The sequence below is a fragment of the Alkalibacterium putridalgicola genome, from assembly GCF_900109825.1.
Classification (GTDB): domain Bacteria; phylum Bacillota; class Bacilli; order Lactobacillales; family Carnobacteriaceae_A; genus Alkalibacterium; species Alkalibacterium putridalgicola.
Genome location: NZ_FOBL01000002.1, coordinates 1 through 57,671 on the forward strand (window position 1 = coordinate 1; position 57,671 = coordinate 57,671).

Below are 57,671 nucleotides of genomic sequence, written 5' to 3' on the forward strand. Positions count from 1 at the left end.
CTGTGAGAGCAGCGAGCACGACATTCTATACAAAAAAATGACGGCTCAGCGGTAAGGTATGCCGCGAGTACGACATATTGGTCAAGAAACTGTACGCTCATCGAGCAGTGGACCGGTGAGTACGACATTCTGGAGGAAAAAGTGTTCACTCATCGATTTCGTGAGCTCCGAGTGCGACATTCAGTCCAATATAGTGTCGGCTCACAATATATCAGGCTGACGAGTGAACAGCTGACCCAACTCAGCATATCTCAGAAAATCTGTTCGGTCGAAAAATCCCTAGTCAGTCAATAAAGGACTTTTACCGTTCACCAAAAAGCCCCTTGCTATTGAAGTTGAACGGGCACGTTCAACCTCTACTTAATAATGACCTTCGCAGGGGTCGATCTGGGCACTATGCCCAGATCATTCCACTTCTGATTCTGAAATAATGTTAAAAATGTCCGACTAGTTATTGTATTTGAAAACGTTTCAGTGTATAGTTAAAAGCGAAAAGAGTATTCACAATCAATACATATATCAGGAAGGAGGATCACCAATGACGATCACAGTAAACGCCCGTTTAAGAATGACGGCTATACCAATTGAACACAAAACGAGTCATGTGCGCTCCTCCTGGAAGATACACTAGAATCAGTTTGATATACAAACGATACGTATAAACCCGTTGCGGGTGATTCAGTCTATTCTCTAAAAGGGGGTAGACTGTCTTTTTTTGTTTGAGTATTAAAATCAAGGATTATTAAAGCAGACGACTTCCTTCAATGAGAAGCGCTTCTTTAATAAAGGAGGATGGATCCATGTTTGACGTTTTGATCAAGTTAAAGTTTTTCTTCAAAGAACACAAATGGCAGTACATCATATCGTTTATCACACTGGCACTGTCGAACGTTTTTGCAGTGATTATTCCCTTTATCATCGGCCGATTCGTCGATGCGATCGTCACGGGGGAGATGAATGCCGAACTGCTCCGTATTTATTCACTTCAATTTGCTGCTCTAGTCTTTATCACCTATGGTCTGGACTTTATCTGGGGATACGGCCTGTTCGCGGGGGCCTATAAACTGCAGCGGCAGATGCGAAGTACCTTGATGCGCCACTTCCTGCGCATGCGGGCACCCTATTTTGAAAAGTTCCGGACAGGGGACTTGATGGCTCGTGGCACACAGGACATAAGGGCACTGGCGGATACCGCCGGATATGGCATGCTGGTCCTGATGAGTGCCACAGGCTTTACCGCTACGTTAGTCATCATGATGGGCATCACCGTCAGCTGGTCACTGACTTTTGCGACGGTTCTCCCGCTTCTTCCGATGGCTTATGTCATCAAAGTCAAAGGGGCCCAGGTGGATGAAGCTTATGAAATCGCTCAAAAGTCCTTCTCATCGGTCAATGACGATGTTCTAGAAATGATCGACGGCATGCGCGTTATCCGTGCCTATGTCAAAGAAGACGACTTCATCTCTAAATTCAAGGATCAGACGAGCGGCCTGCTGAAAAAGAATAACCGGGTCAGCGAGATCTCAGCTATCTTTGCACCGACCGTCAAGGCCTTTGCAGGCATCAGTACGATGATCGCGTTGAGCTATGGTGCCATACTCGTGTCACAAGGCATTCTGACGGTGGGAGACATCATTGCCTTTCAGATGTATCTGGGGATGATGATCTGGCCGATCATTTCCGTGTCCGAGCTTATTCTGATCCTGAGACAGGGCAGTGCCTCCATGCGCCGGGTGGAAGAGATCACGCAAGCCACAGACGGACTGAATTTCGCCGGAAAAGTAGACGCCCGATCAGTCGACGATTTCGAGTTCAAAGACTTCACTTTCCGATACACTTCGAGCGAGACGATCAATTTGGATACGATCGACTTGACTCTGCCTAAAGGGAAGACATTAGGGATCGTCGGGAAGACCGGTTCAGGCAAGACGACCCTTATCCGTCAACTTCTGAACCAGTTCCCTTCAGGTACCGGGACATTCAATATGGGTCAGCGATCTTACAGTGACTATCAGGATCCGTCGGTCAGACAACTGATCGGTTATGTGCCGCAGGATCACGTCCTCTTCAGCCGGAGTGTGAGAGACAATATCGCATTCGGCAAAGAAGAAGCTTCGGACCAGGATATTCTAAGAAGTATCCAGTTGGCTTCCTTTGAAGATGATCTAAAAAATATGGAACGCGGTCTGGATACGATGATCGGGGAGAAAGGGGTCTCCATTTCCGGTGGACAGAAACAGCGGATCTCCATCGCGCGGGCACTCATCAAAGATCCTGAGATACTGATACTGGATGATTCCCTTTCAGCTGTGGATGCCATGACCGAACAGAATATCATCGCCAATATCCAGGATGTGAGAAAAGGCAAGACCACGATCATATCCACGCATCGTCTTTCAGCCGTCAAGGGAGCAGATGAAATCGTTGTACTGGATAACGGCAAGATCGTCGAGCGTGGGACACATGATGAACTGATAGCAGAAAAAGGCTGGTACTATGACCAGTTCATGAAACAGGAGATCAAAGAATCGACCGAGTCCAGCGAAGAAGATTATTCGGAAGGGCTGCGACCGGGATACGAGAATGGAAGGGGTGACGCCAGATGAATACAGTGAAGCGACTTTTGATGTATATGAAATATTATAAAGGCTACTTTGCTATCGGGATCGGTCTGGTGATCTTATCGACCATCACAGATCTAGGCGCACCGATCATTGCCCAGCGCGTCATCGATAACGTCATCACACCTGCCGCTCAGGAAGGTGAAGCCGTTACGGATACTCTGATCGAACTGATCGCCATTTATTTCGGTCTGATGGTGTCGACCGTTATTCTGCGATACGTCTCTTCCATTTATCGGATGCGTGCGGCCAACGGAGTCATCAAGGTCCTGCGTGATCAGTTATATACGCACGTTCAGGAGCTGCCGATCAATTACTTTGACAAGCAGCCAGCAGGGAGTATCGTGGCCCGGATCACCAATGATACCGAAAGTTTAAGACAGCAGTTTTATGTTGCAACTGTTGGTCAGATCCTGATCAATGTCTTCTATATTATCGGGGCTTATCTGGCCATCGCCTTTTTCCATCAGGGACTGGCACTGACTTTACTGATCCTGATTCCGGTCATGTATTTATGGAACAAGTATTATACGAAGTACGCCCGTGTCTTTCACAGGAAAGAACGCGACCTTAACTCAGACATCAACGGCAAGCTGAACGAGTCGATCCAGGGCATGCAGATCGTGCAGGCTTTCGGCCAGGAAGAAAAGATCCAGGGCGAGTTCGAAGAGATCAACGAGAAATGGTACGACGTGATGCGCAAGTACGTTATTCTGGATTCCGCCTTTCAGTGGACCTTCGCCGATTTTCTGAGGCGCTTCTCGCTGCTTCTCTTGATGGTTTACTTCAGTACCCAGTACATCAACGGCGTTCTGGGGATATCTGTGGGGATGCTGTATCTGTTCGGGGATTACGTCAGCCGGTTGTATGAGCCAATCAAAGGGACCATCCAGCAGATAGCCTTTGTCCAGCAGGCTATTGCGGCCGGCGACCGGGTATTTGAGCTGATGGACATGGATGCCGAAGACAACCCTGCTGAGTCGCTTGAAGTCTCTGAAGGACGGGTTGCATTCAGCAACGTTCACTTCAGTTACACAGAAGACAAGGAAGTCCTGTCCGATATCGACTTTACGGCCGAACCTGGAGAGACAGTGGCACTCGTGGGTCACACTGGATCCGGAAAAAGTTCCATCATGAACCTTTTATTCCGCTTTTACGATCCGCAGACCGGAAAAATCACCATCGATGGTCAGGATACTAAAACCTATTCAAGACAATCTGTACGTCATGATATGGGGATCGTGCTCCAGGATCCGTTCCTCTTTACCGGAACCATTTATACCAATATCACGATGGACAATCCGTCTATTTCAAGAGAAACGGCCACTCAGGCGCTTATCGATGTCGGAGGAGAAGATCTTCTTGAAAAATTTGAAAAAGGTATCGATGAACCGGTCGTGGAAAAAGGCAGCACATTAAGTTCGGGACAGCGGCAGCTGATTTCCTTTGCGAGAGCACTGGCCTTCAACCCGAAAATCCTTATCCTGGACGAAGCGACGTCATCCATCGACACAGAAACGGAAGAGATCATTCAGCACGCCATGAATGTCCTGAAAGAAGGACGGACGACCTTTATCATCGCTCACCGCTTGTCAACGATCCAGCATGCCGACCAGATTTTAGTCCTGGATCAAGGACAGATCATTGAGCGCGGCAGACACGACGAATTGCTCAGCGAACGAGGCGCTTATTCAGAAATGTATGAAATGCAGAAGAAAGGCCAAATTATTCCTGCATAATAAAAAGCCATTGTCCACATGATAGGGGACAATGGCTTTTGTGCTGACTTATTTTTTTGATGAATATTTCAATTCTCTGGTGTCCAGATCTTTCTTGAAAATATCGCGGAAGAACTGGATGAAGGGGCCCAGGAAGAAAGCGGTAATGACTGTATTGATACCCAAGCTTGCTCCTAAGAAAAAGCCGATGGCAGTCAGGGACACATCGATAATGACACGGGAAAGACGGTACGATAAGCCGGCTTTTTCAGCTAAGATGATCGGCATCGCATCATACGGTGCGACCCCTTCTTTGGCTTCGATATATAAAGCGGCCCCCATCGATAAGAAAAGAATACCCAGGGCTGATATGAACAGACGGATGGGCAAGTTTTCCAGTGTACCGAAATTAGTGACGATCAATTCAACAAAGACATCAGAAAGGTTACCGACGATAAAAATATTAAAAATCGTTCCAATTCCGATAAGAGCTCTGTTCGCAAAGAAAACATAGATGAGCATCAGAAGACCCGAATACATCAGGAAGAGACCATATTCCATATTCAATAATATAGTGAAACCTAAGTTAAAGGTCGTATAAGGATCGGTTCCCAGACTGGCCAGACGGAAAGTCGTGACCGCCAGGGCGATGAAGATCGTTCCAATCAGGGAATAAGTAATTTTAGTTTTTTTCATATATATATATACCTCATTTATAAAAATTTTGTCCACTAATCATCTTACGGGTAAAGAAAGCTAAAGTCAATTTAAAAGAGAGAAATCTAAGAAAACAGACCTCATTTGAAGGGGATTTGGTATATTATTGACACAGCTGAGGCACCTGGTGGAGGAGGATGAATACAGGTGAAGTCTGACAACAGTTATGAATCTGCTAAATGCAGTACAGCATTCCAAATTTTGTCTAAACTTAACAAAACGGCTGAAAAGTGAAGTATAGCGTTCCGAACCATGTCTGAACTTGACAAAACAGCCGTAAAATGCAGTACAGCGTTCCAAATTTTATTTGAACTTAACAAAGCGGTTTCCGAACTAAATCTGAGGGCTTCTAATAAGTGAAAATCTGTCAGAGCCAGATTATCATTAGAGATCAAGTTCAATATTAGCCCTGAAAACCACAAGAGAGTACTCGGACTATCGTATGCCTACCGGTAAAAATTTATGTTAGTCAAAGAAGAGGACTTGTAGTATAATAAAAAAGAACGAACATAGAGCTATAGCTCAATTGAATAGAGCATTTCCCTCCTAAGGAAAAGGCTGCCGGTTTGATTCCGGCTAGCTCTACTACTATACGAAAACACCGGTGATCCGAATCTGGATCACCGGTGTTTTTTCTTGTCTTAGAGGTTATGTTTTGGTGAAGCGACGGGCGATACGTATACTTAAGGTAAAGAAAACTGACCTCGACTGTCTATAGTTATAGAGTAAGGAGCAGATAAAATGACGAAAACCCCCGTACTCATTACTGGTGCCGGACCGACTGGACTGGTGCTGGCTTTAGAACTTGCTTACCACAACGTTCCTTTTAAGATCATCGATAAAGCTAAAGGTCCAGGAGAAACGTCCCGGGCTATGCTGGTGGTACCTAATGTGCTGGAAAGTTATCAGAAGTATGGTCTGGATCAAACGGTGACCCAACAGGGGGTCATACCGGCATTTGTCCATTTTTACAGCAACAACACACGCATCGCTTCCTTACCCTTGGGCATCATGGGGAAGGGGCAGAGTCTCTATTCCTACCTGGTCACCTTTCCTCAGGATGAACATGAACAGGTCCTGCTGGATAAGCTGAATGAATTCGGGATTAAGGTGGAATGGGAAAGTGAACTGGTCGGCTTGAAACAGGTTGGAGAACACTCAGAGGTGACCATCAGGGAAAATGACGCATATCAAACAGAAACATTCGACTATGTCGTTGGCTGTGACGGTGCATCGAGTCAGGTCCGTAAGCAGAGCGGGATCGATTTTGAGGGCGAGACCTATGAACAGGTCTTTTATGTCCTGGATGCAGAAGTGGACGGTAAAATCGTTGAAGATGATGCCGGGAGCTTTTCCTTTATCAAAGATTATTTTGCCCTGTTCTTCCCGTTACGAAACAGAGAAACGACACGGATCATCGGCATGTTCCCGCCCGACTTATCCAGAGAAGGCGATTTGAGTTATGAAAGCCTGAAGCCGAGACTAGAAGCAGCTTTTCACATCAGGATCCTTGAAATGAACTGGTTCTCGGATTACAAGATCCATGCGAGAACGGCCAACCACTTTAGAAAAGACAATCTGTTCTTGGCCGGGGACGCTGCGCATATCCACAGCCCGATCGGCGGCCAGGGAATGAACCTCGGGATCGGTGATGCAGTCAACTTAGGCTGGAAACTGGCTGAAGTAGTCAACCGAAAAGGACCAGTCGAACTGCTGGACACTTATGAAGAAGAGCGGAAAGAGATCGCACGATTCGTCGTTGCAACGACAGACCGCTTGTTCAGCCTTGTCGTTGGAGATAAAACCAGAAGTCTGATGACGCGCCAGCTGCTGATCCCGGTCGTTGCCCGCTTAGCTGATGCGTTCGGTCCGATCCAGAACCGTGTGTATACTCTATTGTCACAGTTGTATATTGGATACGAGAATAGTTCCCTGAGCCAGGGAGAGCGCTCAGAAATAAGCCCGGGACAGAGGCTCCCTTATGTGGACAGCGAACCGTTCGAATTCATACGTGAATCAGGCTGGCAGCTGCATACCTTTCAGCCTTTGGATCCAGAGTTGAAGGGATTCTGTGACCGGCAGGGAATCAAATGGGTCATGAGAAAATGGACGAACCAGACGAGAGACAAGGGGTATAAAAAGGATCAGAGGCTGCTTGTCCGCCCGGATGGCTATATCGGATGGGCTGGCAGAGAGGGACACCAGGAAGAGCTTTACACCTATATCAGGAAGTGGCTGACGGAATAAAAAAAGTCACAGAAATTTCTCCAGAAAGCTTTGTTTATACCTGGGTTATCTGATATACTAGTATACGAGTAACAGAGATAACAAATTTTTGAATGGAGGAATATGAGTGGTAGATTTGAAAGCGAAACCATTTAACCTGGATGATAAAGGTGTCAAGTGGGTGGAAGAAACGATTTCAAACATGTCCTTGGATGAAAAAATCGGACAGTTGTTTGTAAACATGGGAGCGGACCGTTCTGAAGAGTACTTGACGGGTGTTATGAATGAGTATCACATCGCGGCTGTCCGATACAATAAAGCGAAAGCAGCGGATGTCTATGATCAGAACAAGATCCTGCAGACCAAGAGTGACATTCCCTTACTGATTGCAGCCAATACAGAAGCAGGCGGAGACGGCGCTGTGACTGACGGAACCAAAGTCGGTGACGAAGTCAAAGTTGCCGCTACCAACGATGTGAACTATGCTTACGAACTGGGACGTATTTCAGGGCTGGAAGCTTCAGCCGTTGGATGTAACGCTTCTTTTGCACCGATCGTTGACTTGACACGTAACTGGAGAAACCCGATCATCTCAAACCGTACGTGGGGCGCTGACGTCCAGCAGACCATCGATTATTCAAAAGAATACATGCGCGGAATTATGGAATACGGCATCATGCCATTTGCCAAGCACTTCCCTGGTGACGGTATCGACGAACGTGACCACCACTTGTCATATGCAAGCAACCCGATGAGCGTTGAAGAGTGGGACGAAACATTCGGCCGTATCTATAAAGAATTGTCAGACGCAGGACTTCCAGGCATCATGGCTGGACATATCCACCTGCCTGAATATGAAAAAGCCCTTCATCCAGAACGTGACGAAAAAGACTTCCTGCCGGCATCACTGAACAAAACATTGCTGACAGAATTATTACGCGACAAATTAGGCTACAACGGCGCGATCGTTACTGACGCCTCTCACATGGTCGGTATGACAGCTGCTATGCCACGTCGTGAAATGGTTCCAACTGCAATCGAAGCAGGCTGTGACTTGTTCTTATTCTTCAACGATCCAGACGAAGACTTCCAGTGGATGAAAGAAGGATACGAAAATGGACTCTTGTCTGACGAACGTCTGCATGACGCCCTGCGCCGTACTTTAGGCCTGAAAGCGAAACTTGGCCTGCATAACTATGAAGGAAAGCGCGAAGAGATCATGAAGCCGAAAGAAGAAGCTTTGAGCCTGATCAACACAGAAGAAAGCCAGGCTGTCGTTCGCGAAGTTGCTGACAAAGCGATCACACTGGTCAAAGATGAACAGAAAGACCTGTTCCCAGTCACACCGGAACGTTACAAACGTATCCTGCTCGTTCCTGTTCAAGGTCTGACTGGCGGATTCGGTGCCATGATCGCCGGCAACAAGCCCAAAGCACATGACCACCTGAAGAAAATGCTTGAAGCACGCGGACATGAAGTCTCGATCTGGGAAAACACAGAAGAGCGTATCATGAAACTGCCGGAAAGTGAACGTGCGGGAGCCATCGCGAACGTTTATGCTCAAAAGCAGCCGATCTCAAAACTGACTGAAAACTATGATTTGATCATCAACGTTTCTGACGTCAACAGCGGCGGAACGATCCAGCGTACTGTATGGCCGGCTTCTAAAGGGACACCGGACATCCCGTTCTACGTTCACGAAGTGCCGACACTATTCATTTCCGTTCAGAACCCATTCGACCTTGCTGATGTTCCTCAAGTTGGCACATACATTAACACGTATGACGGCATGGAAGTAACGATGGAAGAACTGGTCAAGAAACTGGCCGGCGAAACAGAATTCAAAGGCGTAAGTTCAGTGGATGCTTACTGTGGATTATTTGATACAAAAGTCTGGCGTACAAGCACTTACGCTAAAAAATAACTTTCAATGAAATAAGAAGAAGCTTCGCAAAGTCAGTATTGTCTGACTTTGTGGGCTTCTTTTCTGTATGTTGCGCGATCATATATTATCTAACACAAGCACGATGGAAACGAAAAAGATAGCGAATCAGTTAGGCGCTTTTTGAGGTGAAGTCAGACCGATGATCCGTCAAACGATGGCGGAAAAGACAAGAGGCGTCTGAAAGGTAACATAAACTAAGACAGCCGCAAAAATACGGATAATACCAAGCCACATGCTTTTTACTTTGGCAAGCAGTTGTTTTTTATTATGGATTTCTTTTCTAAACGTTCACAAGTATACCGATATCAGATTATCTAGAAAACTACGAACAAAAAACAGATAACTCTATTCTTTTTTAATGATTCGGTAGATAGAAGGTTTATTTTCTCCCAAAGTGCCGAAGATACAGATGTTCGGCCAGTTGAGTCAGCCACTTTGATCCTAACTGCCGAAGTTAGGGCACCTTCGACACTTTCAAACTTTATTCAGGCAGCTAGTTACCGAATGGAGCCAAGTTCGGTAATTAGCTCACGATTCAACTTTTCAACCTACCGAACTCATATCAATTTCGACACTTAGGTGAAAACGTCAGCCTCCTACTTACCGAACTTTCCCATATTCGACACTTAGCGAAAAGGAAGAGACTTTAAAGTGTCGAACTGCCGCATGAATATGCCAACACAACATGTTCTGACATAGTTTATGTCCGCAAAAACAATTTAGCCCAAAGTTTAGAAGGATCATACTCGCCAGCCAGCGAGTATGAACAGCCTTAAAGAACTTAAAGAATGTGAAGAATGTGAAGAGACTGATTTGCGATTCAGCTTGGAAGAACTGCTTATGCCTAAGGTGCTGTAGTCACAGACGCACCTTTTGCTAACCAAGTCTAAAGCGTTTTTCTTATGCAAGTAGAGTGAAGCGTATGCTATACTTAAGTAAGCGATAAAGTTCAAAGAATGGAGTGGTTAGAAATGAAAGTATCAACAAATTGGGAAGGCGAAATGGCCTATACAATGACGAATCAGCGGGGAAAAACGATGCATCTTGATCCAAATGGCGACGGGGTTTCTCCAATGGAATCTGTACTTGGCGGACTGGCCGGGTGTATGGGCATCGATATCGTGATGGTACTGAAACCTTATCAGGATAAAATCAAGCGGCTGGAGATCGATACGGACGGCGAACGCAACGAGGAAGCACCAAAATACTTCAAGTCCATACACATCACGATCAATATAGACGGGGATATCCCGGCAAGCCGTGTCTGGCGCGCTGTCAACTTGAGTGACCAGAAATACTGTTCCGTAGCCAACTCACTGAATGCCGACCTGAGCTACACTGTCGTTCTGAACGGCGAAGAAGTGGAAGACCCTAAAAAATAAGGAGCTGAATCTATGGCGACACTCACTACGACTTTTCAATCTGAACAGCTGCAGCGGAACGTGACGTTCAAAGCGATCATCCCGACATCGACAAAATCTCTTTACGACTATGAGACGAAGGCGGAAGTCAAGCCGGAAGGATTTCGGACGCTGTACCTGCTGAACGGCTGGAACGGCAATCACGAAGACTGGATCATCAACTCGACCATCGTCAAGCTGGCTGACCAGTATAATCTGGCGGTCATCATGCCGGCCGGCGAGAACAGTTTCTATGTCGATCATGTGGATGGCTCAAACTACGGCAAGTTCATTGGCGAAGAACTGGTCAATGTCACCCGTAATTTATTCCCGCTATCGACTAAACGTGACGACACCTTTATCGGCGGCCTGTCGATGGGCGGATATGGGGCTTTGAGAAACGGCTATGTGTATAACCAGACTTTCGGCAAAATCATCGGCTTATCGAGCAGCGTCCTGCATAAAAACGATCAGGTGCACGACTTGTCTGAAGACAATGCCATTAACACGAAACTGAAATACATCATTCAAAGCGACGTATGGGCTGAGATGGCCGAGAAGCTGGATATCTATGAAGTGATCCAACATGCCGACAAGAAGCCTGACTTGTTTCTGGCTATCGGCACAGAGGACTTCCTTTATGAAGAGAATAAACTCCTGCATGAGTGGCTGGAAAAAGAGGACATCGCGCACGACTACATCGAAGCGCCCGGCGAGCATAACTGGAAATTCTGGGAAACAACGATCAGACAGGCGCTCGAATGGATCTTCGGAGAATAATTTATAATAAGCCTAAAAGCTGAAAAAGCTTTTGGGCTTTTTTTATGAATTTTAAGAAAGCACTTGCAAAAAGAAAACATTCTGCGTATACTTCATTTATCGAAACGTTTCGACAAAAATGTTTCAACAGATGCTTAAGGAGAGATTATGTGAAGGAGATCGAGTTAACAGAATTATTGAACAAGATGACATTGAAGGAGAAAATTGGTCAGCTCAGTCAAATTATTAGTGAACCTTATACTTCTGAAGATTTTGAGATTACAGGTCCACTGACAGAATTAGGTATCCCGCAAGATTTAGTGCCTTTAGCCGGTTCAGTTCTTGGGGCGTCTGGAGCAGAAGCGAATATGACTATTCAGGAACAGTACTTGAAACAAAGTCGGTTGAAAATCCCACTTATTTTTATGGCAGACATCATTCATGGCTATAAAACTATTTTTCCGATCCCTTTAGGAATAGGGTCATCCTGGAATACTGAATTAGCTAAACTTAGTGCGCGTGTATCCGCCGTCGAGACAGCTGTCTCAGGTTTGCATGTTACTTTCTCACCAATGGTAGACTTAGTTAGAGATCCCAGATGGGGCAGAGTAATGGAAACAACAGGTGAAGATAAATTTTTAAATGAACGTTTTGCAGAAGCTTTTGTTCAAGGTTACCAGGGTGAGGATTATACGGATCCCTATTCTATTGCATCCTGTGTAAAACATTTTGCTGGGTATGGTGCTCCTGAAGGCGGGAGAGACTATAATACAGTAAACATGTCAGAACGTCAGCTTAGAGAAGACTATATGTCAGCGTATAAAGCAGCTGTTGATAGTGGTACCGAATTAGTCATGACCTCTTTTAATACAGTCGATGGTATTCCTTCTAGTGGTAACAGATGGTTGCTTCATGATGTATTGAGAGAAGAATGGGGATTCGATGGCGTTGTTATTTCGGATTGGGGTGCCGTTAAAGAACTGCTACCGCACGGGGTAGCAGCTGATGAAAAAGAAGCAGCGCGGAAGGCGATAAATGCAACCTTAGATATTGAAATGATGACATTCACATATATTAAACATTTAGAAGAATTAATAAACGAAGGATCTGTTTCCGAGCAAATCATGGATGATGCTGTGCTTAGGATACTCAGATTAAAAAATAAATTAGGTTTATTTGAAAACCCATACCGTTCAGCTGATGCGGAGAAAGAAAAAGAACTGGTATTTTCAGAAGACCATCGTGAGAAAGCATGTAAAGTAGCCGAAGAATCCATGGTATTACTTAAAAACGATGCGGCTCTACCACTAAATGTAGAGAAACAGAAAATCGCCTTGATCGGACCATTTTCAAAAGGTGAAAATATGCTTGGAGCGTGGTCGTGGAAAGGAGAACCAGAATCTGCTAGTCAGTTACTCGACTCTCTTAAAGATAGGCTTCCTGCAGCTAATTTATTATATGCCAAAGGTAGTGAGATAAATACAACTACAGAAAAGCTATTAACTGAAGCAGAAGTGACAGCTTCCAAAGCGGATGTAATCGTTCTGGCATTGGGTGAAAGTGCAGATATGAGTGGAGAAGCAGCCAGCCTCACTGACATCAGACTGCCAAACTCACAAATTGAACTGTTAAAACGATTATCTAAACTCGATAAACCGATTGTAACGGTCCTATTTAATGGAAGACCTTTAGATCTCAACAATATAGATAAATACTCTGATGCGATACTTGAAGCATGGTTCCCAGGATCAGAGGGGGGATCAGCAATTTCCAATATACTTATCGGACGAACTAATCCATCAGGAAAGCTTCCCATGTCCTTTCCAGAGAACGTTGGTCAAATCCCTGTATATTATAATCACTTTAGCACGGGCAGACCTGTCGAAACGACACCTGATAAAAAATATTCATCTAAATATCTCGACTGTTCCAATTATCCCAAGTATGCATTTGGATACGGTCTGAGCTATACAACGTTCAAGTACAGTGACTTAACTCTTTCTGACAACGAGCTTAAAGATGACGAAGCTTTAGAGGTCACAGTCACCGTTACTAATTCAGGACCGGTAAGAGGGAAAGAAGTCGTACAGTTATATGTTAGAGATTTGATCGGAGAAGTAGTGAGACCGGAAAGAGAACTAAAAGGGTTTGAAAAAATCACCTTGGATTCCGGAGAGTCAACTGAAGTAACCTTTAAACTGACTCGAGACATGCTGAGTTATGTCCATTCAGACTTATCAGTATCGGCTGATGAAGGGGAGTTCGAAGTATTTGCTGGAGGAAATAGTCTAGTAACTGGATCCAAAAAATTTGTTATTAAATAGCAGTAAGGAGCATGAATATGATTGAAGTATCTACAAATATGAAAAACACACATGTCCTGAGGAAGAACGACACTGAGTTTGTATTTCTACCCACAGGTGACATACTGAAAGCCAGTGCGAACGGTGTGATGTTGAATCAAGTGCTGGGAAATACATTTGATGGTTCAATGAACAACTTATTTTTGAGAGTATATAAAAATAGCACTATTTATTATACGCCGTTACTTGGTATTGATTCAGAGAGTACATTTAAAACAGGAGAAGAAAGTGTACAATGGACGGGGTCATTTAAAGAAGTGAAATATGCGGTAACATTCCAATTGAGTGAAGACAATATGTGGTTCTGGACTATAGACTTGGAAGGAAAGAATACATCAGTAGATGTCGTTTACGGATGGGACTTAGGCTTGAACAAGCAAGGGGCTTTGCAATCGAACGAAGGATATGTGGCTCAATACGTTGGACATACTGTCTTTAATGATGAAAATGGCTTCGTTGTTTGTTCAAGACAGAACCAGGCTGAAGAAGTTTTTCCTTACGTTCAGCAAGGAGGCCTGACTAATGTAGTAGGGTATTCCACAGATGGATTTCAGTTCTTTGGTAAATCATATAAAGAGACTGATCAGATCGAACAGTTATCTAAAGAAAGCCTGGAAAACAAGATTTACCAGTATGAGTTTGATTATACGGCACTGCAGTCCGAGAAAATTGCTTTAGAAGACTCTCAACGTTTAGTTTTTTACGGACTATTTAAAAACAACCATCCTGATGCTATTACAAAACTAGAATTTCAGTCAGAAGTGACGACGAGCTGGAATAATCTGAGTCCAGAAAAGAATTATAGGAAACTACCGAAGATAACTAAATCGCCTGAGCTAGGACAACCGCTTAAGGTTAAAAGCTTGACAGAAAAAGAGTTAGAGCATTTGTATCCAAGTCGTATTCAAGAAGAGACTATTCAAGGAAAGATGGCTTCATTTTTCACGGATGACTACAGCCATGTCACTTTGAAAGAAAAGGAAATTGAACTAGAGCGCCAGCATGGACATATTATATATACAAAAAATGAAGTAACAGTGGATGAGCCTATCGTTGCGACAACATCTTGGATGGCTGGTGTTTTTAACTCGCAGCTTGTACTCGGTAATACATCAATGAATAAGTTTCTAACTAATACTCGTAATCACCTGAACATCCTCAAAGCTCAGGGGCAGAGGATATATGTTAAAACAGATGAGGAATACCATTTGCTTACTATGCCTTCTCTGTATGAAATGGGATTTAACTATGTGAAGTGGATATATAAAACTGCTGAAGACACTTTTACGATCACTAATTATTCACATGCTGATACAGATACTGTGAGACTGACGGTTGAAACTAAGAGCGGAAAGGCTTATGCATATAAAGTGACTAATCAAGTTGTTTTAAATGAAAGTGAGTACACGGTTCCTTTTTATTATGAAATAAATGATAGTCTGGTTACTTTTAAACCCGATTCAAAAAGTATTGTGAAAGAGAAGTATCCTGAACTAACCTATTATATGAAAGTTGAAGGATCTACCGTTAAATGTTCTGATGGGTCAAGTTTGACAACGGAAGATCATGGTTCTACTTCTTCAATAATCGTTATGGATATTGCAGAAACAGAAATATTTTCCATAATAATGCAGGGAACAGTCACGGGAAAAGATTTTCAAAACGTTAAAACTACCTTTGGAAAAGAAAAGGACCGATTCAAAGAATTTTATGGATCTTTAATGAATAATCTACAATTAGAACATAGTGATATTAATGTATCATCAGAAGTAGAAAAAATGAACATTACAATGTGGTGGTATACTCACGACATGTTTGTCCACTATCTTTCACCTCACGGGCTGGAACAGTACGGTGGAGCAGCATGGGGAACACGTGACGTTGCTCAGGGGCCTGCAGAGTACTTCCTTGCAATGAGAAAATATGACGTGGTGAAGGACATTATCTTCAAACTGTTCAGTCATCAGTTCGTAGATAATGGTAACTGGCCTCAATGGTTTATGTTTGATAAATACACGAATATTCACTCTGATGAAAGTCACGGCGATATTATTGTCTGGCCAATGAAGCTTTTAGGAGATTATTTGATCGCCACTGAAGACTACGAAATCTTGACAAAAGAGCTGCCGTACCTGTCGAAAGAGAAACAGGCGTTAACAGAAGAAAAGGAGACGCTTCTAGAGCATCTCAAAAAAGAATTAAACTATGTTACTTCTAATTTCTTAGAAGGGACAAAACTTTCTTCATACGGAGATGGAGACTGGGACGATACATTACAGCCGTACAATGAAAAATTGAAGAAACATATGGCTAGTAGCTGGACTGTTGCATTGACTTATCAGACCTTGAATACTCTGGCCCAGGGCTTGAGGAATGAGAGTAAGGAGCTTTACAATGAGCTGAGTGAATTAGCGAACGAAATCAGAAAAGATTACGAAGATGTGATCATGGCCGATGAAGTAATCCCAGGCTTTATCTATATGGATGAGAATGAGACAGATTTTATGATACATCCTTCAGATACTAAGACAGGAATCACCTACCGATTGTTACCAATGATCAGAAGTATGATCAGTGGACTGTTTGATGATAAACAGGTTGCAACGCATTTAAATATTATTGAACACGAGTTAACATTCAGCGATGGTATTCGTTTAATGAATAGACCTGCTGAATATAAGGGTGGTGTCAGCTCAAACTTCAAGCGTGCGGAACAAGCAGCAAACTTTGGGAGAGAAATCGGTCTATTATACATTCATGCTCATATCCGTTTTGTGGAAGCTATGGCAAAGATAGGTAAGAGCGAGGAAACATGGGACAATCTTTTGAGAATCAACCCTGTCAATATCAAAGACCATGTACCCAACGCAGTTATCAGGCAGAATAACGCTTATTTTAGCAGTTCAGATGCGGCTTTCGATGACCGTTATGAGGCTCAGGAAAACTTTGAAAAGTTAAGACATGGTAAAGTGGATGTCAAAGGCGGCTGGCGTGTATATTCTAGCGGGCCAGGTATCTATCTGAATCAATTACTTTCCAATGTTTTGGGCATTAGAGAAGATGCTGGCAATTTGGTGATTGACCCTGTTATTCCAGAGCGATTAAGCGGATTAAGAATTAACACTGAAATTTTAGGAAAACCCGTTGAATTTAACCTTTCATCTGATTCCCAAGAAAAAGGTATAAAGGTAAATGAACAAGTTGTATCAGTAAAATCGATAGATAATCCATACCGAAAGAGCGGTTGGAAAATCAGCAAAAAAGATCTGCAGGCTATGCTTAAAGACAGAGATAATAACATATTTATAAATTATTGAAAGAAATAGTAAAAAAAGATTGAAAACGTTTTACACATGATATATAATCAACTTGTCGAAACGTTTCACCAAATAAGGAGGAAATAAAATGAATAGCAAATTTTCAAAATTATTAAAGGGTAGTGCAATGCTGGCAACTTTAAGTTTGCTTGGAGCTTGCGGAAGTGATGATGCAGATACGGGAGAAAATTCAGAAGGCACTGAAGGTTCAGTCGATGAACTGTCAGTTTGGATAATGGGTGACGGAAACGAACAGGCTCAAGGGATTTTTGACGCCTACACGGAAGAAACTGGTATTGATATCAATTTGCAAAGTATTCCTTGGTCATCAGCTCATGACAGATTGTTGACAGCTGTAGCATCTGGAGAAGGTCCAGATGTCGTTCAAATGGGTTCCTCTTATATGGCTGAATTTACTGATGCAGGTGCTCTTGCAGACTTAACAGAATACGTTGAATCAAATGATGCCTTAAGTGCAGATAAATTCTACGAAGGAAATATAAACACGACTGAGATAGACGGATCTTATTACGGTATACCTTGGTATACAGAAACACGTGCTTTATACTATCGTACCGATTTGTTAGAAGAAGTAGGTTATCCAGAAGGACCAAGTACATGGGAAGAATTATACGATGCATCTATGCAGTTGAGTGAAAGAGGAGAAGATATGTATGGATTTGATATCAACTTCCAAGAGCAGACTTTCGGGTTTATGTTTGCTCGACAAAATGGTTCAGAACTCATTACTGAAGATGGTGAAGCGGTATTAAATGAACCAGAATTTGTAGAAGCAATTGAATATCTTAAGCAATTCACTGACAATGGAGCTTCACCGAGCCAGGATCTAGGATTAGAGCTGTCGCAAACATTTGGTGGAGACGGTGTTGTACCAATGTTTATAAGTGGCCCATGGTCTATGACTAACATAAACAATGAAACAACTGATATTGAAGGAAAGTGGTCTGTAAGAACATTACCTGAAGGACCTGAAAACAATATGTCCAATACAGGCGGAGCTAACTTATCTGTTTGGAGCAGTTCGGAAAATGTAGAAGAAGCTGTCGATTTGATCGAACACATGACAAGTACAGAAAGCTTACTGACATATTACGAAAACACAAGCTCATTACCAGCTCGTATGGAAACTTGGGAAGAAGAACCCTTCCAGGACGAATTAATACAAGTATTCGGAGAGCAGCTTGAAAGTTCAGAGCATATGCCGGTGATCGAAGAATGGGCTTCCATTTCTCAATCATATTTATCAACATTTGAATCAATCATGATTGGTGGAGCTGACACTCAAGAAGCACTTGATAACTTTAATGCAGAAGTACAGAGCATGCTAGATTAATAGAAGTTAGACTCAGAGAATAGAATACGTTCAATTCTCTGAGTCTCTTTTCTTAGAAAGGAAAATAAATTATGAAAAGTAAAAAAGCACCTTATTTTTTTATTGCCCCTGCGCTGTTCTTGTTGTTAGTGTTTTCGATAATACCGATTTTCTTAGCCTTATTTATCAGTTTTACTGACATGAGTCTAGCAGGCTTAGCAGATTATTCTAGAGTGAGTTTTATTGGTATGGAAAATTATTCAACTATCATTAACGATCAAGTATTTATTAAGTCGATTCAAAATACACTTTTTTACGTGGTTTTCGGAGTCCCCTTAGTCATACTTTTTTCTATGACCATTGCGATCCTGATAAAGCTTGGGGATAACAAGTTCTTCTCTATGATGAGAGTAGTCTTTTATTCTCCTTCGATCACGAATATCGTAGCGGTAGCTTTAGTTTGGACGTTCTTATTCAATCCTAGTCAGCATATTGGTTTACTTAATCAGTTTCTAGCTTGGTTTGGAGTTGGCCCAGTAGGTTGGCTTACAGATACAGATATCTCTAAAATTTCACTAGGGATACTAGCTGTTTGGAGAGCAATAGGTATAAATATGCTTATCTTCTCAGCTGCATTGCAGAGCATACCTGATTCGATGTATGAGGCTGCCGAACTGGATGGTGCTAATCGATGGCAGCAAATATGGAGAATAACGATACCACAATTAAAATTTTCGACATTCTTTGTTGTCGTCACCACGATTATAGGCTGGCTTCAGTTCTTTGAAGAACCGTTCGTTATGACTGATGGAGGTCCGCTGAACAGTACGATCAGTGTTGCGCTATTTATTTATAGAAATGGATTCCAGCTAAACAACTTTGGTTACGCAGCAGCAGGATCATTATTGCTGTTTATTGCCATAATAATTGCTACATTAGTACAATTTCGCATCCAGAAAATAGATAATAAATAGTAATCGAAAGAGGTAATTTAAATGATTAATGTTGATAAAAAGACAAAACTGGTAATTGGCATAGTATTGGCAGTTTGGGGAGCTATGACTATTGTTCCATTTTTCTGGATGATTCTGGCAGCTTTTAAAACAAATGCAGAAATTGTTGCTGTTGATCAGAACCTATTACCGGAACAATGGACATTCGAAAATTTTAGTATCTTATTTGAACGTTTGAACTTTGATGTTTACTTTATTAATACGGTCATTATCACCGTGTTAAGTTTCATTGGTTTGTTTTTAAACGCGATGGCAGGCTTTGCATTCGCCCATTATGATTTCAAAGGTAAAGAGTTCTTGTTTCTAATGGTACTTGCTACGATGATGATACCAGGGCAAGTAACGATGATACCGGTATATCTTATTCTGAATCAAATCGGCTTAACTAATACTTACTTGGGTATTGTTTTACCAAGCCTGACTAGTGCATTTGGTATTTTCCTGTTCAGACAATTCTTCTCAAGTATTTCAGAAGAGTTTTTTGAAGCTGCCCGGTTAGATGGAGCCAGTGAATTTTATGTTTTCTTTAGAGTTGCACTGCCGTTGTCCACTCCTATCTTGGCTGTACAAGGCATCCTTACGTTTATTGGGGGATGGAACTCATTCCTATGGCCATTGATCATAGCTAACGATCAAAGGTACTATACTTTATCTGTGGGACTTCAGTTACTTCAAGGACAACACGCTTCTAATCATGCGTTGCAGATGGCAGGAGCGGCCTTTATGGTAATTCCGATCTTAATTATATTTATCGCTCTACAGAAATACATTTTAACTGGCTTTGACATTTCTGGTGGAAAATAAATCTGCTAAAAGTTTAGAGAATAAATGAAATTAGAAAAACTCAGTAGAGCTGTCTTTACTGAGTTTTTTTAATAAAATGGAGGAAATCAAAAACTATGAAAATATTAATAATAGATGTGGATTCTCTCAGGCCTGACCATTTAGGATGTTACGGATACCATAGAAATACATCACCAAATATTGATGAGATCGCTGAAAAAGGTGTACGATTTACCAATTATTATACATCTGATGCACCCTGTATGCCTTCTAGAACGGCGCTCACTACGGGTAAAATGGGTATCCGTACAGGCCTTGTGAATCACGGGGGAAAAGCATCGAAAATGCGTGTGTCTGAGCAAAATCTGGATTTCAAGGATAACCTTGATTTGTATAGTTTTGCCGGTATCTTTAGACAAAAAGGAATGGATACAGCTCTGATCAGTACATTTGCAGAACGTCATTCAGCTTGGCATTTCAACGCTGGATGGCAGGAAGTATTGAACATTGGCAAGCTGGGTGAAGAAATTGCTTCAGATGTTACACCCATGGCACTTGAATGGTTAAAGAAAAAAGAAGGACAAGATGACTGGGTTTTGTATCTGAATTATTGGGATCCGCACACACCATATCGTACACCAGTTGATTATGGGGAACCATTTGGAAACGATCCTTTACCTGAGTGGCTGACGGAAGAAAAACTGCGCTCAGACAGGGAACTGGTCGGTCCACATTCAGCAAGAGAAGTGGATATGTTCTGGAACACTCCGATCGCAGGTTACCCGAGACATATATCAGAAATAAAAGACATGGAGGATATGCGTAAGCTTATTGACGGTTATGATACAGGTGTGCGTTACATGGATGATCATCTAGGGAAAGTCTTTCTAGAACTAAAAAGACAGAAGATATATGATGATGTACTGATCATAATCACTGGTGACCATGGAGAGAATTTAGGAGAGCTAGGAATTTATGCTGAGCACGGAACTGCAGATCAATACACCTGTAATATCCCAATGATCATAAAATATCCTGACTTAGTCGAAGGACATGTAGACAATGAACTTCACTACAGTTTGGATCTGCTACCCACATTGACTGACTTACTTGATGCTGAACCAAGTGATGACTGGGATGGGCAGTCTTTTGTATCCACGTTAACTGAGGGAATACCAAATGGACGAAACTCTCTTGTATTGAGTCAAAATGCACATGTATGTCAACGAAGCGTAAGGTTTGAAGATTGGCTATATATACGCACGTATCACGATGGTTATCATTTATTTGATAAACATCAGCTTTATAATCTCAAGGATGATCCTCATGAAACCAGGAATCTTGCTTCAGAGTATCCCGATATCGTTAAGGATGCGGTTGTTATTCTCATGGACTGGCATGATGATATGATGAGTAGAATGAATAAACCACATGATCCTATGTGGACCGTCCTTGAAGAAGGTGGACCCTACCATGCTAATGGTCATTTGGAAATGTATATAAATGAACGACTTATACCTACCGGAAGAATCGAAGCAGCAGAAAAATTAAAAGAGAGACACCTGAAAGAATTTTAATAAAGATCACAACTAAATGATAAATTTATAGTATAGTTAAAAGACAAGTATAAATTGGAAAAGGTGATTGTAATGGTAGGTATACGAGATATAGCAAATAAAGCTGAAGTGTCCATTTCCACTGTTTCTTACGCATTGAACGGTAGTCCCAGAGTAAGCGAAGCTACGAGAAAAAGGATCCTCGATATTGCTAATGAAATGAATTATATTCCTAATATGGCAGGACAGAATTTGAGAAGACAAAATACAAATATTATTGCAGTTTATTTATCTTCTTATCAGGGAACTTTTTATTCGGAGCTTTTAGAGAGTATGAATAAGCAAGCTAATGAACTTGGTCTGGAATTGATCGTTTGTTCAGGTCAACGTTCGCACTTGTTTCTACCTCAAAAGATGATCGATGGGATACTCGTTCTAGACATGACGTATTCTAACGAGGAACTGATCAAATATGCGAATATGGGTTATCCGATCGTGCTGTTGGACAGAGAGCTGAATCACGATAAGATCCGTTCCGTGCTTCTTAATAATAAATCAGGGACCAGAGAAGCGATGTATTCATTGATAGATAAAAAAGTGACCAAAATATTTGTCATATCTGGACCGGCTAACAACCACGATAGTGCCGAACGGACCAAAGCAGCTATTGACGTAGCAAATAAGTATAGTATTGATTATGAAATTATTGAAGGAAATTTTAATGAAAAATCTGGATATGAAGCAGCTGAAAGAATGACTATTGGAAAAAGTGAATGTGTGGGTATTTTTGCCTTAAATGACGAGATGGCATTAGGAGCATTTAATTACATTAAAGAAGATTCAAATATTTCAATAAATGATGTTTACATCCACGGTTTTGACAAAATTCAGGTTACTCAATATCTGAACCCGAGGATTCAAAGTGTATCTTACTCCAAAGAAGACTGGGGCCAGATTGCTGTTGAGACCCTTGATAAATTGATAAAAGGAACACCGGTAGAGAATCATATTATACCTACGTACTTTGAGAATTAGATATAGAGGAGATAAAGTATGACTTGGTGGAAAAACGCAGTAATGTATCAGATTTATCCTAGAAGTTTTCAGGATTCAAACGGAGATGGCATCGGAGATATACCCGGCATCATCAGTCGGCTTGATTACCTTCAAAAGCTTGGTGTGACGGGTATATGGTTAAGCCCAGTATACGATTCACCAAATGATGATAACGGTTATGATATAAGTAATTACAGAAAAATTCATCCTGACTTTGGAACCATGGCGGATATGGATAGACTTATAGAAGAAGCCAATAAAAGAAATATTAAACTGGTGATGGATTTGGTCGTTAACCATACATCTGATGAACATCGATGGTTTGAAGAGGCTTTAAAAGATGAAGAGAATAAATATAGAGATTACTATATTTGGAGAGATCCAGTAAATGGAAAGGAACCAAACGAGCTGGTGTCGATGTTCGGTGGATCCGCATGGGAATTCGATGAAGCATCAGGTCAATACTACCTGCATTTATACAGTAAGAAGCAGCCAGACTTGAACTGGGCGAACAGAGAAGTAAGGTTTGCAGTTTACGACATGATGAATTTCTGGCTGGACAAAGGTATTGGCGGTTTTCGCATGGATGTGATCGATCTTATTGGTAAAGATCCGGATAAAATGATTACAGGGAATGGGCCTAAACTCCATGAGTATTTAAAGGAGATGCATCAAGAAACACTTAAAGGAAGAGATGTCATGACTGTCGGAGAAACCTGGGGAGTTACGCCAGAAACTGCTCCTTTATTCGCTTCACCGGACAGAAAAGAACTTTCTATGGTCTTCCAGTTTGAACATTTAACCTTGGATGAGGAACCGGGGACCTCTAAATGGGACTTGCTGGATCTCGATTTCCTAAAATTAAAACAAGTGTTTAAGAAATGGCAGACAGAACTGCCTGATAAAACGTGGAACAGTTTATTCTGGAATAACCATGATACACCACGAATCGTATCGCGTTGGGGGAGTGATGGTAAATATAGAGAGAGCAGTGCAAAGATGTTTGCTATTTTACTTCACATGATGAAAGGGACGCCGTATATTTATCAAGGTGAAGAAATCGGGATGGTCAATCGTCCGATTAAAGATATTTCTCAAGCCGAAGATATTGAATCTATAAACCTTTATCATGAAAGAATAAAAAAAGGCTATACACACGAAGATGTGATCCACTCGATCAATGCTAAAGGAAGAGATAATGCCCGGACTCCGGTTCAATGGGATACAACGGACAACGCTGGATTTACAACAGGCAAACCATGGCTTGAAGTTAACACAAATTATAGTATTATAAACGTTGAGGATAATTTAAGACAGCCTGATTCGGTTTTTTACACATATAAGAAATTGATTCGGTTGAGGAAAGAAAATAAAGTAGTAATTTATGGAGAATTCACAATGCTTTTAGAAAATCATCCACAGTTGTTTGCTTATGAGCGGTCCTATAAAGGAGAAGTATGGATAGTCGTGGCTAACTTCAGTGATCAACCATGCCAAGCTTCCTTATATAAAGAAAGAACAGAATTCGAACTCATACTTTCTTCAACAGATAAAGAAACGTATGACCTAAATGATTTACTTTTAGCCCCATACGAAGCGTTTATTGTTAAAAAAAAAGAGTAGAAGTCAGAATGCTTTAGCATTTTTTGAGCTAGATGATTAAAAATCTATTAAACTATTTAGATAATTACGTTTATATAAAAAAGCCGGTTCCCCGATTTAATGGGACCGGCTTTTAACTTACCTTAGATCAACTCATTGACTTCCTTGATCTCGTCCTCTGTTAATGTAAAGTCGAAAAGGTCGGCATTGTCTCTGATATGTTCTTTGTTTCCTGAACGGGGGATAGGGATCGTACCGACTTCGATGGTCCAGCGCAAAGCGATCTGTTCGGGTGTTTTGTGATACTTTTTCGCCAGTTTCCTGATCACGTCACTGTCAAGCTTTCCTCTTTTGATCGGGGAATAAGCCATGATGAAGATGTTTCGGCTTTCACAGTACTCTTTCGTTTCCCAGTCGATAGTTCCCGGCGCGAACTTGACCTGATTGATGACGGGCTTGACCGCTGCATTTTCCAGTAATGGCCCAAGATTATCCGGTGTAAAATTGGATACGCCGATCGATTTGACTTTTCCGGATTCAAGGACCGCTTCCAATCCTTTCCAGGTATCTATATTGACAGCGTCGTCATCGTCCGGGGCATGTATGATAAGTAAATCAAGATAATCGAGATTCAATCTCTCAAGACTTTCTTCTAAGGATGTTCTAACACCCTCCACACTCATATCTTCACGTTCTACTTTAGTCAGCACGAACAGATCTTCACGCTTGATTGACTCGTTAAGCGCGGTATGGATGCCTTTGCCCACGTCCGTTTCATTGCCGTAATTGGGAGACGTATCAACAAAACGATAACCCTGTTCCAGTGCATAAGCGACGGATTCTTCAGCTTCCCGCCCTTTCAGCCCGGCTGTCCCGAACCCCATCAAAGGTATCCTATAGCCATCATTCAGTTTTAAAGAATCGGTAAATGACTTGCCCATATTCAGTAAACCTCCTTGGTTAGATAGTTTAAGTTTAATGAAAACGATATCAATTTTCAAAGTTTAAGCCCTGAATACGTGTAAGCATCAGCATTTACAAAGGCGTATGAAGTGACCGGAAAGAGGAACAGGTCTTTTTTTAAAAGAATAAAGGACTAGGAGATGTCTGAAAATTAACTGAGCATACTGATTCCAGACAAAATGATAAGTACTTGATTATAGAAAGGCGGCTTCGTAAATTAATAGCATGCAGAAAAGACTTTGGATATATGTTTTCCCGATCGATTTGACTTTCGGACAAAATAGGCGCAGACTCACGGTGATGTGACCAGTGACCTGGCAGGCGATGGATGGTAAGAAAATTGAAGTAAAGGAAGCTATATACTATTGAACCAGCTAACATAACCGGAACCATTCCTTTAAGGAGGCGATCGATCATATGCATCTAACACCTATTGCATATCTTGAAAATAAATATATTAGAAATATGAAACGGCTCAACAAACAGGCTTTTCTTAAAAGTGAACGCATTCCTTTCGACAAGCTCATGGATCTATCCAACTCGAATAATTTTGACTTTCTGGCGATCAAAAATGGCGAAACGTTTATAGGGCATTATCTCATAGCTAAAAACCCGGACACTGTTTACATCTTTTTCTTTGCGGTCACTAAGAAGCAGCGTTCAAAAGGATACGGCAGACAAATTATCGATGCAATAAAGGAATATTATCCGCACCAGCAGATCGTTCTAGATATGGTGGAAGTGGATGAAGCTGAACCGCATGCCGGTCAACTGAAAACGAAAAGAGGATTTTACAAACAGAACGGATTTCATGAAACAGGATATGACCTTTCATATGCTGGGATGAAGTTTGAACTGCTATGCAGTAAAAAAGCTTTTGATAAAGACAGTTTTTTGGCTTTGCTAACTGAGATAAAGCCGATAATCAATACGATCAAACCGGAAACGTTCGAACCCGAACTTTCAGTAAAACTATCCGAAAAATAAACAAAAAAGCTGCCCGCCAAGGCAGCTTTTTCTGATCAGTCAGTTTCATGCTTCTCGATGGTGATGGCGAGCGTTCCCCATTCCTGTTCTTTTTCAGGAGAGTAGATCGTGTACGTTTTTTCCAGCATCTCTTCAAGAGATGAGTCCGTGGATCCCATCGCTTCTTTTGGAATGGCTTGATACATTTCTTTAAAGGTAGGGAAGCGTGTCAGGTCTTTGATGCGTACGGTCACGTCTTCAAGGGGATTGGTCAACTTGTTGAAAGTGATCAGATCACCGATTTTGAGATTGCGACGTTTTCGGTCATACAAACGAACCTCGACGATTTTTTCACCGGAAGCAACTAATTCAAAAGGCCGGTCATAAAGCCCCATAAAGTAATGCATGCAGATTATTCCTTTCATAAAAAATTCCCCTAAAGAAGTCAGGGGAATTTTTCAGCGTTAAGTTTTTAATGTCTTGTACGAATCTAGTGTGAAGAGATTCGCGCCAGTACCCGTGTCTAGTCATTTAAGTTTGACACCGGCGATAGGACACCACGGTCGCTTTGCTCCCCTGGTACTGTTCTCCTACGCATGAAACATGCTAGGGGAACAGCAATTTTTCGTGAGTGTCAACCGAACTTAAATTACTTTTCTTTCCTTTTTACGCCCAGGCGCCTTTACGGAAGACTGGGACACGGGAGCCGTCTTCACGGATGCCGTCGATGTCCATCTGGTCGGAACCGATCATGAAGTCGACGTGAACGTCAGAACGGTTCAAGCCCGCTTCTTTCAATTCGTCTTCAGACATTTCTGTTCCGCCTTCCAGGTTGAATGCGTAAGCAGAACCCAGAGCCAGATGGTTTGAAGCATTCTCGTCAAATAAAGTATTGAAGAAAGTCAAACCAGACTGTGAGATAGGGGAGGCATCAGGGACTAAAGCCACTTCGCCTAAACGTGCAGCACCTTCGTCGGTTTTGATCAATTCCTTGATGACGTCTTCACCTTTTTCAGCTTTAACGTCAACGACTTTACCGTCTTTGAAGTGGAACTCCATGCCTTCGATGATATTGCCGGCATAACTTAAAGGCTTGGTCGATACAACGACACCGTCGACACGGTTGGCGTCTGGTGCACTGAAGACTTCTTCAGTCGGCATGTTGGCCATGAAGCGTTCGCCGCGCGCGTTCAAGCTTCCGGCACCTTCCCATCGGTGCCCTTTAGGCAAGCCGACGGTCAGGTCTGTTCCTGGAGCAGCGTAGTGCAATGCAACGAACTGTTCTTTGTTCAATTCGTCAGCTTTAGATTCAAGAGTTTTGTCCTTGTTTTCCCAAGTGGAAACAGGATCTTCGTCATACAAGTGGATCGCCTTGAAGATAGCATCCCATAAGGCATCGACACGTTCTTCAGCTGTATCGAGTTCTGGGAAGACTTTCTCTGCCCATTTTTCTCCTGAGGCAGCAGCAACGACCCAGCTGACTTTATTTGACTGAGTGGCTTTACGCATAGCAGAAAAGGCCTTGCCTCTTGCTTTTTGAGCAGCAGCGATCTTCTTGTTGTCCAGTCCTTTTAATGAATCCGGGTCAGATGAACGCACGCTGATACGGCTGGCACCTTTTTCAATGTGATCTAAAGATTCGTCGACTTTGTACTGTTCAACCGTAGCCACGACGTCTTCAGGGGCAAGTTTGAAAGTAGAACGAGTGACTTGATCGTCTGTCCACTTCACGATCACTTCTTTGGCGCCTCTTTCATAAGCCGCTTCAGTGATCAAACGAGCCAGGGGAGCCTGATCCACATCGACGCTCAATACAACTGTGTGTCCATCAGTAACATTGACACCTGTTGAGACAAGCAGGTCAGCATATTTTTTCAAGTTTTCTTCGAAATTAGGTAATACCATTAGTTTTCCTCCTACGATTTATCATTACTTTATAATATTAGCACAGATGACAGCATGTCACAATCAGGAAAATTCATCAAATTTTAATACTCACTATTTTTTAAACTGACAGGATGAACGGGATTGTTTGTTTTTTACAAAGATAGTCAGTTTTCACAATCTATGTAAGCGTTAGTATATGAACATCTTTTTGAACCCTTTCTTGAATTTGTTCAACATGTTATACTATTAGCCATAGCGCTAGTATTAGTTTATTATGATACTAGTATATAAGTAAGGAAGTGAAGGATGTGCCCCGCAAAAGGAAAATTATGAAAGAACATATTCTGGAAGCTGCTTTAGAACTAATGAAAGATGAAGGGTTTGAGAATTTTACCGCAAGACGCATTGCCGAATACTTGAATGCTTCAACTCAGCCTATCTATAAAGAGTTTCAGAATATGGATGATCTGAGAGAAAATTTGCTTGAATATGTAAAAGAGATCATTCACGAGAACATATTTAAAGTGACGACCGATAATGGAAATTTGATCGATGTCTGTGCCAACTATATACGTTTTGCCAAAGAAGAGGGGACGTTGTTCTGCGCTTTATTTATGGGTAGAGACCGCCCGGCCCGTACATTACACGAGTGTGCTTTGAATTCATTGAATGATCTGATGAAACAGATGAATGAGCTTGATGATTATGAGGAAAGAAAAGCTTTTCTGGATATTGTCTGGCCGTCGATCCACGGCACAGCTGTGCTGACCGCACAGGGTCAGTTCGATTTTGACGATAAAACGATCGATGAAAAAGCTCATCATATCGTGACGCATTCGCTGGCTGTCTGGAAAGAATCAAAAGTAGCCTAGAGAACCACAATTAGAAAAGACTTGACTAAGAGGTGTGAAACCTTTTAGTCAAGTCTTTTTGCATTCTTTAAAAGGTGATGGTGTCGGGATCCGTGGCTGAACCGGCTCGACCGGTCATGCCGTCGATGATCTTCATGTCTGCGTCGCTGATTTCAAAATCAAAAATATCTGCGTTCTCCCAGACGCGTTCTTTCGTGACGGTCTTAGGCAGCGGCAGGAAATCGTGCTGCAGGCTCCAGCGCAGGACCAGCTGGGCGATGGACTTATCATACTTTTCAGCCAGATCTTTCAGCACATCGATGTCGAAAATCTTCCCTGTGCCCAGCGGGCTGTATGCCTCATTGATGATATTGTGCTCAGTATTGTATTTGACCACTTCCGGTTGCATTTCACTTGGATTGAGCAGGATCTGGTTCACTGCCGGCTTGATGTTCGCCGTTTCAAGTAAGGCATCCAGATGATGGGGCTGGAAGTTGGATACACCAAGCGTTTTGACTTTACCTTTGGCCACGAATTCCTCCATGGCTTTCCAGCTTTCTGCGTTCGCTTCTTTCCAGTTATCACGGAAGTATTTAGGATTCGGCCAGTGGATCAGGACAAGATCGATGTAATCCGTATCCAGTTTATTCAGCGAGTCGTTCAAGGCTTCCACGGTATTGTCGTAGCCGTGTTTCTTATTATGCAGTTTGGTCGTCAGGAAAATCTCTTCCCGCTTCACACCGCTTTCCTTGATGGCTTCGCCAACTTCTTCTTCGTTATTGTAGCCCTGGGCTGTATCGATATGACGATAACCGGCTTCCAAAGCCCAAAGGACAGACTGTTTGGCTTCATTGTCTTTGGCCTGCCAGGTCCCGAAACCGACTTTTGGAATGGTCAATCCGTTGTTCATCTGATACCCATCTGTTAATGACATGTGTGCATTCCCACTTTCAACAGTATTTTTTTCTTCTATCAAAAGTATAGCGATAGAAGAAAGCGAATGCCAATATAAGTACTCAAAAAAAGCAGTGAAAGAGGGAGTCGTCACTCAACAATACACAATTGCCGGTGACAAGCATCCTTCATTCACTGCTCGTTTTTCATTTTATTAACCCGGACTCTACTGATTCTCGTAAGCACTGATCAGTTTAGATGCAAGGGCCTTGAGGTTTTCAATGTCTTCATCTTCGGGATTCAAGTTTACTTTTACGTTTTCGGCTCCTTTAGTGGCACCCGTCTTTTCAAACTGCTCGTCAAAGTCATCGACCGATTTACAGTACTTTTCATAAAATGTATCGCCAGAACCAAAGTTACCGTAAATCTTTCCTGTCAAATCGACATCCTCGAGTTCTTCATAGAAGTCAACGATTTCATCCGGCAAATCTGCATCCGTTCCATAGGTGTAAGTACCAACGACTGTGATGTCGACATTTTTAAAGTCTTCCGGATCAGCAAAAACACTTTCGACGAGTTCAACTTCGGCTCCCAGTTCCTGGAAAGCTTCTACTAATATCTCCGCGCATTCTTCAGTATTCCCTGTCAGACTTGCATAAACGATCATTACACTAGGCATAGCTTGATATCCTTCTTTCTCTATATAATATGATTGCTCATTTCAAAGTAAAGCTTGTCTAAAAAAGAATACCATTTAAATGTATAAGATTCAACGGAGGACACAGATACAAATCATAGAAATTAAAAGAATAATAGTGTAATCAGCTTATAAAAACAGGTATACTAGTAAATATAGAAGGTTTTTCTTAATGTAACGACAGACGTTCATTGTAGAACAAACAAAGTTTAGGAGAATGTTTTATGTTAGCAAAAATCCGCCGCATCCCGGCCGGAACGTTTTTAGTGCCGCTCATTTTGAGTATGATCACCTACACGATCTGGCCAGATCTGTTTATGATCGGGGGATTGACACAAGCGCTGTTTTCTGGCCAGAGTGTCGGATTCATTGCAGCCATCCTGACCTTTTTCTCAGGCACATTGATCGATGTCAAGCAGCTGGGTAATCTGATCAAACGTCAAGGGCTCCTGTTTCTCTATAAAGCGTTCTTCAGCATGCTTCTGGCCTGGGGATATATCCTCTTGTTTGGGCAGGAAGGGATCCTGGGCATCAGCGGACTGGCGTTTGCCTCCACGATCACCAGTGTGAATACAGCGATCTATCTGCTCACTGCAAAAAGTTACGGCACCAAACTGGACACAGGGGCATATGGCTTGTTCGGGATATTGAGTCTGCCGGTGCTGCCGATCATTTTATACAGTCTGCTGTACTCGGGTGGAGGTTCGGCTATCGATCTGACTCCGGTGTTTTCTATCCTGATCCCTTTGATTTTAGGCGTGATCCTGGGGAACCTGGACGAGGATTTCACAGAATTGTTTGCTCCCGGAATCAGTGCCATCCTGCCGTTTCTCGGCTGGAATGTCGGTCAGGGCGTCAATCTGATCGAGGCGATCCGTTCAGGGTTGCCCGGACTGCTGCTGACGGCCTTTTTCATTCTGACCATGTCGACACTGATCATTCTGGATAAAAACATACTGAAAAATGACGGATTATATGGGATGGCACTGATGACCGTTGCAGGTCTATCGACATCATCACCCGCCATCGTGGCTGCAACGTTCCCGCAAGTTGAGCAATACGTGTCAGGGGCAACGACCCAGGTTCTTCTGGTCTCAGTCCTGACGAGTGTCGGTATGCCGATCATCATCGCCAGAGTCGCACGCAGGATGAACAAGAAGACCAATCGCTTGTAAGTGATAAAAGTAAAACGACCCGCTTTGACCCTGCGAAAAATTGCTGTGAAACTTACATGTCTCATGTTTAGTTTCACAGTACCAGGGGAGCATAGCGACCGTGGTTACCTTTTAATCTGTAGCAATGTTCCTTGGCAGTCACATTGTATTGAGGCTCTAGGAAATAATTAAGAGCCTCAACAAATGAGCAGCTTGCGCGCAATTGCCATGATTGTTGTGGCTTCAGCCACTTACAAGCATAGTATGCGAGAGGCTGTTACGTAGCTGGGTACAGTCATCTTTTTTCGCACGTGGTCAGGGTCGTTTTGCTGGATAAATAGTTTTAATTATATTTTTCAAAATATAAAAAATCAGATTTAGGAGTGAGTCAATGTTTCATAAAGAACACGATGCCTTCCCGAAAGACTTTTTATGGGGATCTGCATCAGCTGCCTATCAAGTCGAAGGCGCAATGAGTGAAGACGGCAAAGGAGAATCTGTCTGGGACCGATTCGTCAAGATCCCGGGAAAGACCTTTAAAGGAACGACAGGTGAAGTGGCTGTCGATCATTATCACCGCTACAAAGAAGACGTCAGACTGATGGCGGAGCAGGGACTGAAAGCTTACCGCTTTTCGATCGCATGGTCACGCATCATCCCGGACGGTGACGGAGAAGTCAATGAAAAAGGGCTTGAATTTTACGACAACCTGATCGACGAGCTGCTGAAATATGATATCGAACCCGTTGTGACTTTGTACCACTGGGATATCCCGCAGGCTCTGCAGGATAAATACCAGGGCTGGGAAAGCCGTCAGGTCATTGAAGACTTTACGCGCTATGCCGAAATTTTGTTCAAGCGCTACAACGACAAAGTAAACTACTGGGTCAGCTTGAATGAACAGAACATCTTCATCATGCTGGGCTACCGTATGGCGGCCCATCCACCGAATGTCACCGATGAAAAACGTATGTATGCGGCCAATCATATCGCCCATCTCGCTAACGCATCAGTCATCAAGCGTTTCAGAGAACTGGGTATGAAAGGGAAGATCGGTCCGAGTTTCGCCTACGGTCCGACGTATGCTTTAGACAGTCATCCGTTGAACCAGCTGGCTGCTGAAAATAATGAAGAGTTCAATGCTCACTTGTGGATGGACATCTATGTGCGCGGTGAGTATCCGTCTGTGGTCTGGAAGTATCTCGAGCGCCATGATCTGGCTCCAGAGATAAAACCAGGGGACACAGAACTTCTAAAAGCCGGCAAACCGGACTTCATGGGACTCAACTATTATCAGACCGCCACTGTGGAAGCGAATCCTTTAGACGGTGTGGGTGCGGGTAAAATCAACACGACCGGTAAAAAAGGAACGAGTGAAGCGAGCGGTTTACCGGGACTTTATAAGTCTGCCAAAAATCCGTTCATCGAAAAAACGGACTGGGACTGGGACATCGATCCGACCGGCCTGCGTGTGGCCATGCGCCGCATCAACAGCCGCTACCAGCTGCCTATTTTGATCACAGAAAACGGCCTGGGTGCGTATGATGACCTGGAAGAAGACGGGTCGATCCACGATGATTACCGTATCGACTTTTTGAGAAATCATGTCAAGGCGATCCAGGAAGCCATAACGGACGGTGTCGAGGTCTTAGGTTACTGCACATGGAGCTATACCGATCTCTTGAGCTGGATGAATGGCTATCAGAAGCGCTACGGTTTCGTTTATGTGGACCGCGAAGAACTGGATGAGAAGGAACTTAAACGCTACAAGAAAGACAGTTACTTCTGGTACAAGAAAGTGATCGAAACGAACGGTCAGGAACTGGACTGAGTGTTTTAATATAGAAGAAATGGAAATGGTCTCGGGGCTCTCGAGACCATTTTTTCGCATATCGAGGGACTTTACAGTAAAATAGTAAGAGTAAAAGATGTTTACATAAAGGAGACTGGTGATATGACTAAAGCTGTAGTGATCGTGAATCCGTCGAGCGGGCGGGCCGAGGGTGAAGAATATGGTCCAAAAGCTCAGACTGAACTTGAAAAAATGTACGATGAAGTGGAACTGAGATGGACGGAAAAAGAAGGCGACGCCACCGACTTTGCCCGGGAAGCCGCGCGTGAACATGTGGATGCGATCTATGCTTTAGGGGGAGACGGCACCGTAAACGAATGTGTGAACGGGATCGCACCTGAAGACCATCGGCCGCCTTTCGGGTTTATCCCGCTGGGTACCGTCAATGACCTGGGACGCGTGTTAGGCATTCCGATGAATCCGGACAAAGCAGTGAAACAGTTGACGAACCGCCGGAAAAAAGCCATCGATATCGGCAAGATCAATCAGAAGTATTTTGTCGATATCGTTGCCATCGGGTCGATCCCGGAAGCCGTTCACTCCGTCCCCGTGGAGGAAAAAACCAAACTCGGTCCCTTTGCCTATATCATGGAAGGCCTCAAAGCCTTGTCTGAAAAGGAAGTCTACCCGTTTGCCTTCGATATCGAAGGGAAAGTATCTGAAGTGAATTCCTTTTTGGTGGTCATTGCTTTGACCAACTCAGTGGCCGGTATTCCGACCATGATCCCGGAGGCCAGCGAAGATGACGGCTATCTGCATCTGCTGGCAGTGAAAGCAGACAATTTTGCCCAGCAGGTGAATCTTGTGCCGAAGATATTTGCCGGAAAAATACCTGAAGATGATGAGATCTTCTACCGCAAGTTTACAGAAGCAGAAATCTCTCTTACGGATGAGAAAAAGTACGAATCCGTCATCACCAATGTCGACGGCGATGAAGGCGATCATCTGCCGATAAAACTGAAAGTATTCAAGCAGCATATGCAAGTCTTTGTACCTGACAATGCGGACGAATAGTTGTATACTCTAGGTGAGAACTAGGGAATAGCTTCAAACCCAGCCCTGGTTCCTGAAGCAGCTTTCTTACCAGACGGACCGTCCTCTTATTAAAATTCACTGTTCACAGAAAAATCAAACCTTTTTCCTCAATTGAATACACTTTACCCCTATGCTAGAATAGGAGAGGAAAATAGTTAAGATAAGAATTCAACGAACACGACAAATTTTGATAATGAGCGAAGAAAATCAATCAAGAGGACGGTCTTTTATGGCAAAAACGAAAGTCAGAGAAATACTGCAGTCAAATGATACACCGAAAGAAAAATTTGAATACCTGTGGGGATACTATCGCTGGCACGTGATCATTCTCGTGTCAGGGATATTTTTTGCGGGCTATTTATTCGTCGACTGGATGAACCGGCCGATCACCGCTTTCCACGTGACTGTGCTGGCACCTGAAGTGGATACCGAAGAAGAGAACCAGCTGACAGAGGACCTTAATCAGCTCATACAGCATGAAGGACGCAACGAAAAAGCATACGCCTCGTTTACGCCTCATGGTCAGCTTGCCGAGCGGTTCACCGCCCAGCTGACGGCTGCTGAATATGATGTCATCTTAATGGACGAACCGGCCTTCAGAGAGTATGCCGACTTTGGCACCATGCAGGAGTTCCGTCTGAGCGGCTTGGATGAAGAAGACTACTATCAGCCGGATGTCTATGACGATCCGATGGCAGTTGATTCAAGCCATTTTGATATATTCAACCAGTATGAAACCACATCTGACATGGTCGTCATGATCCCTGAAAACAGTCGGCGCCGCGACGCCATCACAACCTTTTTCGAAACCCAGGGTTATGACATCGAATTCATCGACAACGACTAAACATAAAGTAGAAAGCCTTCGACTCTGGTCGAAGGCTTCTTTTTTTGTCTTGAGGTGCAGGGAGGACGAAACTGGCCCGGCCAGTTTCACCATTATAAGATTTTAATGTGGAACATACGCGCTTGTTGGCGCGTATGGGCATATTAGAGAGCGGATTTGCGGTTTTTTCATACGGTTTGGCTTATTCAGATATGGAGGAGTAAAAATGTAGTCTAGAATTGGAGGGTTCGGTAAGTTAGATACGACCTAAGCAATCAACTTGTCGAAGTTCACGTTATTCGGTAAGTAGCTGGTGGAACTGATGATCTAATTACCGAAGTAGGTGTGCCTTCGACACTTTGGAATTAAATAATGCAACCTACTTACCGAATTGAAGCTTCTTCGGTAAGTAGATTGAGTTTACAAAATCCTAACTACCGAACCCTGCCTAACTTCGACATTTAGAAAGGAATCGAAACGACGTACTTACCGAAGTTATCCTAATTCAGTACTTAGGAAATGAGTAATTGATCCTACTTGTCGAACCTTGCCTCAACAAACAACTATAGTCAGTAAAGTGATCAGTATTTAAAATATCTAACCGATATTCTGAATAATTTTCATGATTATTTAATTTATTTGACAATATCTATAGTACGGGAGGGATGGAAAATGTTACTAAAACAAAGAGAGAAGTCGAAAATTCATTTAGGTCTGCTTGCACTAGATAAACGAATGGTGCTGGAGGATACCGATCGCAATTACTTGTTAAATCTTGAAAGAGGTTATAAGGGAGAAGAATTGTTTGACGACTATGTCAAACAATATCTGACTAAGGAAGTTATTGTATTAAATGATTTGCTGCTCACCAGCAGAGGAAGTTCGTTCCAGGTGGACAGTGTGATCATCACCTCGGATACACTCTATATGTATGAAATAAAGAACTATAAAGGAAATTACCAGATGAATGCAGGACAAATAGTGACGCTCACTGGTCAAGAGATCAATAACCCGGTGAATCAAATCAACCGGGCAAAAACATTAATGAAACAGATGGTGAAAGATTTTGGGTATGGAATAAAAGTGGATGCTTCAGTGATATTCGTGAATCCGACTTTTTATTTATATGACGCTAAAACGACCGTCTCTTTTATCTATCCTAACCAGATCGAGAAACACTTTAATGATATGAACAACCGCCTGACTCCATTAACAAAAGAGCAGCAATATTTGGCACAAAAGCTGATACAGGAAAATAGAGAGTCGGTACCCTATCAGAAAGAACTGCCGGATTTTGAATACAGTAAATTGAAGAAGACTATATACTGCAGTTTATGTGGAAAGGATCGTTTGAGGGTCACTCGAAAAAGAAGCTATTGTACAACTTGTCAACATCAGCAGGGACTGGAGAAGACGATACTAGAGCATATCGCAGAGTTCAAACTGTTGTTTCCTAATGAAAAAGTGACGGTACAGATCCTGTATGACTGGTGCGGTGGAAAAGCGAGTCCGCGTCGACTCAGAAAAGTCTGCGGCACACATTACAAGAAAATAGGAACAACAAGTAACAGTTACTACGATTAAACTAAAATCTGACAGCCTTCGACTTCACGGTCGAAGGCTTTTTTATGAAATTTTAAAGGATGAAACTGACTCATGTCAGTTTCAAAAGCATTAGAACTTAAAAAGGGAACCTATTCGATGAAAACGAATAGGTTATTGAAGTAAAGAGCGTTTAGTTGGTGGTTTGGTAAGTAGATTATGGATACGCTCAGCTACATACCGAAGTTAGAGATATTCGGCAAGTTCATCCTAAACATACACAGCTAATTACCGAAATTTGTACACCTTCGTCAATTAGAAAAGAATAGTTGTATCCTAACTACCGAAGTAGCATTTATTCGGTAGTTAGGGTGCAAGTGGATGAATCTATCGACCGAACCTACGCTATATTCGTCACTTAAAACTTGTTCACTGGAATGTACTTACCGAATTTGGCGATATTCGACAAGTAGGTTGCAAGTTGAGCATCCTAACTACCGAACACGTCCATTATTAATAAAATTCAAAAATTAAAATGACGTCAGAGCCAAATAGCATCAAATCCACCCCCCCCGATTCGGTTCATACGCGCCGGCAGCGTATATGTTCCGCCTTAAAATCACTTCTTTCAAGAAAAAGGTTTTTAAAAGGCGGTGTTTTCGCTATAATAGTAAGGGAAATGAATAGTGAAGGAGAATGTTTTGTGATCACCTTGAAATCACCTCGCGAAATCGAAGCGATGGACAAAGCGGGCGACGTGCTAGCCAAGATCCATGAGCATCTGCGCGACTTTATTAAACCGGGCATTACCGGAATGGCTATCGAAAAATACGTTGAAGAATTGATGGAAAAATACGGTGCGACAGCGGAACAGAAAGGTTTTGAAGGCTACGAGTACTCTACCTGTGTCAGCGTCAACGACGAGATCTGTCACGGCTTTCCGCGTGAAGACGTCCTGAAGCAGGGCGATCTGATCAAAGTGGATATGGTCGTCAACCTGAACGGCGCTTTAGCTGATTCATGCTGGAGCTACAGTGTGGGGGAACCGACGCCGGAACTCAAGAAACTGATGGACGTCACTAAAGAAGCCTTGTATAAAGGCATCGAAGCGGCGAAACTGGGCAACCGTATCGGTGACATCGGTCATGCGATCCAGACATACGTTGAAGCAGAAGGCTTTGCGGTGGTCCGCGAATTCATCGGACACGGCATCGGCCCGACGCTGCATGAAGCACCAAGTGTGCCACATTATGGCCAAGCCGGAAAAGGCTCGCGCCTGAAAGAAGGCCTCGTCATCACGATCGAACCGATGGTAAATACCGGGACGTGGCGCTCGAAAATGGACAGCAACGGCTGGACAGCCCGCACTAAAGACGGCGGACTCAGCTGCCAGTACGAACACACCATTGCGATCACCAAAGACGGTCCAAAAATCCTGACGAAACAGGAAGGCGAATAGCCCGACTCAACTGAATAGAAAACAGAAGAAGTGCGCAGCCGCGCACTTCTTTTTTTAGAGAAAAGCCACACGACGGCCCCTTACATATTCGTTTAAATCCTCACTTCTGATACAATGAATGTGAGAAGAAACACTTTGCAGAGGAGATCAGCTATGAAAACAGAAATCATTTCAGTCGGCACCGAGCTTTTGATGGGTTATGTGGTAGATACCAACGCCGGCAAGATCGCACAGGAACTTTTGACGATCGGCTTGGGGACCTATTACCAGCAGACGGTGGGAGACAATCCCGAGCGTTTACGCGAAGCGATTAAACTGGCGTCGGAGCGGTCCGATATTATCATCCTGACCGGTGGACTGGGGCCGACGCAGGACGACATCACCAAACAAGTGGCTGCAGAATTTCTAGACGATGAACTGGTTTTAGATAACGGACAGCTGGATATCATAAAAGCTGTGTTCAAAAAACGCGGCACGGAGCCGGACGAGAATGTCTATCGTGAAGCCCTGACCTTCAAGCACGGCCAGACACTGTTCAATGATGTGGGACTGGCCTGCGGATCCGCATTCAAAAGAGAGACAAAAGCAGAAACCAACCAGCACATCATTCTGCTGCCGGGCGTTCCGTATGAAATGACCTATATGCTCAAGCACAAGGTGAAGCCGTACTTAAAAGAAATCATCCAGAAAAAAGGCGTCATCGAGTCCCTGTTCATGAATTTCAACGGGATCGGCGAGTCGAGAGTGGCCATGCTTTTGAATGATAAAATCCAAAACCAGACGAATCCGACGATCGCCATGTACGCCAAGCCGCGGCACATCACGATTCGCATCACTGCCAGTGCTAAAGATGCCAAAACAGCGGCACAAATGAACCAGAAAACAGCGGATGAGATCCAAGAGATCCTGTCAGAAAACTTTATCGGCTACGGGGAAGACCAGACGATCGAAACCTATGTCGTCGACCTCCTGAAAAAGAAGAAGTTGACTCTGAGCATCGTAGAAGGCTTTACTTCAGGACTCGTTATGAGTTCGCTCACAAGTATAGCCGGTGTGTCTTCAATCTTTGCAGGCGGACTGGTCTCGTTGAACACTGAAACGAGTGAGAAACAGTTCGGTCTCACGGATCTAAAGAGCAAAACACCAGAAGACACGGCCAAGATCCTGGTAGAAGAGTGTGCAGAAACCTTCCAGACCGATATCGGCTTGAGCGTCACAGCGGAAACCATACTCAACACATCCGGTCAGCTGTTGTCCGGTACCGGTTATATCGCTGTCTTCATAAAAGACGAGCCGGTCAAAGTGAAGCCGTTCCCGCTGCCAGAAAAGCCGCAGCCTGTGTTAAGAGAGCTGCTCAAAAATGAAGCACTGGCGTTTTTGAAAGATGCAGTGGAGTAGCATCACCAAAGAAATTTTTTCCGCCAGAAATTCGATTCACACATAAGTCGATTCACCCACAAATCGATCCACACAATCAATCAAAACACACAAAAAAGGCTTGAATCTCACAGGATTCAAGCCTTTTCCTTTATCCAAAAACTCTACAGACGTTTCTTCTGGATCGCTTTTCTGACATGCTGCAGTGAGGCCTGACCTTTGTCATCCAGCGAAGCCATCACATTCACGTACAGCGCATCGAGAATACTCAGCTGGGCGATGCGGGAAGCCAGGGCTTCCGAGCGGAAATCTGTTTCTTCCGACAAGGTATACAGAGAAATATCTGAACCCTGACTCAGCGGCGACTGCGTGAAGCCGGTGATGCAGATGGTCGGCACTTGCTGCTCCTTGACCGTTTCCAGGATCTCCAGGATATCCTTGGAATGTCCCGTATGCGAGATCAGGATAGCGACATCGCCTTTTTTCAACTGGGACGCCGAGATCAGCTGCATATGGGAGTCGGTCTGGACGCTGACGGTCAGGCCGGTCCGGATGAATTTGTGATACCCATCCATCGCAATAACGTTCGATCCGCCGAACCCGAACAGCTCGATCTTCCCGGCATGCAAAATCAAATCCACAGCCCGGGAGAAATCTTCGTCATCGATGACTTCGAGCGTATCCTGCAGGGTCTTGATGTTGGAATGAAAGACCTTCTCCAGGATCGTTTTTTCATCATCGCTTTTTGACACCTTCTCATGGACATCTTTCATCTCGTTCACGGATTCTGTGGCCAAGGAGATCTTCAAATTCTGAAAGCCTTTATAGCCAAGCTTTTTACAGAAGCGGAACACAGTGGAGTCGGCCAGGTTCAGTTCTTCAGCGATCTCATTGATCGTTCCGTGGATGATTTTTTCCGGATGTTCCAGGATGAAATCCGCCATCAGACGTTCCTTCTCGCTTAAAGTAGAGTAAATAGATCGGATGCGCATCTGGGTATTTTTATTCTGGAAACTCTGATTCATACACTCACCTCTCAGGTCGTTTTTTACAGTATAAAGTAAAATCACAAAAAAAGAAATATTTTTCTTGAAAAGGCTTGCAAGAAATAAAATTCTTTTGTATACTTACACCATAGAAAAATATTTCATAAAGGAGGATGAAAAATGAAATTAGCGATTTGTGGATTAGGGAAAATGGGCATGAACCTGGTACTGAATTTATTGGATCACGATCATGACGTTGTCGCGTACGACATCGACAAGGAACTGATTGCTGAAGCAGAAAGGAAAGGTGCCACAGGAGCCGCGTCACTAAAAGAGGTAGTGGATCACTTGCCGGACAAGAAAATCATCTGGATGATGGTCCCGGCTGGCGACATCACGGAAAAACTTGTAACCGATATCACACCGCTGCTTTCCGCTGGAGACGTTCTGATGGACGGCGGAAATGCCTTGTACAAAGATTCGATGAGACGATATGACACATTGAAAGAGTCAGGGATCCATTATATCGATGTCGGCACGAGCGGCGGGATGGAAGGAGCCAGAGAAGGCGCCTGTACGATGGTCGGCGGTGACAGAGACGTCGTTGAAGAGATCGAACAGATCTTCCAGGACATTTCAGTCGATAAAGGATACTTATACACCGGGAAATCCGGCAGCGGACATTTCCTTAAAATGGTCCACAACGGCGTGGAGTACGGCATGATGCAATCGATCGGGGAAGGTTTTGACATCCTTGAAAAGAGTGCCTTCGACTACGACCATCAAGACGTCGCTAGAGTCTGGAACAACGGATCGGTCATTCGATCCTGGCTGATGGAACTCATGGAATACGCCTTTTCAGATGATCCGAAGCTGGATGACATCAAAGGAGTCGTCCATGCATCCGGTGAAGGGAAATGGACCGTTGAAACCGCTATGGAACTGGAAGCAGCTGCCCCGGTCATTGCCTTGTCGCTGATGATGCGGAACCGTTCGCTGGAATCCGATACGTTCAGCGGGAAAGTGGTAGCCTCACTGCGCAATCAGTTCGGCGGCCATTCAGTCGAGTTGAATGATTGATAGACAACTAAAAAGGATCGGAAAATTACTATATAAATACAGTTGGAACTAATTGATTGCTATAAATACATTTAAATTGGAGGAATTATAATGGATGGAACACTATTGATTTTCATGGCGCTGGCCGGGATCGCGATTCTTTTATTCCTGGTCATCGCATTCAAAATGCATGCGTTTGTTGCTTTACTATTAACAAGTTTGATCGTCGGTGTCGCAACAGGCATGCCACTTAACGGGGTCATCGACTCTGTGATAAGTGGGATGGGCGGGACCCTCGGATTTGTCGCCATTGTCGTCGGCCTTGGCGCCATGTTCGGTAAGATGCTGGAGATCTCCGGCGGGGTCGAGCGGCTCGCAAGCAGTCTCTTGAATAAGTTCGGGGAAGATAAAGCGCAGTGGGCCTTAGGCATCGCCGGCTTCCTGGTCGCTATCCCGGTATTCTTCGATGTCGGTTTCATCATCTTAGTACCGATCGTTTACGGCCTGCAGAGAAAAACGGGACGTTCACTGCTTTACTATGGTATCCCGCTGTTAGCCGGGCTGGCCGTCACGCACTCATACATCCCACCAACTCCAGGTCCGATCGCCGTGGCTGATCTAGTCGGCGCTGACTTGGGCTGGGTCATCCTGTTCGGATTTATCGCAGGTATCCCGTCAATGATACTTGCCGGACCTGTCTTTGGTAAATGGATATCAAAACGCATCAATATCGGTATCCCTGAATACATGAACCTGGAAGATAAAGAATGGGACAAAGAACTGCCAAGTTTCGGTATGATTGCATCGATCATCCTGCTGCCTTTAGCTCTTATCCTGTTTAACACACTATCGACTGTTTTGTTTGCAGAAGGCAACATCATCCGCAGCATCTCGACCTTTATCGGACATCCGATCGTCGCTTTACTGCTGGCTACATTAGTCACATTCACTGTATTAGGTACAAAACGCGGCTATACCCGTAAAGAAGTTCAGGACATCGCGACCAAATCACTGGAACCTGTCGGGATCATTATCCTCGTGACTGGTGCCGGTGGCGTATTCAAACAAGTCCTGATCGATTCAGGCGTGGCACAGGTATTAGGTGAGCAAATGGCTGCGTCACCGCTGCCACCGATCCTTCTGGCTTTCGTTTTGGCGTCTGCCATCCGTATCGCTCAAGGGTCAGCCACCGTATCGATGGTCACGGCTGCCGGTTTGATGGCTCCGGTACTGCCATCTATGGGCGTTGAAGGTCCCGGTCTGGCATTGATCGTTATTGCCATCGCCGGTGGGTCAACCGCCTTCTCACACGTCAACGACTCCGGCTTCTGGCTGGTATCCCGCTTCTTCGGTCTGGATGAAAAAGACACACTGAAAAGCTGGACCGTTATGGAGACCATTATCGGCTTTACCGGGCTTGCCATGGCGATGCTTTTAGGGGTATTCTTTATGTAAGACTAAGAAATCAGTAAAACAGAAGAAGCTTCTCCAGGAGAGGCTTCTTCTTTAGATTCAAGCACAGAAAGGGGTTATGAAATGAGTCATTATTCAATCGGTGCAGATATAGGCACGACGAGCACCAAAGCGGTATTATTTTCATCAGAAGGGGATATCGTCCATCAGGCGACGGTAGAGTATCCCTTATTGACGCCGGAACCCAAAGCAGCGGAACAGGATCCGGATGAGATCGTGGAAGCCGTTGTGACAGCTATTCAGAGCGTCATGGCAAATTCCGGGGTGGACAAGAAAGACATCACCGTCCTTTCGTTCAGTGCCGCGATGCACAGTCTGATCGCCGTGGATGCAAAAGGGAAGCCGTTGACCAAGTCTCTAACCTGGGCGGATCAGCGCGCAGAACCATATGCCAGACAGTTGAAAGAAACGAATGGGAAAGCGATCTACGATAAAACAGGGACGCCGATCCATCCGATGTCTCCCTTGACGAAGCTGATGTGGCTGAAAGCGGAGCAGCCGGACATTTTCAACAAAGCCAGCCGGTTTATCGGGATCAAAGAGTACGTCTTTTACCATTTCTTCAATAAGTATGTGGTGGATCACTCCATCGCATCCGCAACGGGTCTATTAAATATGTATGAGCTGGACTGGGACAAAGAAGCCCTTGAAACAGCCGGCGTGACAAAAGACCGCTTATCTGAACTTGTGCCGACGACGGCCGTGTTCACGGATATGGATCCTGAACTGGCTGAACGCATGGGGATCCATCCCGATATGAAAGTCGTTATCGGTGCCAACGACGGCTGCCTGGCCAATCTGGGAGTGAATGCCATTGAAAACGGCGTGGTTGCTGTATCGATAGGTACCAGCGGCGCGATCCGGACTGTAACAGACAAGCCGGTCTCCGATCCTAAAGGCCGTATTTTCTGCTATGCCCTGACTGAGGATCACTGGGTCATCGGCGGACCGGTCAACAATGGCGGCATGATCCTGCGCTGGCTGCGGGATGAACTGTGCGCTGAAGAAGTCAGTGCTGCCAAGGCACAAGCGTGTGATCCCTATGATCTCATCACGGAAAAGATCGCCAAGATCAGTGCCGGTTCAAACGGTCTGCTTTTCCATCCGTATTTGTCGGGAGAAAGGGCGCCGTCCTGGAACGCCAACGCCAGAGGTTCCTTCTATGGCCTGGCGATGCACCATAAGCGCGAACACATGATGCGTGCCGTGCTCGAAGGGATCAACATGAACCTTTATATGGTCCTTCTGGCTCTGGAAGAAGTGATCGGGATACCGGATCGGATCCATGCGACAGGCGGCTTTGCCAAGTCACCCGTATGGCGTCAGATGATGGCCAATATCTTCAACCAGGAAGTGCATGTCCCGCAGACGGTAGAAGGCGCCTGTCTGGGTGCGGCCGTCTTAGGTAAATATGCCATTGGTGAGATCGACGATTTGACCGAAGTCAGACATATGGTGGAAACCAAAGAAATCACCGTACCGGAAGCCGAGGAAGTGGCGGTCTACGAAGAACTGATGCCGCTTTACATCCGTCTAAGCCGCTTGTTCGAAGAGGAATACGACGCCATTACTGCTTTCCAGCAGAAATATAAGTAAAAATTCTTTAAATAATACACTGAATGAGTGACCCATCGGTAATGATGGCGCTCGTTCAGTGTTTTTTTGTTTTCGAAGTGATTTGAAGATGAAGAGGGTGGCAGAATGTCACCCTCTTTTCCTAACCTAAAAGACTTTTCGTAAAAGGGCATCCCAAAATTCAGCAGTCACTATTCATTTAGGACTGGTTCGTCACTTAGGTGAACAAGCCACTCGCCTAAGTGACGAACAAGGCTAACTTCGGTAAGTACGTGCTTACGATCTAGCCCTAAGTGTCGAAGTCGGGGGAGGTTCGGTAATTAGGAATAAGCTAAAGCAGCCTACTTACCGAAGAAGCGCCAGTTCGGTAAGTAGCAGGACAACCTTATTTTCAAAGTGTCGAACACATGCCTGCTTCGGTAATTAGCGGCATGGCCGGGCCCGCTACTTACCGAATACAGTAAACTTCGACACGTTCGTTTAGAAATCCCGATCCTACTTACCGAACCACACCAAAAAAGCCGCACAGACCCTTAGCTGCGTCACGCCAAACACATTTTTAATCCGCAATCCTTCTTTAAAAGGACGTAATAATGTGCAGTCTCGCTTCCGGGCGAGACTGACCCGCTTTGAAATTAAAAAAATCGTGAAGACCATATGATTTTGTATAGTTTTGATTAAATATCCCGTCATTAAGAGACTGACACTTGTCATAAACTTGTCATTTTTAGGTAAACGATTTCACAAATTATAAAATAACAGTTGCACTTTTTAAAAATAAGCATTAAAATGACTCATGAATTCAACTGGTGGATTTGAAAGAGAAAAACTGAGGATACATTTCAAACATCCCTGTTTCAAAGCAACCAGTCAAAAGAAAGGAGTGATCGAATGGAAAATGCAGAAGGTGGATCAATGGATCTCATCATGAAAGGGTTCGACTGGCTCGCCACACTGGCATTTCTTAACATTTTATGGTTAGGTTTTACACTCGCGGGAGGTATCCTGTTCGGAGCGGGGCCGGCGACCTTTGCTGTGAATGCACTGGTCAAAAAGAAACTGCACCAGGACGATCTGTCACACGTGTTCACGAAATTCAAAACAGAATTCAAGGAACACTTCAAAGAGGGGAACCGTTATTTCTGGCTGGTAACTGCTGCATCGCTGTTTATCTATGTCGATATCCGTGTGATTCAGGCTTTGCCGCAGAACACATTCATCCAGCTCGTCGTTTTACCTTCACTGTTAATCTTAAGCGCTTTAGTCATTATCGTCGCAACATTCGCTTTAGGTATCTATTTCGAGTTCGGTGATTCAGTTATAAAAAGTCTGAAAGACGCTTTCTGGCTGACACTTATTTCACCTGTCGCAGGCATCATGATCGTCCACGCCTTTTTGATCGGCCTACTGGTTTACGCCTATGTACCGGCTTTGATCATGTTTTACTCGGTTTCGTCTTATGCGTTTGTTACGCAATGGATCATGTCAAAAACCTTTAAACGAATAAAAAGAAAAAAATATTCAAATAGTTATTGACATCGATTTCATAGTGCGATATAGTTACACATGTAAAGCGCTTTCGATTGGAGAAGAACATTATGGTTACGATTTATGATATCGCTGAACATGCCGGATACTCGATCGCTACGGTATCCAAAGCCTTGAACAATAAAAAGGTGAGTGAAAAAGCGAGACGAAAGATTATGGAGGCAGTTGAAGAACTGCACTACACACCTAATTCTTCTGCTCGAACACTTGCAACCAATAAATCCTGGATGATCGGTGTGGTCTTCGGAGAGAATCTCGGTATCGGGATCGCTCATCCGTTTTTCAGCCAAGTCATCGAAGGATTTAAAAAGCACGTTGAGTTATATAACTACGATCTGCTTTTCGTTTCAAGACACATGGGACTTCAGCAGGAAACATATAAACACTTGCTTCATCGTGGAGTAGACGGGATCGTTATTATCCAGTCTCATGGTGAAGATGAAATATCCCAAGTGGATCACATGATCCCGACTGTCTATATCGACAGACCAACGGATGAACCAGGAACGGTTTACAGCGACAATCACGCTGGAAGTCGACTGGCTGTCAATCACTTCGTTGAAAACGGTCATACTAAAATCGCTCATATCAGAGGGAATCAGACGACTTTTGCCGGTATCGAACGGGCCAAGGGGTTTGAAAAAGCCATGAAAGAACAGGGGCTGACTGTAAGAGACGAGTATTTAGTAGATGGCGGTTTCTACTCTCAAGCGGGTGGTCGTGAAGCAATGATCCGTCTGTTGTCTTTAAAAGACCGACCGACCGCTGTGTATGTGGCGGGGGACGAAATGGCGATAGCCGCCATGAAAGTCACGAAAGAATGGGGACTCAGAGTTCCTGAAGATATATCATTTATTGGTTTCGATGACATCAAGATCGCCCAGCACGTCGATCCGGCTCTGACGACCATTCGTCAGGACAAAGAACTGATCGGACAGAAGGCGGCGATCATATTGCTCGATAAAATCAATAGCATAGATCCAACTCAAGAAGTGGATAAAAAAATGGTGCCTGTATCATTGATCAAAAGAGATTCGGTACACCGCCTTGCTTAAGCAAGGTGCCATTTTATAAAAAAAATTAAGCGCTTAAGGCAAGGGTGAAATGGAGTTCAAACGAAATAAAGGGGGAAATGAATAGAATAAAGAGATTGTAAGCGTTACAAATAGAAGTGAAAGTCGAAATCGCATTACTTTTTTATTTATTCATTAGGTTAAGCGCTTAAGTTCGTTAGTTTATTAAATCAACTCAAAACGCTTGACTGCAGCATTTGGCATCATTAGTACTTATATCAACAAACAAAATCAACAACCCAATTTTAGGAGGAAAACAAATGAAAAACTCATGGAAATTAGCAAGTTTATTATGTGGTGCAGCTTTAATGACAGCATGTGGATCAGAATCAGACACAGGTTCAGAAGCTGGCGGCGAATCTTCAAACGGCGGCGACGAAGGCGAAACGACCCTTGTCATCAACTCCTTTACAGATGAATTACAGTACCCGATCGAAGTCTTTGAAGAAAGAAACCCAGGCGTCAACATCGACCTGCAGATCATCCCGACTGAAAACTATGTCGACACACTTCGTCCAGCACTTGAATCAGGAAGCGGTGCACCCGACATCTTCACAGGTGAGATCGTTTACCTATTAGACTGGATCGAGCAGGACTACTGGATGGACTTGAACGAATATGACGTTGACTCATGGTCAGACGACTATCTTGACTATGTATGGGAACTTGGACGCAACGAAGCCGGCGAAATGAAGGCTCTATCATGGCAGACAACACCAGGCGGCATCTACTACCGTCGAAGCATCGCTGAAGAAGTCTTCGGTACAGACGATCCCGATACGATCGGTGAACAAATGTCTACAATGGAAGGCTTGATGGAAGCCGGAGCGCAGCTTGAAGAAGCCGGATACCGCTTGTTCCCGGATGAAGGATCGATCGGACCTTACACAATGGGCGCCAATCCTGTTCCTTGGGTAAACGAAAACAACGAACTGCAAATGACAGACGAACGTCTATCTTACTTCGACTACGCTAAAGAGCTTCGTGACAACCAGTATACAGCACTTGCTCCTGCATGGTCACCAGCATGGTACGCATCATTCAACGAGCCGATCACATATAACGCCGGTTGGGAAGAGATGGAAGAAGGCGAAGAAACAACAGAAGTCTTCGGTGTCTCACTGCCAACATGGGGTCTTCACTCTGTACTGAAAACAGACGCACAGGAAACTGCAGGCGACTGGGCCGTAACGAACGGTCCATCACCATACTTCCAGGGTGGATCATGGATCGGTATTTATGAAGGATCAGAAAATAAAGACGTTGCCTTTGACTTCATTCAAATGCTGGTCAACGACGAAGAGTTCCTGACAGAATGGGTAGAAGAAACCGGCGACGTGTTGAGCTACAAACCAGTTATGGAAAAAGTGGCTGAAGATTATTCAGACGACTACCTTGGCGGACAGAACCACTACGAATTCTTCCTTGAGCGTGCTGAAGAAATCGATCCAAGTAACGTCACACGCTACGACCAGCGTCTAGACCAAATGTTTGGAACATCTGTTGGCGCTTATGTTGACGGCGTATTGACGAAAGACGAAGCACTTGAAGAGTTCTACGCAGAAGTACAGAACGCCTTCCCTAACATTACCGTACCAGAATCTAACTAAGAACTGAACAGAGGGGGAGGAGCTGAAATCAGCGCCCCCTTTATTCATTATTAATGATGAAAAGCGAGAAGTTTTTGACACGTTCTATGTCTAGCTACTCAAGCCAGACACCGCATGAAAAAAGAGAAAGGACCACCAGCTAACGCATATTGAGACTCTAACTTGCTAAAGCAAGAAGGCTCTCAATAACTGCGCAGTATGCTCTTCTGACGCATACGATGACTCTACGCATTAAAATGCTAGACTCATGGTAATTCAGGACGTCCTTCCCTATTTTTCACGGGGGTCTAACCGGCTTGATCAGCTTTTCTAGTAACACATAGAAAGGAAACGATTGATTATGACTAAAAGTAACGAACAGACAGTCGCTGCGGATTCGACTGCTTCCGTTTCAAAGAAAAAGTTAAGGAAGAAAAATAATAACCATCCTTATTTTTACATTGCACCTTTTGTTATCGTATTTCTGTCATTCAACATTTATCCGATTTTACTGACCTTTTACTATTCCTTGACCAACTATACAGGAATGGGCGGGATCGAGAATGCTGAATTCGTAGGGCTGGCGAACTACGCCCGACTGATAGGAGATGACTTCTTCTATGAAGCCTTCTTCAATACGATCAAAATCTGGGGTGTGAACTTTGCCATTCAAATCACCATCGCGATGGGACTGGCACTCTTGTTCTCAGATATGCGCCTGAAGCTGAAGGGTTTGAATACGTTCAGAGCCTTGTTCTTCCTTCCGAATATCATTACGATCGCTTCAGTTGCTCTCTTGTTCAGCATCCTGCTGGACTGGAACTATGGTTCTTTGAACCAGATGCTGTTGAGCTTGAACTTGATCGATCGTCCGATCAACTGGCTGAACGATCCGGTGCTTGCCCAAGGGTGGGTCGCTCTGATCGGTGCCTGGATGTGGTTCGGTAACACGTTCATCATCCTGATGGCTGGTATATCCGGTATTCCTAAAGACTTTTATGAAGCAGCGTATATCGACGGCGCCAACTGGTGGGACACATTCACAAAAATTACCCTGCCTCAGCTGAAGCCAATCCTCTTGTACGTCTTTATTACATCCATCATCGGCGGTCTACAGATCTTCGACTTGCCGCTCTTGATGACAGACGGACGAGGTGCGCCGCGTGGAGCTTTGAACACCATGGTTATCTATCTTTACAACCAGGGATTCAGTTACGCGAACTTCGGTTATTCCGCAGCGATCGCTTACGGACTCTTTATCATTACGATCGTCTTTTCTGCGATCACATTCAAGACCATGTACCGCAGTCAAGTCAAAGTTAAAAAAGGAGGGAGAAAATAATCATGAAAAAAATGAAAACAGCACGAGGCGTGATCTATTTCTTCCTCATATTACTTGTTATCATCTGTTTCATCCCGTTTTACATGATGATCATCAATGCTACGCGTTCAAACTCTGAGATCTTAAGAGGTTTCACTTTGATCCCAAGCAACGCCTTAATGGAAAACTACGCGATCCTGGACAGCTACATCAATATCTGGATCGGTTTCCGAAACAGTCTGATTATCGCATTGTCTGTAACAGTTTTGAACTCATACTTCTCGGCGTTGACAGCCTTTGCCTTAGTTGTGTATGAATTCAAAGCGAAGAACGTCATCTTCATTACGTTCATCGTCATGATGATGGTGCCTGGACAGCTCGGCCTGATCGGTTTATACGACCTGGCAAGCACATTCGGGATCCTGGACACTTACTGGCCACTGATCATTCCGGCTATTGCAGCACCGTTCACTGTGTTCTTCTTTAGACAATTCCTCATCACAACGATGCCGATGTCTATCCTGGAATCCGGTCGAATCGATGGGGCCGGCGAAACGTACATGTTCCACCGACTCGTTCTGCCGATCTTGATGCCTGCGATCGCGACAATGGGGATCTTTACCTTTATCGGTTCATGGAACAACTTCCTGTTCCCATTAGTCATCATTCGCTCGCCAAGACTGTATACCTTGCCGATCATGATCAGACAACTGCAGGGGTCACCTGTGGCATCGAACTTAGGTGCGATCTACTTGGGTATCGCCATTTCCGTGGTACCAATCATGATTGCCTTCCTGTTCCTGTCTAAATATATTATTTCAAGTATCACTGCAGGTGCGGTCAAAGGGTAAGCTTGAACAAAAAAGTACTATCATCTCTATGTCTTGTAGAGCATAGTACTTTTTTTGTGGATAATTTGACGAAAAAAAGCACGCGATTCAAAAATAAAACCGTTCTAAACTGAACAAAAAGGATGATTTATACTATGACGAAACGTACTGTAACGGCTGTTCAGTCTGTGAAAGAAGAAGGCAGCTTCTGGCAACCTGTTTCTATTAAAAAAGTAACTGACGATTCAGTCACCCATGTCAAAGTCGATACGAGTGAGACGTATCAGACCTGGATGGGGTTCGGCGGGGCACTCACAGAATCTGCCACTTATACGCTGGACCAGCTTCCAGAAGAGAAGAAGGAGAGCATCTTAAAGGCCTATTACGATAAAGAAAAGGGCTTGGGCTACACGATGGGCCGTCTGCATATTGCCAGCTGTGATTTCTCTTTGGAGAACTATGATTACATCGAAGAAAACGACGAAACACTGGAAACATTCAACATGGACCGTGAAGAGAAATGGGTCCTGCCGACCTTGCGTCGAGCTCAGGAAATCGCCGGCGAACCTTTAACACTGGTTGCTTCTCCCTGGAGCCCGTCAGCATGGATGAAAACGAACGGCGAGCGCAACAACGGCGGCAAGCTGAAAAAAGAATACTATACGCTTTGGGCGCAGTTCATTGCCCGTTACCTGAAAGAAATGCAGAAGAAAGGCTTTGAGATCGAAGCCATAACGGTCCAGAACGAACCGGCTGCGACGCAGACATGGGATTCATGTGAATTTACAGCGGAAGAAGAAGCCGAAATGGTGAAAGTGCTGTCTCGTGTCTTCAAAGAAGAAGGCATCACGGTCAACATCATCATCTGGGACCACAACCGCGACATCATTTTCGAACGTGCCGACACGGTATTGAGTGATGCAGAAGCCAATAAAGCTGTCTGGGGAGTGGGGAACCACTGGTACATGTCGGAAGACTTTGAAGAACTCTCAAAAGTCCATGACAAATACCCGGACAAACATATGATCTTCACCGAAGGCTGTATCGAAGGCGGCGTCCAGCTTGGTGCCTGGCATACCGGAGAACGCTACGCCAGAAACATCATGGGCGACATGAACAACTGGCTGGAAGGGTTCCTGGACTGGAACATCGTCCTGGACGAGCAGGGCGGTCCGAATCACGTCGGCAACTACTGTGATGCCCCGATCATTGCAGATACAAAAGAAAAAGTTGCCCACTACAACAGCTCATACTATTTCATCGGTCACTTGAGCAAGTACATCAGACCCGGTGCCCAGCGCGTAGACGTGTCCTTGAGCGGGAACGACTTATCTGTTGTGGCATTCAAAAATGAAGACGGCTCACTGATCACCGTCTTACTGAATGAAACAGATCAGGCATCAGACCTGGTATTATCACTCGACAAAGAAGCAGCAGCTGTTCACGTACCGGCACACAGCATCACGACGGTCGTATCCGAATAGATCCATAGCTTTAGCATAGAAAGGTTGACAAAGCGTGTATAAATTATTAGAAGACGGACGATTTAAAATAGAGGATTTCCAGCAGGCCAGTCCGTTCAGCAGTTTCCTGCCTGGAATCTCAGGAACAGACGGCATTCCGCTGTGGGCATTTTATGTCAACAGAGGACAGGGGATAGCCAGCTTCGGCGTTGAGAACAAAGACAACGCCATGCTGGAATTCCTGCCGGCCAACAAAGCGTATCAGTATGTCGGGACACAAGGGTTCCGTACATTCCTTAAAGGGACGCGTTCAGAAGAAACGTTCCAGTATGAACCGTTCCGTGCAGAAAGTGACGTCATCACAGATGAGATGATCATTTCCGACAACCATCTGGAACTGACCCACACCCAGAAACACCTGGGCATTGAAATGACAGTTGTCTATTACACCTTGCCGCATCAGGCCATTCCCGGTCTGATCCGTGAAGTGACATTCAAAAACTTGAGAGACGAACCGATCTCAATTGAAGGGGTAGACGGTCTGGCCAGCATGTTCCCGGCCCACGTCGATGATTCCGGCTATAAAGGCATCTCCAACACCTTCAAGAGCTGGTTCGACGCCTCTGTCAAAAACGATCAGTTTGCCTACTACTTCCTGAGAGGGAGCACGGCAGATGATGCCAAAGTGGACCAGAACGACGAAGGGAACTTCTATGCAACTCTGATGCAGACAGAAAACAAGACGCAGTTTTTGACACCGGTCTTTGACCGCGACGTCATTTTCGGTAACGACCTGACTTTACTTAATCCCAAAGCTTTTTACGGCCAGGACAGTCTAGACACCACAAAACAGATCGGTACCAACAAAGTCAGTGCAGCCTTCACACCCTTCAGCTTTGATCTGAAAGGCCAAGGTTCCGTGACCCTGACCAGCATTTTCGGCCAGACTACGGACAGAGAAAAAGCTGCCGACTTTATCGACACGCACATCACAGCTGAAAAGCTGGCTGACTATAAAGCTTCCGCATTCGAACTGGCGAAGGAATTCACCAGCCGTGTGGAAACGAAAACAGCTAACAAAGCTTTTGATGCCTATGTGAAACAGAACTATCTGGACAACGGCATCCGCGGCGGTTTCCCGGTCGTCTTTGAAAACGACCAGGCTAAACAGGTCTTTTACTTGTATTCAAGAAAGCACGGCGATCTGGAACGCGACTACAACTTCTTCTCGATCTCACCTGAGTACTATTCACAGGGGAACGGGAACTACCGCGACATGAACCAGAACCGACGTCTGGACACCTTCTTTGAACCGAAAGTGGCCGACCGCAACCTGCGTCAGTTCATGAGCCTGATCCAGCTGGACGGCTACAACCCGCTGTCCATCAAGACGGTTAAATATACCCTGGAAGACGACACATTCGACTTTGCAGGCTTCGGCTTCTCATCAAACCAGGCCGATGTCTGGCGCGATATGTCAAAAGACGGCTATACACCGGGCAGCCTGAAGAAATTCGTGGAACAAGAAAACATCACGTTGACTGAACCGTTCGAAGCCTTCCTGACCGATGTGCTGAGTGCAAGCAAGGAAGCCCTGGAAGCCGAACACGGCGAAGGGTTTTGGAGTGACCACTGGACGTACAACCTGGATCTTATCGACAGCTACCTGGCGATCTATCCGGACAAAGCGGACGACGCCTACTTTGGCGGCGGCTACCGCTTCTTCAACAGCCCGGCCAGTGTCCGTCCGTTGAGCGAAAAACTGAAACAAGGCAAGCTCGGCTGGCGCCAGTATGACGCTGTCCATGAAGATGAAGAAAAAATGGCCGACCATAAAAACGGTGAACACATGTGGATCGAAACGGATGCAGACGGCAAACCGGCTGAAACGAGCCTGTTCAGCAAGCTGATCCTTTTAGCAGCCAACAAAGTCTCGACCCTGGCTCCATTCGGACTTGGTGTAGAGATGGAAGGCGGCAAACCGGGCTGGAACGACGCGATGAACGGCCTGCCAGGTATGTTCGGTGCCGGAACGTCTGAACTCTTTGAACTGAAGCGTTTGGTCGACCGTTTGAGCAGCATTGAAAACAAGCAGAGCATCTTACTGCCGGCACAGGCATCAGCCTTCCTGCTGCATTTAAGAGATGTCCTGCGTGACACCGATGCGCTTGATCTAGCTGCCTGGAAATCACTGACCGAGGTACGTGAAGATTACCGTGAATCGATCGCAGGCGAAAACACCTTCAAGCTGGTGACCTGCACCGAAGACGTGGCCACAGAAGTCATCGCCTTGTTCGAAGAGGTCATGGAAAAAGCGATAGCCAACGTGGAAGCGCTGGACACCGAACTGATCCCGACGTATATCTACTTTGAAGCAACGGTTGAAAACGGCGAGATCACAGAGATGCAGCCTCATCCAGTGACCCCGTTCCTGGAAGGCATCGTCAAGAAGATGAAGATTTCAGGCGACACGACAGAAGCACGCGACTTGTACGGCAAAGTGAAAGCCAGTGACTTGTATGACCAGAAGCTCGGCATGTATAAAACCAGCGCCAGCATCCAGGACGAACCGATCGAACTGGGCCGTGCGAAATTCTTCACCCCGGGCTGGCTCGAGAACGAATCCGTGTTCCTGCACATGGCCTACAAATATCTTTTAGAACTGGTCAAAGTCGGCTTGTACGACGAATTTTATGAAGAGATCAAGACCGGACTCGTGGTCTTCAATGATCCGAAAGTCTACGGTAGAAGTATCCTGGAGAACTCATCCTTTATCGCAAGCAGTGCCAACCCGGACGAAAGTCTGCACGGCAAAGGCTTCGTGGCAAGACTAAGTGGCTCGACGGTCGAATTCCTGAACATGTGGGTGGAAATGTTTATTGGTAAGACCCCATTCACCATGGAAGAGGAACTGACCTTCAAGCTGGATCCGGTCCTGCCGGCTGATTTCTTTTCTGATGGAAAAATCGAATTCACTCTATTCAGTGACATCGACGTAAGGTACATCAACACCCAGTCCAAAGCAACATACGGTAAAGACGGCGTGAAACCGAACGCCTACACTGTCACACTGAAATCCGGTGAGACGGAAACCTTTGATGCTAAAGGCGTTAAAGGCGAATGGGCAGAAAAAATCAGAAACAAAGAAGTAAAAGAGATCACCGTCGCGCTGGACAGCGTGTCATCGAAAGAAGTGACAGAAGATCTGGCGGAAACTACTGAAGTTTAATGCGGATCTTAAGGAGTAGGGGCTCTAAAAGCTGAAACTCCTGAAGCAAAAACGTATACGTCAGGAGTTTAAACGAAAAAAGTCGTCACTCCTGACGTTTATCTGAAATGCGAAAAATCAGTGGTCGAAGACACAAGAAGGAACGTCTCCGCGAGCGGAGACGAACCCCTCTGAAAGAAAGTTGAATAAAAGTATTTAAAAGCATCAAATGATTTCAGTTTATGTTTATAAATGAATAGAGAAGGTGTCGTGCCTTCTCTATTTTTATAAAAAATTTTATGTAAAATGGAGGAAACAGATGAAGAACAAGAAAAGAGTTGCCGTAATTTGCGGATTATTGTTGATGGGACCGGCCGTTTTAAGTCAAATGCAAAATGAAGACGCTGTCATGACAGTGGAGGCGGTGGAACAGGAAAACCTCCTTGCCAATGGAGACTTTACTTTGGGGACAGACAGCTGGGGACTGATGCATGAATATGGCGGAGATGCCACCTTTACAGCAGACAATGAACAGGCCGAGGTAACGGTACATAACATTGCCGGCATCCATGCAGAGTGGGGCGTGCCGATCAGCTGGTCTTCCCAGTTCGTTCAGGAAAACGTCGCATTAGAAGCCAACACCCGTTACAAATTGTCTTTTGATGCGAAATCAAGCATCGCCCGTCCCGTTGTTCTGGAATATACGGAATTTAAAGGCAACTTGAAGGAAAACTTTTATCTGACCGAAGAAATGCAAACGTTTACGCATGAATTTGAAACACTGCAGGCAGCAACGATGCATCTGAAATTCCTGATCGGGAATGTTCAGCACGAAGGCGAACTGACGCCTGAGGAAGAACATACTCTGACCTTTGACAATATTTCATTAGTCTCATTAGGCGAAGTGCAGGAAGAAACAGGCGAAAAAGACTGGCAGCTGACCTGGCAGGATGAATTTGACGGTGAAACCTTGGACCTTTCAAAATGGCGCATCGACGAAGGGAACGGCTACTGGAGCGGTGACGAATGGATCAACGGCTGGGGCAATAACGAGAAGCAGTATTATCATGAAGACAACGTCACAGTAACAGACGGCAAACTGATCTTGGAAGCCAGAGAAGAACAGATCTCCGATGAACAAGGCGACTATGATTATACCTCCGGGAAAATATTATCTGACGGCTTATTCAGCCAGACATTCGGACGCTTTGAAGCCCGAATGAAACTGCCTGACGGACAAGGTTACTGGCCTGCTTTCTGGATGATGCCGCAGGACGATACCTATGGCACATGGGCAGCCTCAGGGGAACTGGACATCATGGAGAATGCCGGTGCTAATACCGATAAAGTCGGTGGAGCGATCCACTTTGGCGATCTCTGGCCTAACAACACGTATCTAGCCGGCGACTACCACTTTGAAGAGGGCAGCACCACCGAGTTCAATACCTACAGTGTCGAGTGGGAACCGGAAGAGATCCGCTGGTATGTCAACGATGAACTGTTTTACAAAACCAGCGACTGGTACACCGAAAGTTATGAAAAACCGGCACCTTTCGACCAGGACTTCTATATGATCCTGAACCTGGCTGTGGGCGGCTGGTATGGCGGCGAACCGGATGCGTCAACAGCCTTCC

41 protein-coding genes and 1 tRNA gene (1 of these 42 running past the window's edge) are annotated in these 57,671 nt (G+C 44.5%); 35 read left to right on the forward strand and 7 right to left on the reverse strand.

Annotated features, from left to right (window positions below; translation table 11 throughout):
• Positions 1-800: 800 nt before the first annotated feature.
• Positions 801-2,606, forward strand: a complete 1,806-nt coding sequence (locus BMX84_RS01025; protein WP_177165419.1) for an ABC transporter ATP-binding protein — start codon at positions 801-803, stop codon at positions 2,604-2,606.
• Complete coding sequence (locus BMX84_RS01030) at positions 2,603-4,360, forward strand: ABC transporter ATP-binding protein (protein ID WP_091486177.1); 1,758 nt, start codon at positions 2,603-2,605, stop codon at positions 4,358-4,360. Before BMX84_RS01025 ends, BMX84_RS01030 begins: the two co-directional genes overlap by 4 nt.
• 48 nt (positions 4,361-4,408) lie before the next feature.
• Here BMX84_RS01030 and BMX84_RS01035 read toward each other — a convergent pair whose 3' ends face one another.
• Positions 4,409-5,035, reverse strand: a complete 627-nt coding sequence (locus BMX84_RS01035) for a YczE/YyaS/YitT family protein (RefSeq protein WP_091486180.1) — start codon at positions 5,033-5,035, stop codon at positions 4,409-4,411.
• Between the two features lie 532 nt (positions 5,036-5,567).
• On the opposite strand from BMX84_RS01035, the gene BMX84_RS01040 reads away from it, so the two are divergent.
• From BMX84_RS01040 to BMX84_RS01100, 13 genes are all read left to right on the forward strand, one after another.
• A tRNA-Arg gene (locus BMX84_RS01040) sits at positions 5,568-5,641 on the forward strand.
• Between the two features lie 156 nt (positions 5,642-5,797).
• Positions 5,798-7,303 (forward strand): FAD-dependent monooxygenase, encoded by a 1,506-nt coding sequence (locus BMX84_RS01045; protein ID WP_091486182.1) that lies wholly within the window; start codon positions 5,798-5,800, stop codon positions 7,301-7,303.
• Positions 7,304-7,409: 106 nt separating this feature from the next.
• The gene (locus tag BMX84_RS01050) at positions 7,410-9,206 is read left to right on the forward strand and encodes a glycoside hydrolase family 3 protein (RefSeq protein ID WP_246119084.1); all 1,797 of its coding nucleotides are present in this window, start codon (positions 7,410-7,412) and stop codon (positions 9,204-9,206) included.
• Positions 9,207-10,198: 992 nt separating this feature from the next.
• Complete coding sequence (locus BMX84_RS01055; protein ID WP_091486185.1) at positions 10,199-10,609, forward strand: OsmC family protein; 411 nt, start codon at positions 10,199-10,201, stop codon at positions 10,607-10,609.
• Positions 10,610-10,621: 12 nt separating this feature from the next.
• A complete protein-coding gene (locus BMX84_RS01060) occupies positions 10,622-11,407 on the forward strand; it encodes an alpha/beta hydrolase (protein WP_091486188.1) in 786 nt (261 codons plus the stop codon).
• A 149-nt stretch (positions 11,408-11,556) separates the two neighbouring features.
• Positions 11,557-13,710, forward strand: coding sequence for a glycoside hydrolase family 3 N-terminal domain-containing protein (locus tag BMX84_RS01065; protein WP_091486190.1), 2,154 nt, complete (start codon positions 11,557-11,559; stop codon positions 13,708-13,710).
• A 17-nt stretch (positions 13,711-13,727) separates the two neighbouring features.
• Complete coding sequence (locus BMX84_RS01070; protein ID WP_246119083.1) at positions 13,728-17,066, forward strand: GH36-type glycosyl hydrolase domain-containing protein; 3,339 nt, start codon at positions 13,728-13,730, stop codon at positions 17,064-17,066.
• A gap of 88 nt (positions 17,067-17,154) precedes the next feature.
• Positions 17,155-18,420: a sugar ABC transporter substrate-binding protein gene (locus BMX84_RS01075; RefSeq protein WP_091486193.1), complete on the forward strand. Its 1,266-nt coding sequence runs from the start codon at positions 17,155-17,157 to the stop codon at positions 18,418-18,420.
• A 71-nt stretch (positions 18,421-18,491) separates the two neighbouring features.
• Positions 18,492-19,373 carry a carbohydrate ABC transporter permease gene (locus tag BMX84_RS01080; protein WP_091486196.1) on the forward strand — a complete coding sequence of 294 codons (882 nt, stop codon included), beginning with the start codon at positions 18,492-18,494 and terminating at the stop codon, positions 19,371-19,373.
• A 21-nt stretch (positions 19,374-19,394) separates the two neighbouring features.
• Complete coding sequence (locus BMX84_RS01085) at positions 19,395-20,216, forward strand: carbohydrate ABC transporter permease (protein WP_091486198.1); 822 nt, start codon at positions 19,395-19,397, stop codon at positions 20,214-20,216.
• A 95-nt stretch (positions 20,217-20,311) separates the two neighbouring features.
• The gene (locus tag BMX84_RS01090) at positions 20,312-21,772 is read left to right on the forward strand and encodes a sulfatase family protein (RefSeq protein WP_091486201.1); all 1,461 of its coding nucleotides are present in this window, start codon (positions 20,312-20,314) and stop codon (positions 21,770-21,772) included.
• 72 nt (positions 21,773-21,844) lie between these two features.
• On the forward strand, positions 21,845-22,786 hold the full coding sequence (locus BMX84_RS01095; RefSeq protein WP_091486205.1) for a LacI family DNA-binding transcriptional regulator: 942 nt from the start codon (positions 21,845-21,847) through the stop codon (positions 22,784-22,786).
• Positions 22,787-22,804: 18 nt separating this feature from the next.
• Positions 22,805-24,430 carry a glycoside hydrolase family 13 protein gene (locus tag BMX84_RS01100; protein ID WP_091486207.1) on the forward strand — a complete coding sequence of 542 codons (1,626 nt, stop codon included), beginning with the start codon at positions 22,805-22,807 and terminating at the stop codon, positions 24,428-24,430.
• A gap of 122 nt (positions 24,431-24,552) precedes the next feature.
• Here BMX84_RS01100 and BMX84_RS01105 read toward each other — a convergent pair whose 3' ends face one another.
• Entirely contained in the window at positions 24,553-25,350 is a 798-nt protein-coding gene (locus BMX84_RS01105; RefSeq protein WP_091486210.1) for an aldo/keto reductase, read from the reverse strand.
• A gap of 439 nt (positions 25,351-25,789) precedes the next feature.
• On the opposite strand from BMX84_RS01105, the gene BMX84_RS01110 reads away from it, so the two are divergent.
• A complete protein-coding gene (locus BMX84_RS01110; RefSeq protein WP_091486213.1) occupies positions 25,790-26,359 on the forward strand; it encodes a GNAT family N-acetyltransferase in 570 nt (189 codons plus the stop codon).
• A gap of 35 nt (positions 26,360-26,394) precedes the next feature.
• On the opposite strand, the gene BMX84_RS01115 is transcribed toward BMX84_RS01110, so the two are convergent.
• Positions 26,395-26,763, reverse strand: coding sequence for an ASCH domain-containing protein (locus BMX84_RS01115; protein WP_091486217.1), 369 nt, complete (start codon positions 26,761-26,763; stop codon positions 26,395-26,397).
• Positions 26,764-27,004: 241 nt separating this feature from the next.
• Positions 27,005-28,243: an aminopeptidase gene (locus BMX84_RS01120; protein ID WP_091486219.1), complete on the reverse strand. Its 1,239-nt coding sequence runs from the start codon at positions 28,241-28,243 to the stop codon at positions 27,005-27,007.
• A 311-nt stretch (positions 28,244-28,554) separates the two neighbouring features.
• Here BMX84_RS01120 and BMX84_RS01125 point away from each other — a divergent pair, with 311 nt between their 5' ends.
• Positions 28,555-29,097, forward strand: coding sequence for a TetR/AcrR family transcriptional regulator (locus BMX84_RS01125; protein ID WP_091486222.1), 543 nt, complete (start codon positions 28,555-28,557; stop codon positions 29,095-29,097).
• A 67-nt stretch (positions 29,098-29,164) separates the two neighbouring features.
• Here BMX84_RS01125 and BMX84_RS01130 read toward each other — a convergent pair whose 3' ends face one another.
• Positions 29,165-30,010, reverse strand: a complete 846-nt coding sequence (locus tag BMX84_RS01130) for an aldo/keto reductase (RefSeq protein ID WP_091486430.1) — start codon at positions 30,008-30,010, stop codon at positions 29,165-29,167.
• 186 nt (positions 30,011-30,196) lie between these two features.
• Positions 30,197-30,649 carry a flavodoxin gene (locus BMX84_RS01135; protein WP_091486224.1) on the reverse strand — a complete coding sequence of 151 codons (453 nt, stop codon included), beginning with the start codon at positions 30,647-30,649 and terminating at the stop codon, positions 30,197-30,199.
• Positions 30,650-30,891: 242 nt separating this feature from the next.
• On the opposite strand from BMX84_RS01135, the gene BMX84_RS01140 reads away from it, so the two are divergent.
• From BMX84_RS01140 to BMX84_RS01170, 7 genes are all read left to right on the forward strand, one after another.
• Positions 30,892-31,842: a 2-keto-3-deoxygluconate permease gene (locus tag BMX84_RS01140; RefSeq protein ID WP_091486227.1), complete on the forward strand. Its 951-nt coding sequence runs from the start codon at positions 30,892-30,894 to the stop codon at positions 31,840-31,842.
• A 370-nt stretch (positions 31,843-32,212) separates the two neighbouring features.
• Positions 32,213-33,652 (forward strand): glycoside hydrolase family 1 protein, encoded by a 1,440-nt coding sequence (locus BMX84_RS01145; protein WP_091486229.1) that lies wholly within the window; start codon positions 32,213-32,215, stop codon positions 33,650-33,652.
• 123 nt (positions 33,653-33,775) lie between these two features.
• Complete coding sequence (locus tag BMX84_RS01150; RefSeq protein ID WP_091486232.1) at positions 33,776-34,687, forward strand: diacylglycerol/lipid kinase family protein; 912 nt, start codon at positions 33,776-33,778, stop codon at positions 34,685-34,687.
• Between the two features lie 250 nt (positions 34,688-34,937).
• A complete protein-coding gene (locus tag BMX84_RS01155) occupies positions 34,938-35,555 on the forward strand; it encodes a hypothetical protein (RefSeq protein WP_091486235.1) in 618 nt (205 codons plus the stop codon).
• Positions 35,556-36,206: 651 nt separating this feature from the next.
• On the forward strand, positions 36,207-37,118 hold the full coding sequence (locus BMX84_RS01160) for a nuclease-related domain-containing protein (protein WP_091486237.1): 912 nt from the start codon (positions 36,207-36,209) through the stop codon (positions 37,116-37,118).
• Between the two features lie 661 nt (positions 37,119-37,779).
• Entirely contained in the window at positions 37,780-38,535 is a 756-nt protein-coding gene (gene map / locus BMX84_RS01165) for a type I methionyl aminopeptidase (RefSeq protein WP_091486240.1), read from the forward strand.
• A 153-nt stretch (positions 38,536-38,688) separates the two neighbouring features.
• Entirely contained in the window at positions 38,689-39,933 is a 1,245-nt protein-coding gene (locus BMX84_RS01170) for a CinA family nicotinamide mononucleotide deamidase-related protein (RefSeq protein ID WP_177165420.1), read from the forward strand.
• Between the two features lie 143 nt (positions 39,934-40,076).
• Here BMX84_RS01170 and BMX84_RS01175 read toward each other — a convergent pair whose 3' ends face one another.
• Positions 40,077-40,937: a MurR/RpiR family transcriptional regulator gene (locus BMX84_RS01175; protein ID WP_091486245.1), complete on the reverse strand. Its 861-nt coding sequence runs from the start codon at positions 40,935-40,937 to the stop codon at positions 40,077-40,079.
• Between the two features lie 141 nt (positions 40,938-41,078).
• Between BMX84_RS01175 and gnd the strand changes: the two genes are divergently transcribed.
• The 11 genes from gnd to BMX84_RS12460 form a co-directional block, all read left to right on the forward strand.
• Positions 41,079-41,978 (forward strand): phosphogluconate dehydrogenase (NAD(+)-dependent, decarboxylating), encoded by a 900-nt coding sequence (gnd, locus tag BMX84_RS01180; protein ID WP_091486248.1) that lies wholly within the window; start codon positions 41,079-41,081, stop codon positions 41,976-41,978.
• Between the two features lie 90 nt (positions 41,979-42,068).
• Positions 42,069-43,412 carry a GntP family permease gene (locus BMX84_RS01185; protein ID WP_091486251.1) on the forward strand — a complete coding sequence of 448 codons (1,344 nt, stop codon included), beginning with the start codon at positions 42,069-42,071 and terminating at the stop codon, positions 43,410-43,412.
• Between the two features lie 81 nt (positions 43,413-43,493).
• Positions 43,494-45,026, forward strand: a complete 1,533-nt coding sequence (gntK, locus tag BMX84_RS01190; RefSeq protein WP_091486254.1) for a gluconokinase — start codon at positions 43,494-43,496, stop codon at positions 45,024-45,026.
• An 870-nt stretch (positions 45,027-45,896) separates the two neighbouring features.
• A complete protein-coding gene (locus BMX84_RS01195) occupies positions 45,897-46,541 on the forward strand; it encodes a YesL family protein (RefSeq protein ID WP_091486257.1) in 645 nt (214 codons plus the stop codon).
• 62 nt (positions 46,542-46,603) lie between these two features.
• Positions 46,604-47,608 (forward strand): LacI family DNA-binding transcriptional regulator, encoded by a 1,005-nt coding sequence (locus BMX84_RS01200; RefSeq protein ID WP_091486259.1) that lies wholly within the window; start codon positions 46,604-46,606, stop codon positions 47,606-47,608.
• Positions 47,609-47,886: 278 nt separating this feature from the next.
• Positions 47,887-49,236 carry an ABC transporter substrate-binding protein gene (locus tag BMX84_RS01205; protein ID WP_091486262.1) on the forward strand — a complete coding sequence of 450 codons (1,350 nt, stop codon included), beginning with the start codon at positions 47,887-47,889 and terminating at the stop codon, positions 49,234-49,236.
• Positions 49,237-49,576: 340 nt separating this feature from the next.
• Positions 49,577-50,557 (forward strand): carbohydrate ABC transporter permease, encoded by a 981-nt coding sequence (locus BMX84_RS01210; RefSeq protein ID WP_091486264.1) that lies wholly within the window; start codon positions 49,577-49,579, stop codon positions 50,555-50,557.
• Positions 50,558-50,559: 2 nt separating this feature from the next.
• Complete coding sequence (locus tag BMX84_RS01215) at positions 50,560-51,387, forward strand: carbohydrate ABC transporter permease (protein WP_091486267.1); 828 nt, start codon at positions 50,560-50,562, stop codon at positions 51,385-51,387.
• Positions 51,388-51,521: 134 nt separating this feature from the next.
• Positions 51,522-52,850, forward strand: coding sequence for a glycoside hydrolase family 30 protein (locus BMX84_RS01220; protein WP_091486270.1), 1,329 nt, complete (start codon positions 51,522-51,524; stop codon positions 52,848-52,850).
• A 34-nt stretch (positions 52,851-52,884) separates the two neighbouring features.
• Positions 52,885-56,058 carry a hypothetical protein gene (locus BMX84_RS01225; RefSeq protein WP_091486272.1) on the forward strand — a complete coding sequence of 1,058 codons (3,174 nt, stop codon included), beginning with the start codon at positions 52,885-52,887 and terminating at the stop codon, positions 56,056-56,058.
• A gap of 298 nt (positions 56,059-56,356) precedes the next feature.
• Positions 56,357-57,671, forward strand: partial view of a family 16 glycosylhydrolase gene (locus BMX84_RS12460; RefSeq protein WP_091486276.1) — the start only. 1,493 nt of this gene lie beyond the right edge of the window; 1,315 of the gene's 2,808 nt are visible here — the first part of the coding sequence; it begins with the start codon at positions 56,357-56,359; its stop codon lies beyond the right edge, outside the window.

Bases quoted from the DNA above. Each gene is read 5' to 3' on its own strand.
- BMX84_RS01130 (WP_091486430.1), bottom strand. From the start codon at position 30,010: ATGTCATTAACAGATGGGTATCAGATGAACAACGGATTGACCATTCCA.
- BMX84_RS01085 (WP_091486198.1), top strand. From the start codon at position 19,395: ATGATTAATGTTGATAAAAAGACAAAACTGGTAATTGGCATAGTATTG.
- BMX84_RS01035 (WP_091486180.1), bottom strand. From the start codon at position 5,035: ATGAAAAAAACTAAAATTACTTATTCCCTGATTGGAACGATCTTCATC.
- BMX84_RS01210 (WP_091486264.1), top strand. From the start codon at position 49,577: ATGACTAAAAGTAACGAACAGACAGTCGCTGCGGATTCGACTGCTTCC.
- BMX84_RS01135 (WP_091486224.1), bottom strand. From the start codon at position 30,649: ATGCCTAGTGTAATGATCGTTTATGCAAGTCTGACAGGGAATACTGAA.
- BMX84_RS01205 (WP_091486262.1), top strand. From the start codon at position 47,887: ATGAAAAACTCATGGAAATTAGCAAGTTTATTATGTGGTGCAGCTTTA.
- BMX84_RS01120 (WP_091486219.1), bottom strand. From the start codon at position 28,243: ATGGTATTACCTAATTTCGAAGAAAACTTGAAAAAATATGCTGACCTG.
- BMX84_RS01070 (WP_246119083.1), top strand. From the start codon at position 13,728: ATGATTGAAGTATCTACAAATATGAAAAACACACATGTCCTGAGGAAG.
- BMX84_RS01090 (WP_091486201.1), top strand. From the start codon at position 20,312: ATGAAAATATTAATAATAGATGTGGATTCTCTCAGGCCTGACCATTTA.
- BMX84_RS01045 (WP_091486182.1), top strand. From the start codon at position 5,798: ATGACGAAAACCCCCGTACTCATTACTGGTGCCGGACCGACTGGACTG.
- BMX84_RS01055 (WP_091486185.1), top strand. From the start codon at position 10,199: ATGAAAGTATCAACAAATTGGGAAGGCGAAATGGCCTATACAATGACG.
- BMX84_RS01060 (WP_091486188.1), top strand. From the start codon at position 10,622: ATGGCGACACTCACTACGACTTTTCAATCTGAACAGCTGCAGCGGAAC.
- BMX84_RS01200 (WP_091486259.1), top strand. From the start codon at position 46,604: ATGGTTACGATTTATGATATCGCTGAACATGCCGGATACTCGATCGCT.
- BMX84_RS01175 (WP_091486245.1), bottom strand. From the start codon at position 40,937: ATGAATCAGAGTTTCCAGAATAAAAATACCCAGATGCGCATCCGATCT.
- BMX84_RS01030 (WP_091486177.1), top strand. From the start codon at position 2,603: ATGAATACAGTGAAGCGACTTTTGATGTATATGAAATATTATAAAGGC.
- BMX84_RS01215 (WP_091486267.1), top strand. From the start codon at position 50,560: ATGAAAAAAATGAAAACAGCACGAGGCGTGATCTATTTCTTCCTCATA.
- gnd (WP_091486248.1), top strand. From the start codon at position 41,079: ATGAAATTAGCGATTTGTGGATTAGGGAAAATGGGCATGAACCTGGTA.
- BMX84_RS01025 (WP_177165419.1), top strand. From the start codon at position 801: ATGTTTGACGTTTTGATCAAGTTAAAGTTTTTCTTCAAAGAACACAAA.
- BMX84_RS01140 (WP_091486227.1), top strand. From the start codon at position 30,892: ATGTTAGCAAAAATCCGCCGCATCCCGGCCGGAACGTTTTTAGTGCCG.
- BMX84_RS01125 (WP_091486222.1), top strand. From the start codon at position 28,555: ATGAAAGAACATATTCTGGAAGCTGCTTTAGAACTAATGAAAGATGAA.
- BMX84_RS01155 (WP_091486235.1), top strand. From the start codon at position 34,938: ATGGCAAAAACGAAAGTCAGAGAAATACTGCAGTCAAATGATACACCG.
- gntK (WP_091486254.1), top strand. From the start codon at position 43,494: ATGAGTCATTATTCAATCGGTGCAGATATAGGCACGACGAGCACCAAA.
- BMX84_RS01115 (WP_091486217.1), bottom strand. From the start codon at position 26,763: ATGAAAGGAATAATCTGCATGCATTACTTTATGGGGCTTTATGACCGG.
- BMX84_RS01080 (WP_091486196.1), top strand. From the start codon at position 18,492: ATGAAAAGTAAAAAAGCACCTTATTTTTTTATTGCCCCTGCGCTGTTC.
- BMX84_RS01160 (WP_091486237.1), top strand. From the start codon at position 36,207: ATGTTACTAAAACAAAGAGAGAAGTCGAAAATTCATTTAGGTCTGCTT.
- BMX84_RS01100 (WP_091486207.1), top strand. From the start codon at position 22,805: ATGACTTGGTGGAAAAACGCAGTAATGTATCAGATTTATCCTAGAAGT.
- BMX84_RS01075 (WP_091486193.1), top strand. From the start codon at position 17,155: ATGAATAGCAAATTTTCAAAATTATTAAAGGGTAGTGCAATGCTGGCA.
- BMX84_RS01095 (WP_091486205.1), top strand. From the start codon at position 21,845: ATGGTAGGTATACGAGATATAGCAAATAAAGCTGAAGTGTCCATTTCC.
- BMX84_RS01170 (WP_177165420.1), top strand. From the start codon at position 38,689: ATGAAAACAGAAATCATTTCAGTCGGCACCGAGCTTTTGATGGGTTAT.
- BMX84_RS01150 (WP_091486232.1), top strand. From the start codon at position 33,776: ATGACTAAAGCTGTAGTGATCGTGAATCCGTCGAGCGGGCGGGCCGAG.
- BMX84_RS01105 (WP_091486210.1), bottom strand. From the start codon at position 25,350: ATGGGCAAGTCATTTACCGATTCTTTAAAACTGAATGATGGCTATAGG.
- BMX84_RS01145 (WP_091486229.1), top strand. From the start codon at position 32,213: ATGTTTCATAAAGAACACGATGCCTTCCCGAAAGACTTTTTATGGGGA.
- BMX84_RS01185 (WP_091486251.1), top strand. From the start codon at position 42,069: ATGGATGGAACACTATTGATTTTCATGGCGCTGGCCGGGATCGCGATT.
- BMX84_RS01195 (WP_091486257.1), top strand. From the start codon at position 45,897: ATGGAAAATGCAGAAGGTGGATCAATGGATCTCATCATGAAAGGGTTC.
- BMX84_RS01220 (WP_091486270.1), top strand. From the start codon at position 51,522: ATGACGAAACGTACTGTAACGGCTGTTCAGTCTGTGAAAGAAGAAGGC.
- BMX84_RS01110 (WP_091486213.1), top strand. From the start codon at position 25,790: ATGCATCTAACACCTATTGCATATCTTGAAAATAAATATATTAGAAAT.